The organism is Bradyrhizobium sp. GW821-FHT13H05, from assembly GCF_058804065.1.
Map to the genome: position 1 here is coordinate 111,955 of NZ_JBXAPO010000016.1, position 54,564 is coordinate 166,518.

Annotated in this window: 58 protein-coding genes (2 of these 58 cut by a window edge); 25 read left to right on the forward strand and 33 right to left on the reverse strand. The window is 65.3% G+C overall.

The features are described from left to right. The 3 genes from purF to radA form a co-directional block, all read right to left on the reverse strand. A protein-coding gene (purF, locus tag AC1RR3_RS32605; protein ID WP_492828388.1) for an amidophosphoribosyltransferase crosses the window boundary here: on the reverse strand, positions 1–195 show its beginning. The gene continues 1,311 nt to the left of window position 1, outside the view; the window shows 195 of its 1,506 coding nt (coding positions 1–195); it begins with the start codon at positions 193–195; its stop codon lies off the left edge, out of view. 29 nt (positions 196–224) lie between these two features. Then, positions 225–854 carry a CvpA family protein gene (locus tag AC1RR3_RS32610; protein ID WP_492828390.1) on the reverse strand — a complete coding sequence of 210 codons (630 nt, stop codon included), beginning with the start codon at positions 852–854 and terminating at the stop codon, positions 225–227. Positions 855–1,020: 166 nt separating this feature from the next. Beyond that, positions 1,021–2,469, reverse strand: a complete 1,449-nt coding sequence (gene radA, locus AC1RR3_RS32615) for a DNA repair protein RadA (protein WP_492828392.1) — start codon at positions 2,467–2,469, stop codon at positions 1,021–1,023. 181 nt (positions 2,470–2,650) lie between these two features. Here radA and AC1RR3_RS32620 point away from each other — a divergent pair, with 181 nt between their 5' ends. Next, positions 2,651–3,808, forward strand: a complete 1,158-nt coding sequence (locus AC1RR3_RS32620; RefSeq protein WP_492828394.1) for an ABC transporter substrate-binding protein — start codon at positions 2,651–2,653, stop codon at positions 3,806–3,808. Beyond that, positions 3,808–5,874 (forward strand): putative bifunctional diguanylate cyclase/phosphodiesterase, encoded by a 2,067-nt coding sequence (locus AC1RR3_RS32625; protein WP_492828396.1) that lies wholly within the window; start codon positions 3,808–3,810, stop codon positions 5,872–5,874. The genes AC1RR3_RS32620 and AC1RR3_RS32625 overlap by 1 nt, the downstream gene beginning before the upstream one ends. An 11-nt stretch (positions 5,875–5,885) precedes the next feature. Here the strand turns inward: AC1RR3_RS32625 and AC1RR3_RS32630 are convergent, their stop codons facing one another. Beyond that, complete coding sequence (locus tag AC1RR3_RS32630; RefSeq protein ID WP_492828398.1) at positions 5,886–6,611, reverse strand: sulfite exporter TauE/SafE family protein; 726 nt, start codon at positions 6,609–6,611, stop codon at positions 5,886–5,888. Positions 6,612–6,799: 188 nt separating this feature from the next. On the opposite strand from AC1RR3_RS32630, the gene AC1RR3_RS32635 reads away from it, so the two are divergent. The 3 genes from AC1RR3_RS32635 (at position 6,800) to AC1RR3_RS32645 (ending at position 8,479) form a co-directional block, all read left to right on the forward strand. After that, positions 6,800–7,108 (forward strand): hypothetical protein, encoded by a 309-nt coding sequence (locus AC1RR3_RS32635; protein ID WP_492828400.1) that lies wholly within the window; start codon positions 6,800–6,802, stop codon positions 7,106–7,108. Positions 7,109–7,197: 89 nt separating this feature from the next. Then, positions 7,198–7,566: a GFA family protein gene (locus tag AC1RR3_RS32640; protein WP_492828402.1), complete on the forward strand. Its 369-nt coding sequence runs from the start codon at positions 7,198–7,200 to the stop codon at positions 7,564–7,566. A 97-nt stretch (positions 7,567–7,663) separates the two neighbouring features. Then, positions 7,664–8,479, forward strand: coding sequence for a hypothetical protein (locus AC1RR3_RS32645; RefSeq protein WP_492828404.1), 816 nt, complete (start codon positions 7,664–7,666; stop codon positions 8,477–8,479). Positions 8,480–8,578: 99 nt separating this feature from the next. Here AC1RR3_RS32645 and AC1RR3_RS32650 read toward each other — a convergent pair whose 3' ends face one another. Then, the gene (locus AC1RR3_RS32650) at positions 8,579–9,355 is read right to left on the reverse strand and encodes an exodeoxyribonuclease III (RefSeq protein WP_492828406.1); all 777 of its coding nucleotides are present in this window, start codon (positions 9,353–9,355) and stop codon (positions 8,579–8,581) included. Positions 9,356–9,395: 40 nt separating this feature from the next. Here AC1RR3_RS32650 and AC1RR3_RS32655 point away from each other — a divergent pair, with 40 nt between their 5' ends. Continuing rightward, the gene (locus AC1RR3_RS32655) at positions 9,396–9,614 is read left to right on the forward strand and encodes a cysteine rich repeat-containing protein (RefSeq protein ID WP_492828408.1); all 219 of its coding nucleotides are present in this window, start codon (positions 9,396–9,398) and stop codon (positions 9,612–9,614) included. A gap of 155 nt (positions 9,615–9,769) precedes the next feature. On the opposite strand, the gene alr is transcribed toward AC1RR3_RS32655, so the two are convergent. The 3 genes from alr to AC1RR3_RS32670 form a co-directional block, all read right to left on the reverse strand. Continuing rightward, positions 9,770–11,035, reverse strand: a complete 1,266-nt coding sequence (gene alr / locus AC1RR3_RS32660; RefSeq protein ID WP_492828534.1) for an alanine racemase — start codon at positions 11,033–11,035, stop codon at positions 9,770–9,772. 46 nt (positions 11,036–11,081) lie between these two features. Then, positions 11,082–12,590, reverse strand: coding sequence for a replicative DNA helicase (locus AC1RR3_RS32665; protein ID WP_492828410.1), 1,509 nt, complete (start codon positions 12,588–12,590; stop codon positions 11,082–11,084). Between the two features lie 755 nt (positions 12,591–13,345). Beyond that, positions 13,346–14,596, reverse strand: coding sequence for a cyclopropane fatty acid synthase (locus tag AC1RR3_RS32670; RefSeq protein WP_492828412.1), 1,251 nt, complete (start codon positions 14,594–14,596; stop codon positions 13,346–13,348). Positions 14,597–14,877: 281 nt separating this feature from the next. Between AC1RR3_RS32670 and AC1RR3_RS32675 the strand changes: the two genes are divergently transcribed. From AC1RR3_RS32675 to AC1RR3_RS32685, 3 genes are all read left to right on the forward strand, one after another. Continuing rightward, complete coding sequence (locus AC1RR3_RS32675; protein ID WP_492828414.1) at positions 14,878–15,849, forward strand: hypothetical protein; 972 nt, start codon at positions 14,878–14,880, stop codon at positions 15,847–15,849. Positions 15,850–15,957: 108 nt separating this feature from the next. After that, a complete protein-coding gene (locus AC1RR3_RS32680; protein ID WP_492828416.1) occupies positions 15,958–16,554 on the forward strand; it encodes a TetR/AcrR family transcriptional regulator in 597 nt (198 codons plus the stop codon). 11 nt (positions 16,555–16,565) lie between these two features. After that, the gene (locus AC1RR3_RS32685; protein WP_492828418.1) at positions 16,566–17,033 is read left to right on the forward strand and encodes a PaaI family thioesterase; all 468 of its coding nucleotides are present in this window, start codon (positions 16,566–16,568) and stop codon (positions 17,031–17,033) included. 36 nt (positions 17,034–17,069) lie between these two features. Here the strand turns inward: AC1RR3_RS32685 and rplI are convergent, their stop codons facing one another. From rplI to rpsF, 4 genes are all read right to left on the reverse strand, one after another. Next, positions 17,070–17,672, reverse strand: coding sequence for a 50S ribosomal protein L9 (gene rplI, locus AC1RR3_RS32690; protein WP_492828420.1), 603 nt, complete (start codon positions 17,670–17,672; stop codon positions 17,070–17,072). A gap of 49 nt (positions 17,673–17,721) precedes the next feature. Then, entirely contained in the window at positions 17,722–18,699 is a 978-nt protein-coding gene (locus tag AC1RR3_RS32695) for a DUF2232 domain-containing protein (RefSeq protein WP_492828422.1), read from the reverse strand. 129 nt (positions 18,700–18,828) lie between these two features. Then, positions 18,829–19,068: a 30S ribosomal protein S18 gene (gene rpsR, locus AC1RR3_RS32700; protein ID WP_007592020.1), complete on the reverse strand. Its 240-nt coding sequence runs from the start codon at positions 19,066–19,068 to the stop codon at positions 18,829–18,831. 5 nt (positions 19,069–19,073) lie between these two features. Beyond that, complete coding sequence (rpsF, locus tag AC1RR3_RS32705; RefSeq protein WP_492828427.1) at positions 19,074–19,580, reverse strand: 30S ribosomal protein S6; 507 nt, start codon at positions 19,578–19,580, stop codon at positions 19,074–19,076. Positions 19,581–19,922: 342 nt separating this feature from the next. On the opposite strand from rpsF, the gene AC1RR3_RS32710 reads away from it, so the two are divergent. Together AC1RR3_RS32710 and AC1RR3_RS32715 are read left to right on the forward strand one after the other, a co-directional pair. Next, complete coding sequence (locus AC1RR3_RS32710; protein ID WP_492828429.1) at positions 19,923–20,630, forward strand: TetR/AcrR family transcriptional regulator C-terminal domain-containing protein; 708 nt, start codon at positions 19,923–19,925, stop codon at positions 20,628–20,630. Positions 20,631–20,633: 3 nt separating this feature from the next. Then, complete coding sequence (locus AC1RR3_RS32715) at positions 20,634–21,659, forward strand: fatty acid desaturase family protein (protein WP_492828431.1); 1,026 nt, start codon at positions 20,634–20,636, stop codon at positions 21,657–21,659. Positions 21,660–21,718: 59 nt separating this feature from the next. On the opposite strand, the gene AC1RR3_RS32720 is transcribed toward AC1RR3_RS32715, so the two are convergent. Next, complete coding sequence (locus tag AC1RR3_RS32720; protein WP_492828433.1) at positions 21,719–22,984, reverse strand: diguanylate cyclase; 1,266 nt, start codon at positions 22,982–22,984, stop codon at positions 21,719–21,721. Positions 22,985–23,276: 292 nt separating this feature from the next. Between AC1RR3_RS32720 and fabD the strand changes: the two genes are divergently transcribed. The 7 genes from fabD (at position 23,277) to gmk (ending at position 29,978) form a co-directional block, all read left to right on the forward strand. Next, the gene (gene fabD, locus AC1RR3_RS32725; RefSeq protein WP_492828435.1) at positions 23,277–24,236 is read left to right on the forward strand and encodes an ACP S-malonyltransferase; all 960 of its coding nucleotides are present in this window, start codon (positions 23,277–23,279) and stop codon (positions 24,234–24,236) included. Between the two features lie 14 nt (positions 24,237–24,250). After that, on the forward strand, positions 24,251–24,988 hold the full coding sequence (gene fabG / locus AC1RR3_RS32730; RefSeq protein WP_492828437.1) for a 3-oxoacyl-[acyl-carrier-protein] reductase: 738 nt from the start codon (positions 24,251–24,253) through the stop codon (positions 24,986–24,988). A 312-nt stretch (positions 24,989–25,300) separates the two neighbouring features. Then, positions 25,301–25,540, forward strand: coding sequence for an acyl carrier protein (locus AC1RR3_RS32735; RefSeq protein ID WP_006020277.1), 240 nt, complete (start codon positions 25,301–25,303; stop codon positions 25,538–25,540). A 108-nt stretch (positions 25,541–25,648) separates the two neighbouring features. Further along, entirely contained in the window at positions 25,649–26,914 is a 1,266-nt protein-coding gene (fabF, locus tag AC1RR3_RS32740) for a beta-ketoacyl-ACP synthase II (protein WP_492828439.1), read from the forward strand. A gap of 125 nt (positions 26,915–27,039) precedes the next feature. Beyond that, entirely contained in the window at positions 27,040–28,311 is a 1,272-nt protein-coding gene (gene mltG, locus AC1RR3_RS32745; protein WP_492828441.1) for an endolytic transglycosylase MltG, read from the forward strand. Positions 28,312–28,427: 116 nt separating this feature from the next. Next, positions 28,428–29,315, forward strand: coding sequence for a YicC/YloC family endoribonuclease (locus AC1RR3_RS32750; RefSeq protein WP_492828443.1), 888 nt, complete (start codon positions 28,428–28,430; stop codon positions 29,313–29,315). A gap of 3 nt (positions 29,316–29,318) precedes the next feature. Then, positions 29,319–29,978: a guanylate kinase gene (gene gmk / locus AC1RR3_RS32755; RefSeq protein WP_492828445.1), complete on the forward strand. Its 660-nt coding sequence runs from the start codon at positions 29,319–29,321 to the stop codon at positions 29,976–29,978. Here the strand turns inward: gmk and AC1RR3_RS32760 are convergent. The 3 genes from AC1RR3_RS32760 to AC1RR3_RS32770 all read right to left on the reverse strand — a co-directional run bounded on the left by AC1RR3_RS32760 (position 29,911) and on the right by AC1RR3_RS32770 (position 33,127). After that, positions 29,911–31,089, reverse strand: coding sequence for a hypothetical protein (locus AC1RR3_RS32760; RefSeq protein WP_492828447.1), 1,179 nt, complete (start codon positions 31,087–31,089; stop codon positions 29,911–29,913). The genes gmk and AC1RR3_RS32760 overlap by 68 nt on opposite strands. 151 nt (positions 31,090–31,240) lie before the next feature. Then, positions 31,241–31,753, reverse strand: a complete 513-nt coding sequence (locus AC1RR3_RS32765) for a hypothetical protein (RefSeq protein ID WP_492828449.1) — start codon at positions 31,751–31,753, stop codon at positions 31,241–31,243. Positions 31,754–31,780: 27 nt separating this feature from the next. Further along, positions 31,781–33,127, reverse strand: a complete 1,347-nt coding sequence (locus tag AC1RR3_RS32770; RefSeq protein WP_492828451.1) for a caspase family protein — start codon at positions 33,125–33,127, stop codon at positions 31,781–31,783. A gap of 1,095 nt (positions 33,128–34,222) precedes the next feature. Here AC1RR3_RS32770 and AC1RR3_RS32775 point away from each other — a divergent pair. Then, on the forward strand, positions 34,223–34,561 hold the full coding sequence (locus AC1RR3_RS32775; protein WP_492828453.1) for a hypothetical protein: 339 nt from the start codon (positions 34,223–34,225) through the stop codon (positions 34,559–34,561). A 55-nt stretch (positions 34,562–34,616) separates the two neighbouring features. Here the strand turns inward: AC1RR3_RS32775 and AC1RR3_RS32780 are convergent, their stop codons facing one another. The 13 genes from AC1RR3_RS32780 to lptF all read right to left on the reverse strand — a co-directional run bounded on the left by AC1RR3_RS32780 (position 34,617) and on the right by lptF (position 45,918). Then, on the reverse strand, positions 34,617–34,838 hold the full coding sequence (locus AC1RR3_RS32780; protein WP_492828455.1) for a hypothetical protein: 222 nt from the start codon (positions 34,836–34,838) through the stop codon (positions 34,617–34,619). A 56-nt stretch (positions 34,839–34,894) separates the two neighbouring features. Beyond that, entirely contained in the window at positions 34,895–35,071 is a 177-nt protein-coding gene (locus tag AC1RR3_RS32785) for a hypothetical protein (RefSeq protein WP_492828457.1), read from the reverse strand. A 98-nt stretch (positions 35,072–35,169) separates the two neighbouring features. Continuing rightward, the gene (locus tag AC1RR3_RS32790) at positions 35,170–35,385 is read right to left on the reverse strand and encodes a DUF6894 family protein (RefSeq protein ID WP_492828459.1); all 216 of its coding nucleotides are present in this window, start codon (positions 35,383–35,385) and stop codon (positions 35,170–35,172) included. A 62-nt stretch (positions 35,386–35,447) separates the two neighbouring features. Continuing rightward, positions 35,448–36,167, reverse strand: coding sequence for a Crp/Fnr family transcriptional regulator (locus AC1RR3_RS32795; protein WP_492828461.1), 720 nt, complete (start codon positions 36,165–36,167; stop codon positions 35,448–35,450). A gap of 344 nt (positions 36,168–36,511) precedes the next feature. After that, complete coding sequence (locus tag AC1RR3_RS32800) at positions 36,512–36,742, reverse strand: hypothetical protein (protein ID WP_492828463.1); 231 nt, start codon at positions 36,740–36,742, stop codon at positions 36,512–36,514. A gap of 70 nt (positions 36,743–36,812) precedes the next feature. Then, positions 36,813–36,974, reverse strand: a complete 162-nt coding sequence (locus tag AC1RR3_RS32805; RefSeq protein WP_492828465.1) for a Flp family type IVb pilin — start codon at positions 36,972–36,974, stop codon at positions 36,813–36,815. A 152-nt stretch (positions 36,975–37,126) separates the two neighbouring features. After that, on the reverse strand, positions 37,127–38,185 hold the full coding sequence (locus AC1RR3_RS32810) for an alcohol dehydrogenase (RefSeq protein ID WP_492828467.1): 1,059 nt from the start codon (positions 38,183–38,185) through the stop codon (positions 37,127–37,129). A 94-nt stretch (positions 38,186–38,279) separates the two neighbouring features. Continuing rightward, complete coding sequence (gene rsmA, locus AC1RR3_RS32815; RefSeq protein WP_492828469.1) at positions 38,280–39,140, reverse strand: 16S rRNA (adenine(1518)-N(6)/adenine(1519)-N(6))-dimethyltransferase RsmA; 861 nt, start codon at positions 39,138–39,140, stop codon at positions 38,280–38,282. Continuing rightward, a complete protein-coding gene (gene pdxA / locus AC1RR3_RS32820) occupies positions 39,140–40,165 on the reverse strand; it encodes a 4-hydroxythreonine-4-phosphate dehydrogenase PdxA (protein ID WP_492828471.1) in 1,026 nt (341 codons plus the stop codon). Before pdxA ends, rsmA begins: the two co-directional genes overlap by 1 nt. Further along, complete coding sequence (locus AC1RR3_RS32825) at positions 40,165–41,100, reverse strand: peptidylprolyl isomerase family protein (RefSeq protein WP_492828473.1); 936 nt, start codon at positions 41,098–41,100, stop codon at positions 40,165–40,167. The genes pdxA and AC1RR3_RS32825 overlap by 1 nt, the downstream gene beginning before the upstream one ends. A 68-nt stretch (positions 41,101–41,168) precedes the next feature. Then, a complete protein-coding gene (locus AC1RR3_RS32830) occupies positions 41,169–43,655 on the reverse strand; it encodes an LPS-assembly protein LptD (protein WP_492828475.1) in 2,487 nt (828 codons plus the stop codon). Next, a complete protein-coding gene (gene lptG, locus AC1RR3_RS32835) occupies positions 43,655–44,752 on the reverse strand; it encodes an LPS export ABC transporter permease LptG (protein ID WP_492828477.1) in 1,098 nt (365 codons plus the stop codon). Before lptG ends, AC1RR3_RS32830 begins: the two co-directional genes overlap by 1 nt. Continuing rightward, complete coding sequence (lptF, locus tag AC1RR3_RS32840; RefSeq protein ID WP_492828479.1) at positions 44,749–45,918, reverse strand: LPS export ABC transporter permease LptF; 1,170 nt, start codon at positions 45,916–45,918, stop codon at positions 44,749–44,751. Before lptF ends, lptG begins: the two co-directional genes overlap by 4 nt. A gap of 342 nt (positions 45,919–46,260) precedes the next feature. On the opposite strand from lptF, the gene AC1RR3_RS32845 reads away from it, so the two are divergent. From AC1RR3_RS32845 to AC1RR3_RS32860, 4 genes are all read left to right on the forward strand, one after another. Beyond that, positions 46,261–47,760 carry a leucyl aminopeptidase gene (locus tag AC1RR3_RS32845; RefSeq protein WP_492828481.1) on the forward strand — a complete coding sequence of 500 codons (1,500 nt, stop codon included), beginning with the start codon at positions 46,261–46,263 and terminating at the stop codon, positions 47,758–47,760. After that, the gene (locus AC1RR3_RS32850; RefSeq protein WP_492828483.1) at positions 47,757–48,209 is read left to right on the forward strand and encodes a DNA polymerase III subunit chi; all 453 of its coding nucleotides are present in this window, start codon (positions 47,757–47,759) and stop codon (positions 48,207–48,209) included. Before AC1RR3_RS32845 ends, AC1RR3_RS32850 begins: the two co-directional genes overlap by 4 nt. 166 nt (positions 48,210–48,375) lie before the next feature. Next, positions 48,376–48,870 (forward strand): hypothetical protein, encoded by a 495-nt coding sequence (locus AC1RR3_RS32855; RefSeq protein WP_492828485.1) that lies wholly within the window; start codon positions 48,376–48,378, stop codon positions 48,868–48,870. 237 nt (positions 48,871–49,107) lie between these two features. Then, a complete protein-coding gene (locus AC1RR3_RS32860) occupies positions 49,108–50,103 on the forward strand; it encodes an ABC transporter substrate-binding protein (RefSeq protein WP_492828487.1) in 996 nt (331 codons plus the stop codon). An 8-nt stretch (positions 50,104–50,111) separates the two neighbouring features. Here the strand turns inward: AC1RR3_RS32860 and AC1RR3_RS32865 are convergent, their stop codons facing one another. From AC1RR3_RS32865 to AC1RR3_RS32875, 3 genes are all read right to left on the reverse strand, one after another. Beyond that, positions 50,112–51,974 carry an ABC-F family ATP-binding cassette domain-containing protein gene (locus tag AC1RR3_RS32865; RefSeq protein WP_492828489.1) on the reverse strand — a complete coding sequence of 621 codons (1,863 nt, stop codon included), beginning with the start codon at positions 51,972–51,974 and terminating at the stop codon, positions 50,112–50,114. Between the two features lie 61 nt (positions 51,975–52,035). Continuing rightward, positions 52,036–52,209 carry a hypothetical protein gene (locus AC1RR3_RS32870; RefSeq protein WP_492828491.1) on the reverse strand — a complete coding sequence of 58 codons (174 nt, stop codon included), beginning with the start codon at positions 52,207–52,209 and terminating at the stop codon, positions 52,036–52,038. A 219-nt stretch (positions 52,210–52,428) separates the two neighbouring features. Beyond that, positions 52,429–52,692 (reverse strand): sulfur globule protein precursor, encoded by a 264-nt coding sequence (locus tag AC1RR3_RS32875; protein ID WP_492828493.1) that lies wholly within the window; start codon positions 52,690–52,692, stop codon positions 52,429–52,431. A 312-nt stretch (positions 52,693–53,004) separates the two neighbouring features. Here AC1RR3_RS32875 and ndk point away from each other — a divergent pair, with 312 nt between their 5' ends. After that, complete coding sequence (gene ndk / locus AC1RR3_RS32880; protein WP_106943663.1) at positions 53,005–53,427, forward strand: nucleoside-diphosphate kinase; 423 nt, start codon at positions 53,005–53,007, stop codon at positions 53,425–53,427. Positions 53,428–53,471: 44 nt separating this feature from the next. Next, positions 53,472–54,332: a TerC family protein gene (locus AC1RR3_RS32885; RefSeq protein ID WP_492828495.1), complete on the forward strand. Its 861-nt coding sequence runs from the start codon at positions 53,472–53,474 to the stop codon at positions 54,330–54,332. Between the two features lie 10 nt (positions 54,333–54,342). Here the strand turns inward: AC1RR3_RS32885 and ppx are convergent, their stop codons facing one another. Then, on the reverse strand, positions 54,343–54,564 hold the final stretch of the coding sequence (ppx, locus tag AC1RR3_RS32890; RefSeq protein ID WP_492828497.1) for an exopolyphosphatase. It continues 1,281 nt past the right edge of the window; only the last 222 of its 1,503 coding nucleotides appear in the window; its start codon lies beyond the right edge, outside the window; it ends in the stop codon at positions 54,343–54,345.

Consider the following 54,564-nt stretch of genomic DNA (forward strand, 5'->3'; position numbering starts at 1 on the left):
GACGATGCCGGCGGCTTCCTGGCCGCGGTGCTGAAGGGCGTGGAGGCCGAGTGCGGTGATGGCGGCGGCGTCAGGGTGGCCGTAGATGCCGAAGACGCCGCATTCCTCGCGGAGCGTATCGCCGTCCAAATCGTCCTGAAGCTCTAGTGCAGCTGGGCCGAGATCACGTTGGGCGTCCTGGTCAGGGTGTCGCATCTCGTCCGCGCCTCTCTATTAGGGCCTAATCAACGCGCCGCAGGTTTCTCGATCAGCTTCTTCAGGCTGTCACGAGCAGGTTTACTGTATCCGTCGCCACTGCCCGCAGGCGGCTGTTCGGAATCAGCTTGATCATCATCTGGTTTGTTTTTCTTGAATCTCTTCAAGATGGTGTTCTCGGGGTCGTCAGGCAAGAGGGCCATCAGCCAATCCCCGGTTCCCTGGAGCACCACGCGGGATTTCGCCCCCGTGACCCAGTCCGGGCGCTGCTTGTCCGGCACCAGCCAGGTGAAGAACAGGAAGGCGACCACGACGATCAAAAGCCCGCGAGCCAGGCCAAACAGGAAGCCGAGGGTGCGATCCAGCGCGCCGATGCGCGAATCCAGGATCATGTCGGAGATCCGGACCGTGATCACCGAAACCACGACCAGGGTACCAATGAACACGCCGGCGACCACGACCACGCTCGCGACGGTGTCGTTGTTGAAATAGGTTTTTGCGGTCGGCAGCAGCTTCGAGAAGGAATACAGCGTCACGATCGCGGCGGCGCCCCAGGCCGCGATCGAGAGGATTTCGCGCATGAAGCCGCGGACCATGGCAAGCAGGCCCGAAATCAGCATCACACCGAGCAGGATCAGGTCGAGGAGTGTTACTGGCATCGGCTGGTCTGGTCCGCTCGTACTTCAAAGGTGCTCAGCGAATCGGTGTTTGGCCGCCGCCCTAAAAGAGGGGCAGACGGCGTTCCCGGCAAGGCCGCAACCACGCAATCCCATGCTGCTTTTGTGACGGCTGTATAGCGGTGGGGGCTTCCGGCGTCACCTCCACCTAACCCTCTCCACGGCGGAATCTTGCCGGTGTGGCATTTTTCTCCGCCGGCGGGCCCGAGTCGCCGCGGCGGGAGCCGCGGGCGGCGATCTCGGCGACCAGCGTCGTGAGGCTGTTGACCGCGTTCAGGGTCAGTCCGGCGTCGCCGCCGGCATCACCGCCGCGGGCCGATTCGGGAAGCACGGCGCGCTGAAAGCCGAGTTTTGCCGCTTCCTTGAGCCGGGCCGGGGTCTGCGCCACCGGGCGGATCACGCCGGAGAGTGAAATCTCGCCGAAATAGACCGCATCGGTGGGTAACTGCGCATTAACCAGCGACGAAACCAGCGCGGCCGCAGCAGCCATGTCGGCGGCCGGTTCGTGGATGCGCAGGCCGCCGGCGACGTTCAGATAGACGTCGTGGCCTGATAGCTTGACCCCGCAATGGGCCTCCAGCACCGCCAGCACCATGGAGAGTCGGCTCTGATCCCAGCCGACCACGGCCCGGCGCGGAGTGCCGAGCGAGGTGGGGGCGACCAGCGCCTGTAATTCGACCAGAACGGGCCTCGTGCCCTCGATGCCCGCAAAGACGGCGGTGCCGGGCGTGCCGAGATCGCGCTCGGACAGGAACAGCTCGGACGGATTGGTGACCTCGCGCAGGCCAAGGCCCGTCATCTCGAACACGCCGATCTCGTCGGTCGGGCCGAAACGGTTCTTGACGGCGCGCAGGATGCGGAATTGCTGCGAACCTTCGCCCTCGAAGGACATCACGGCATCGACCATGTGCTCGACCACGCGGGGGCCGGCGATCTGGCCGTCCTTGGTGACGTGGCCGACCAGGATGATGGCCGCACCCGTCTTCTTGGCGAAACGGATCAGCGCCTGCGCCGAGGCACGCACCTGCGTCACCGTGCCGGGGGCGGATTCCACCGTGTCGGTCCACATCGTCTGGATCGAGTCGATCACGATCAGCCGCGGCACCGCGCCTTCCGACAGCGTCGAGACGATGTCTTCCACCGAGGTCTCGGCCGCGAGCTGCACCGGCGCGTCCGACAGGCCGAGACGCTCGGCGCGTAGCCGCACCTGGGCGATGGCTTCTTCGCCGGAGATGTAGACGATGCGGTGGCCGGCGCGCGCCATCAGGCTGGTCGCCTGCGTCAGCAGCGTCGATTTGCCGATGCCGGGATCGCCGCCGACCAGCAGCACCGAGCCGCGGACAAAACCGCCGCCGGTGACGCGGTCGAGCTCGGTCATGCCTGAGGACAGACGCGGCGCATCCGGGCTTTTGCCGGCAAGGCTCTCCAGCGCGAACGTTCGTCCCTTACGCTTGGAGCGGATCGACACCGGCACGCTGCCGGTCGCGTCCTCCTCGGCGAGCGTATTCCACTCGCCGCAGGACTCGCACTTGCCCTGCCAGCGGTTATAGGCCGCGCCGCAGTTCTGGCAGACGAAGGAAAGTGTGTTCTTGGCCATGGGGACAGCGAGTCGAGGGTTTCAGGATTGCTGATAGCACGGAAGGCGGCGCCCCAATGAGCGCAATTGACATCAATCGATACACGCTTTGTTAGCTCTAGACCGTCGCGCTGCGCCCGACTTTGCTAAATGTTAGCGGACGCAGCTCCAGTTTCGGAACCGAGACGGGGTGGCGAAAAGAATGACGATATTTTTGCGCATAATGCTCGCTGTGGGCATGGCCTGCGGCGTCCTGGCGCCAGGCGGGCGCGCCGTCGCGGCCGACGCAAAACCCCTCAACATAGTTTTCGTGAACCCCGGCAAGACCGGTGAGGTCTATTGGGACATGGTCGCCCAGACCATGCAGGCCGCTGGCCGCAATCTCAATGCGCATGTCGAGGTGCTGACCAGCGAGCGCAATTACCGCACCATGCAGGAGCTCGGGCTCGGCGTGGTGGCACGTCCCGACAAGCCTGATTTCCTCATTCTCTCGAACGAGGAATCCGCCGCCGTTCCGGTCCTGGAGGCGGCTGAGGCCGCCGGGGTCAAGACGCTGCTGCTGTCGAACACGCTGATCGGCGAGGATGCGGTGCGGCTCGGACCGCCGCGCCAGAAGCTCAAGACCTGGCTCGGCGACATCACGACCGATCTTCAAACCGCGGGCGCGCGGATGGCCAACGCGCTGATCAGCGCGGCGCGTGCCGAGAAATGGCAGAGCCCGGACGGCAAGATCCACATTCTCGGCATCGGCGGCGACGAGATCACGCCGGCCTCGATCGCCCGCAATGCCGGCCTCAAGCTTGCCGTGGACGCCGCGCCCGATGTGGTGGTGGACCGGATGCTGTTCGCCAACTGGACACAGTCCGAGGCCGAGCAGGTCACGGCGAATTATCTGGGCTGGGCCTCGCGCAAGGAGATCCGGCCCGCCGGCATATGGGCCGGAAACGATCCGATGGCGCTCGGCGCGCTTCGCGCGGCAACCGCTGCCGGCCTCGTGCCGGGCCGGAATATCGAGGTGGTCGGCCTCAACTGGTCGGACGACGCGCTGCGCGAGATCAAGGCGGGCCGTCTGCTCCTGACCGACGGCGGGCACTTCCTGCTCGGCGGCTGGTCGATCGTGCTGCTGCGCGACTATGCCGACGGTTGTGATTTCGCGGCGGTTACGCCCCATATCGAGGCCAAGACATCCGCGATCACGCGCGCCAATCTCGGCTCGGTCGGCGACCTCATCAAGATCCGTGCCTTTGACCGGATCGATTTTGCGCGGTTCAGGGCGAAGGCGGGACGCTGCGGCCAGTATGACTTCTCCGTCGATGCGCTGATCTCGTCGCTGGCGCCCCTGGAAGGTGTCGCCGACTGATGCGAAACGATAGCGACATGACCGATCCGGATCGCAACGGGCAGGCGACGCCTTCACGCTCGCGCTCGGTGGTCCGGGCAATGATCTGGGCCACGGTGCCGGTGCTGCTGGTGGTGCAGCTGCTGGCCTCCGCGGGCGTCGAGGTGTCGAGCTTCTGGTCGCAGATCAAACAGCTCGACGCACGCGTTGCCCGCACCGCCGAGAGCCGCGCCGAGCTGATCGCCGAACCGCTCTGGAAGATGCGTTACGACCAGGTCACGGGCGTGCTGAACGAGATCATGCACGACGAGACCATCGCAGCTGCAGCGGTCTACGACGACACCGGCGTTGCGATCGCCCGCGTGGTCGCGCGTCCCTCGGATCAGGCGGTCTCGGAGGTTTCCCGTCCGATCGACTACCGCAACGGCAACATGGCCGTTGAGGCCGGCCGCATCGTGATCGCCTATTCCTACGCGACGGTCTACGCCAACACCGGCAGCCGGCTGCTGCTGCTGCTGGTCGTCGGCCTGCTCGCAACATTCGCGACCGTGGTTGCGATGCGGATATCGGCCAACACCTTCATCGGCCGGCCGCTCGCCGCCATCATGTCCGCGATCCAGCGCAGCAAGCAGGATGGGCGGGCCTATCCGGCGGACATCACATCGTCGAACGAATTCGGCCAGCTCGCGCACGCCTTCAACGCCATGCAGCACACGACATCGGGCGCGCTCGACCGGCTCGGCCACATGGCCGCGCACGATCCACTGACGGGGCTGCCCAACCGCCGCTCGCTGTCGGAGCATCTGGTGACCTTGAGCAAGGACGCCGGCTCGCCGGACTCGCTGATCGCGTTCTGCTTCATCGATCTCGATGACTTCAAGGGCATCAACGACACCTTTGGTCATGATGCCGGCGACAAGTTCCTGGTTCGCATTTCCGAGCGTCTTCGCGAGGCGGTCGCGCTACAGGACTGGGTCGCGCGGCTCGGCGGCGACGAATTCGTCGTCATCCGCCCCGAGGTCAGCAACGAGGCGACTGCGCAGACGTTCGCGCGCCAGCTGCTGGACGCGATTTCCGAGCCGATCCGGCTGCACGACAAGCAGGTCGTGCCGCGTGCCAGCATCGGCCTTGCGGTGCGTCGCGCCGGTGATCCCGAACTGTCACACCTGCCGGCGCTCGCCGACATCGCGCTCTACCATGCCAAGAGCAAGGCGCCCGGCACCGTGGCGGTGCTGGACGAAGCGCTCCAGCGTGACTACCGCCGTCGCCGGGATCTGGAGCTCGCCATTCCCGCGGGCTTCGCCGAGGGACAATTCGAGGTCTGGTATCAGAGCCTGGTCGACCTCGAGACCCAGGCTGTCGTCGGCCTCGAGGCGCTCATTCGCTGGCGCCATCCCGAGCATGGTGTGATCGGTCCCGGCGAATTCCTGCCGCTGATCGAGCGCAGCGGCAACAACGCGCGGCTGACGCGCTATGTGCTGACCGACGCCTGCTGCGCGCTGCAACGCCTGGCGGCCGCCGGCAGACCGCAGATCCGGATCGCCATCAACCTGCCGCCGTCCGAGCTCGCCGATCATTCACTCGCCGCCGAGCTGCGCGAGACCTGCCTGCGCTTCGGCGTCGCGGCATCAATGCTGGAGCTCGAGATCACCGAGGGATCGCTGATCAACAACATCGCCAGCGCATCCGAGACCCTGCATCGGCTGCGACGGCTCGGCGCCACGATCGCGCTCGACGATTTCGGCACGGGCTACAGCTCGCTTGCCCATTTGCGCCGGTTTCCGCTCGACAAGGTCAAGATCGACAAGGCATTCATCCGGGAGATCCCAGACAGCGCGGAAGACAAGGCGATTGTCGGCGTCATTGCCTCGCTCGCCAACACGCTGGGGCTGACCTTGGTGGCCGAAGGCATCGAGCGGGCCGAGCAGGCCCAGGCGATGCGCGAAATGGGCGTGAGGTTCGGACAGGGCTTTCTCTATCAGCGGCCGCAGCCGCTCGAGGCCGTGCTGCAATGGCTCGAGGGGCAGGCTGCCGAGGGCCGGATCCACATCGACAGCCCATCGATAGCGCCCGAATTCGCCGCCTGAGCGCGGCGCGATCAGGGCTGCGTCGCGTTCCAGAGCATCGAGAGCCCGGCCGCGATCATGATCGCGTCCATCAGCACACGGAACGCGTCCGGCTTCAGGTGCAGCACGAAGCGCTTTGCGATGAACGCGCCTGCCATCAGCGAGGAGCCTGCGATCAGGCCCTTGATGAAGACCTCCTGCGTCAGCGCGCCGAAGCGTTCGAACGTCACCGACTTTGCGAAGTAGAGGCCGAGCGAGGCCGCGGCCTCGGTTGCAAGGAACGCGCCCTTGGACAGGCCGTAGAACAGGAACAGCGGCACGCTGAGCGGACCGGTCGAGACCACGATGCCGGTGAGATAGCCGATCACGGCGCCGCCGACCGCGAGATGCCAGAGGTTGGCCTTGAGATCGTGCCGCGCCAGCCAGTGCCGCACCGGCACCATCGCGATCAGGAAGATGCCGATGGCAAGATCAACGGCGTGAGAGGGCAGCGCCAGCAGCGTGCGCGCGCCGAGGACTGCGGCCGGAATGCCGGTGACCGAATAGGCCGCGCAGGCCCGCCAGTCGACCTCGCGCCACCAGGCGAGGATCCGCGAAAAATTCGCCATCACGGAGGCCACCGCCATGATCGGCACGGCCTCCTTCGGCCCATACGCGTAGACCAGCACCGGCATCAGCATGATCGACGAGCCCGTGCCGACAATGCCTGAGATGGTGCCGGCGATGAGGCCGACGATGAGGACGAAGAGGAAGGCCAAGGGCAGGGGCTCCGGGAATCGGAGAAGTGTAGCCGGAGGCGGGCAAGCGTGCCCAGCCGCATCGACATCGGTTCGGTAGTTAACCGCTGGTGCCGCGCCGGCCGACAATCCGACCGGTTCCCCGGCCGGATCCTTCAAATTTGAAGCGTATTGATCGAAGCGTTCGCTCAAGGAATTTGAGGCCCGCGATGCCCGACCAACACTCCTTCTCCGCGCTTGACCGCCATGCAGTGCTTGGCGGATCCGACAACGGCTTTCCTTGGGTAGCCGGCGCCATGCTCGCGTTTGAGGCCAGCGAAGTGGTGCGGCTGCGCTGCGAGAAGCTCAGCCACGGCGACGAGGCCGCCGGACAGGAAGCCGTGCTGATGGTGAGCGAGAAGATCGCTGCAGCCTTCGAGGCCGCCGCGAGCCTGCTCGCAGGCGCGACACCGGCCACGGTCATCCAGCGCTATCGCGAGCATGTAGTGGCCAACGCCAAGCGGCTGTCCGCGAAATAGGGTCTCCGGCCGGCGGTTCGCTGCTGACAGCACGTTGGCAGCAGCGGCCGACTACGACCACCTCCTGACAAAAATGGAGTGTGCGGGTCATGCCGATCGAGGCAAGCTGTCATTGCGGTGAGACGGTGTTCGAGGTGACGGAGGCGCCCGCGAGTGTGACGCGCTGCACCTGTTCGCTCTGCGCCAAGCGTGGGGTGTTGTGGGCATATTACAAGCCGGCGCAATTCCGTCTGATTTCCCCGCCGGAAAATGCCGCGACCTATCTTTGGCGCAGCCGCACCGTCAAGCATCATTTCTGCGCGAGCTGTGGCTGCGGTACCTATTCAGAGTCGCCGGACTGGTCGACCGGCAAGCCCGATTTCGACAATCCCAAGGTCGGTGTGAATGCGCGCCTGTTCGACGATTTCGATCTCGACGCGGTGCCGGTCAACATGATCGACGGCAAGAACTTGTTGTGAGCGTTTGGGGCTCGCGCATATCTGCTGCACGTCCGCGCTCTTGAGGCCATTTTGAAAAGCTGATTTGGTTCCGGCCCGAGAATAAAGGGAGGAAGCCATGATGCGTCTTTTTGCGCGAGTGATGCTCGCGATGTGTCTGAGCGTTGTAGTGGGCTTCAATGCACAGGCGCAGACCAGGCCGAAGGTCACGACATCAGGACCTGACTTCCCCAAGGCCGCTTTGTTCGTCGGCAACAGCTTCTTCTACTACAACAACGGCATGCCCGGGCATCTCTCCTTCATGGAGCGGGCGGCCGACGCCGAGAACAAGGCGGCGTATCGCAACACCATGGCGACGATCGGCGGCTCCGGCCTCGACTGGCACGACATGGACAATCTGCTGCGTCCGGGCGGCATCGGCGCCTATTCCTTCGACGACCAGAACGTCGTCGTCTTCAACAAGCCGGGCAAGCAGTTCGACGCCGTCGTGATGATGGATTGCAGCCAGTGCCCAATCCATCCGCAGTTGAAGGACGCGTTCACGACCTTCGCCAGGAAGGACAGCGAGATCGTTCGCGCCCACGGCATGCGGCCGGTGTTTTTCATGTCCTGGGCCTATGCCGACAAGCCGGACATGACGGAGGGGCTCGCCGAAGCCTACACGGTGGCGGGCAATGCCAATGATGCGTTGGTCATTCCCGCAGGCCTCGCCTTTGCACGCGTGCGCAAGCTCCAGCCCGAGCTCAATCTCTATGCGCCGGACAAGCGGCATCCGAGTCCCGCCGGCACCTATCTGGCGACGTGCGTGACGCTTGCCGCGCTGACCGGCCGCTCGCCGGTTGGTAACGCCTACACGATGGGCCTGGATGCGCCGACGGTGGAGCTGCTGCAGAAAGCGGCGTGGGATACGGTGCAGGACTATTACGGGCGGTAATTCGTAGGCTGGATCAGCGCAGCGTAGTCCACCACTGTTTGTATCCGCAGAAACAGAAGTGGTGGATTACGACTTCGGCTCATCCACCCCACGGCACCGTCATCGCGGCCTCAACATCACCCACGCCGGCGCGTGATCGCTCGCGCCGTCCTCGCCCCGAACCTTCTTGTCGACGCCGGCCTTGACCAGCCGTGAGACGAGGGCGGGGCTGAGCAACAGATGATCGAGCCGCAGTCCCGCATCGCGCGGCCAGCGGTTTCGCTTGTAGTCCCAGAAGGTGTAGATGCGCTTGTCCGGGTGCAGCTCGCGGATCGCATCGCACCAGCCTTGCTCGACGAGGGAGGCAAAGGCCGCGCGGCTCTTCGGCTGGATCAACGCATCCTTGTCCCATGAGCGCGTCGGATAGATGTCCGCCTCGGTCGGGGCGACGTTGTAGTCGCCGGCGAGCACGACGGGGAGGTCCTGCTTGATGAAGGTTTTGGCGTGACGCTTGAGGCGCGCGAACCAGTCGAGCTTGTAGTCGAATTTCGGTCCGGGCTGGGGATTGCCGTTCGGCAGGTAGATGCTGGTGACGATGATGCCGCGCACGGCGGCCTCGATGTAGCGGGCTTCGTGATCTCCAGGTTTTCCCGGCAACCGGTCGCGCGTGAGGATGGGCTCGGCGTTGCGGGCGAGGATGGCGACGCCGTTCCATGTCTTTTGTCCGCGCCAGACTGCGCCGTAGCCGGCCTTTTCGATGGCGGCGACCGGAAATTCGCCATCACTTGCCTTCAACTCCTGAAGTGCGACGACATCGGGCTTCGCCGCGCGCATCCATGCGAGCAAATTGGGCAGGCGGCGGTTGATGTTGTTGATGTTGAATGTCGCGATCTTCATGTAGAGCTACCGGCTCCTGCCTTCCGTCACCGGAGATACAATGTCCAAGTTGAGCTTTGCTGCTTTCGTCGTCGTTGCCGCGATCTCCGGAGCGGCTTCGGCACAATCGTCCGATCCGCGCGGCGCGTGCAAGGCGGATTACGACAAATTCTGTGCCGGTATCGCACCAGGCGGCGGCATCGTCGCCTGCCTCAACGGCAAGCGCGACCAGCTGAGCGCGACCTGCAAGGCGGCGCTCGACAGCAGGAAGAAGAAGTAAGCACCGCTCTCGTGTCCCGGACGCGGCGCAGCGCGAAGCGGTGCGGCGCAGAGCCGGGACCCACCTCACCACAAATGCTGGGCCCCGGCTCTGCAGCGCACGACCCCGCGAAGGGCGGCGTACTGCGCTGCGTCCGGGGCACGAGAATTCGCCTGCTAGCTCGGCAGCGGTGGCGGGCTCGCGGGCTGCTCGATCGGCGGCTGCTCGGCCGCTTGCGCGGGCTCCGGCTTTGCCAGCGGCTCCACCACATTGCCGCCCTTGTAGATGCGGGCATAGCGAGGTCCGAGGCTGGTCAGCACCTCATAGCCGATCGTGCCGAAATGATGTGCGAGCTCGTCGACGGTGATGCCTTCGCCGAGCAGCGTCACCAGGTGGCCGCGCCGCGCCGCATTCGGTGGCAGATCGGTGATGTCGATCGCGATCAGGTCCATGGAGACGCGGCCCGCGACCGGGCAACGCTTGCCGGCGACGATCACCTCGGCGCCGCGGGTGCCGTCGTTTGAGCTGGCGGCGCGGAAATAGCCGTCGGCGTATCCGACCGCGATGATCGCGAGCTTGGTCGGCCGCCGTGCGGTCCAGGTGCCGCCATAACCGACACTCTCGCCGCGCTCGACATTGCGGATCTGCACGATGCGCGCCTTGAGGTCGACGACCGGCTGCATCGGATTGTCGGCCTCCGGCGTCGGGTTGACGCCGTAAAGCGCGGCGCCCGGCCGCACCAGGTCGAACTGAAAGGGCGCGCCGAGGAAGATGCCGGAGGAGTTGGCGAGCGCCGCCGGCACGCCGGAGAATTCGCTGGCGATGCCGCGGAAGGCAGCAAGCTGTTTTGCATTGACCGGGTTGTTGAGCTGCTCGGCCGAGACCAGATGGCTCATCACCAGCGTGATGCCGTGATCGCCGGCATTGATGCGGGGGATGATGGCCTGCGCTTCCGATAACGTGAGCCCGAGCCGGTTCATGCCGGTGTCGATGTGAACAGCGGCGCCCCCGTTCCAGCCCGTGCGGCGGCAGAACACGTCCCATTCAGCGAGCTCGTTGAGATCGCCGATCACCGGGCGGCAGTTGATGCTGGCGTAGTGCTCGCCGGTGTTCTGGAAATAGCCGCCGAGCACGTAGATCGCGGCTTCCGGCACCGCTGCACGGACGTTGCGGGCCTCCTCGATGGTGGCGACGAAGAACGTCTTGCAGCCGGCTTTGCTCAGGGCCCGCGAGACCTGCGCGGCGCCGCAGCCATAGGCGTCGGCCTTGATCACCGCCGAGCATTCGGCCGGCACCGCCGTCTTCTCGAGCTTGCGCCAGTTGGCGATGATGGCGTCGAGATCGACGGTGAGCACGCCGCCATAGGACGCGAGTGCGGCAGCCTGATTGGCCTCCGCTGAGAGAAGGCCGGATTGCGGGATCATTTTCGGGTCGGACGCCATTGTCATGGCGCCGTTTTACGCAAGAGGCAGGCCTGGTTCAAGGAACTCAGTAGTCGTTGCCGCTGCGAGCCGGCATCTGGCTGTCAGGCGCGAGGTCGCCGAACCTGGTGACCGAGGCTTCGAACGCCAAATCGACGGTGCCGGTCGGGCCGTGACGCTGCTTGCCGATGATGACCTCGGCCTTTCCGTGTGCAAGACTCATGTCGAGCTGCCACTTCTCGTGTTCAGGCGTGCCTGGGCGGGGCTCCTTCATTGCGAGGTAGTATTCCTCGCGGTAAACGAACAGGACGACGTCGGCGTCCTGCTCGATCGAACCGGATTCGCGCAAGTCAGAGAGCTGCGGCCGTTTGTCGTCGCGGGATTCGACCTGGCGTGAGAGCTGGGACAGCGCGATCACGGGAACGTTGAGCTCCTTGGCGAGCGCCTTCAGGCTGGTCGTGATCTCCGTGATTTCCTGGACGCGGTTGTCGCTCCGCTTGCCCGAGCCCGACAACAGCTGGATGTAGTCAATCACGAGCAGGTCGAGGCCCTTCTGTCGCTTCAGCCGGCGCGCACGCGCCATCAGTTGCGCGATCGACAGGCCACCAGTTGCGTCGACATAGAAAGGCAGCGATTGCAGCTCGATCGAGACCTCCCGGATCTTCTCGAAATCGGCTTCCGAGATGCCGCCGCGGCGGATGTGGGAAGAGGGAACGCCGGTGCGCTCGGCCACGATACGCGTGGCGAGCTGGTCGGCCGACATTTCGCAGGAGAAGAAGCCGATGACGCCGCCATTGGCGGCCTTCGTGGTGCCGTCGGCCTGGATTTCCGGAACGTAGGCTCGTGCGACATTGTAGGCGATGTTGGTCGCCAGCGACGTCTTGCCCATGCCCGGGCGTCCGGCCACGATGATGAGATCGGAGTGCTGCAGGCCGCCCATCTTGGTGTCGAGGTCGCGCATACCCGTCGAGATGCCCGACAGCTTGCCGTCGCGCTGGAACGCCTTTGCCGCGAGATCGACCGCGACCGCCAACGCCTGCGAGAATTTCTGGAAGCCGCCGTCATAGCGGCCGGACTCGGCGAGCTCGTAGAGGCGCCGCTCGGCGTCCTCGATCTGTGCCCGCGGCGCAAAGTCCACCGGGGCGTCATAGGCGACATTGACCATGTCCTCGCCGATGCCGATGAGGTCGCGGCGCAGCGCCAGATCATAGATGGTGCGGCCGTAGTCCTGGGCGTTGATGATGGTGGTCGCTTCAGCGGCCAGGCGTGCCAGATATTGCCCGATGGTCATGCCGCCGACATCGGTGTCGGCGGGCAGGAACGTCTTCAGTGTGACGGGCGTGGCGATCTTGCCCATCCGGATCAGGCTGCCGGCGGTCTCGTAGATGGTCTGGTGCAGCGGCTCGAAATAATGCTTCGGCTCGAGGAAGTCGGAGACACGATAGAAAGCGTCGTTGTTGACCAGGATCGCGCCCAGAAGGCTCTGTTCCGCCTCGATATTATGCGGCGCGCTCCGATAGGCGGGAGTTCCGGCTTCGGGCGCGAGTTTGAGGACGTTCGAATCAGTCAGGGCCATGGTCGAGCGATAGCAATTTTCTGGGGCGGATGCGGGGCCGGGATAAAGCGCCGCCTCAAGCCAAAGCGGAAGCGAAAGCTGACCGCTATCAACCGCTCAGTTAAAATGGTGGATGATTAGCAGCCGCAGCACGCGCCGCGCTTGACGGATTTTGCGGAACTCGTCCGACCGCGAAAGCGGCCGCGACGACGCCACGGAAAAATCCTGAAACCGTGAACCTAATGAGTTGGCGCGAAGACGTATCGAATAGCGCGCCAAAAGGCACGCGCCGGGAGCTTTCGGCTCGGATTCAAACCAGCAGGAGGTAGACCAGCGCAACCAGGGCCGCTCCGACGCCGGTGGCGATCAGGGCGTAGTCGGTGCGGAGGTCGTCCTGCACGTCGAATGAGGTTTGGGTCTGTTTGCTCATGGCGACGGTCTAAGCCAGTGCCGACCAGACTTATGTGAAGCAGATCACATCTCTCCGGATTCTTTCGGGGTACAGCCGGAACAGGCAGGCGGGCAGGGGATTGTCCCAGACCCGCCAACAGGGAACGAGGCAAGCGATGCGGCCAGAACGGCAGCACCAGATTTGGCGAAGCGAGGCAGGCAGCCGGCTTTGGCTGTCCGGGCTGATCGCGGCCATGCAGCACGCCGAACAGCCCGAGGTCAGACGCCAGCCGGTCGCACCCGAGATTCTCGACGAATTTCGGGCGCAATTGGCGTTAACGGCCTCTTTCCGGTCATCCCCGATTTCGACCTTGCGTCACTAGGGTCTATTCACCAGCCAGCTTCAGCCTAGGCCTGGCGCCGCCTTCGATCGCTCGCAGGCGCGTTTCCTCGTGCATGATGTAGTCACGGGTCATCGGCACCACGCCCTGACGCTTGGTGAGCTGGATCTGGAAGTTCATCATGTCCTGCTTGCGGAACGTCATCTCGCTAGCCGCCAGATAAAACTCCCACATCAGCGCGAAGCGCTCGTCGTAGAGCTGCACGGCTTCCTCGCGGCGCGCCATGAAGCGCTCGCGCCAGGCCTTCAGCGTCTCGGCATAATGCAGGCGCAGGATCTCGATGTCGCAGACCAGAAGGCCCGCGCGCTCGATCGCCGGCAGCACCTCCGACAGTGCGGGGATGTAGCCGCCGGGGAAGATGTATTTGGCGATCCAGGGATTGGTCGAATCTGGCCCTTGCGAACGGCCGATCGAGTGCAGCAGCATGACGCCGTCCTCGCTCAGGAGTTCGGCGCAGCGCTGGAAGTAGGCGTCGTAGAATCTCGCCCCGACATGCTCGAACATGCCGACCGAGACGATGCGGTCGAACGGGCCGTCGATGTCGCGATAGTCCTGGAGCAGGAAGCGTGCTGATCCGGTCAGGCCCTTCTCGTTCGCGCGCGCACTCGCGACCTGCAACTGCTCGGTCGACAGTGTGACGCCGGTGACGTCGGCGCCCGCGATTTCGGCGAGATAGAGCCCGAGCCCGCCCCAGCCCGAGCCGATGTCGAGCACGCGCTGGCCCCCCTTGACGCGCAGCTTCGCGGCGATGTGCCGCTTCTTGGCGAGCTGCGCGTCGTCGAGCGTTGCCTCCGGCGTCTCGAAATAGGCGCAGCTATATTGCTTGTCGGCGTCGAGAAAGAGCGAATAGAGCCGCGCATCGAGATCGTAGTGGTGCGCGACGTTTTTGCGGGCGCGCGAACGCGGATTGAACTGCTTCAAATGCCGCGTCAGATAGCGCAGGTGCCACCAGGGCTTTGCCCACTGCGGCAATAGGTCGGGTTGATCGAGCAGGATTGCGAGGGCATCAGCTATGGTGCCGCGTTCGACGACGAACTCGCCGTCCATATAGGCCTCGCCAAGCCCGAGTTCGGGATTGACGAGGATCTTTCGCTCCGCGTCAGCGGTGACGAAGCGGACTGCGACCGGTTTGCCCGAGCCGTCGCCGACGGTGAATTTCGATCCCTTTGCCGTGGTCACCGTCATCGACCCGCGGCGGATGAATTGAGTCAGAAATCTACGCAATAAACGGTCCATCGACACCTTCCTCTCGAGCGAACCCGAAGAGATGCGACCAACCCAGCATTCACCCCCCGCGCCCAGGTCCCGCTCCGGTTCCTATGCGTTTGCATCTAAATTTAGGGAGGGTGTTCTGGCCCTGCTATTGCGCTGTGATCACAGCCGATATTCCAAAAGCGCTTAATCACATCCTTGCGCGTGGAGCCTGCTTCCATTCGCGGCTCAATCCGCTAAAAGGTGACCCGCCGCTGCGCCTTATGCCGGCAGCAATTCGCGGAAATTCAATGGAGATGATGGGAATGTCGAGCCGAGCGCTCAGCCTCGCGACGGTATTGCTTCTGATCGGCTTCGGCGCGGCCGATACCGTTCTTGCGCAGGCGACGAACCTCGAGGCCGGCAAAAGCCCGTCCCAGATTTTCGCGCAGACCTGCAATGCATGCCACAAGAGTCCGCGCGGGCTGTTGAAGTCGGTGGCACCGGGCTCACTGCCGGGCTTCCTGCGCCAGCACTACACCACGAGCTCGGACATGGCGGGCATCCTCGCCTCCTATCTCGTCTCCAACGGCGCCAGCGACGCCCGCTACCAGGCCAAGGACGGTGGCAAGGACGGCAAGGACAAGAAGGACGGCGCCAAGGAGAAGGACGCGAGCACCGCGCCTGGCCAGACGCCTGAGCATCAGGGTCGCCGCCAGCGTCCGCAGGACGCCGCAAAGCCGGAAGCCGAGGGCGCAGCTCCGCCGGCCGAGGGCCGCCAGAAGCGCGCGGCGCGGCCGAGCGAGGAGGGCGCCAGGGAAGGCGTGAAGTCCGAGGGGCAGGCAGCGCCAGAAGGCCGCAAGGGCAAGCGTCGCAGCAAGCCCGGGACCGAGGAAGCACCGAAGGTCGATGCCGCCGCACCGGCGACTGACGAGAAGAAGAGCGAGCCGAAGACCGAGACCAAGCCCGAAAGCGCCAAGGTCGAGCCCGAAGCCAAGCCCGACAGCGGCAAGGCATCAGAGAAACCCGCTGAGACGAAGCCGGAAAGTGCCAAGGTCGAGCCGCGCGGCAGCGAAGCTCCGGCGCTGCGGCCCGATCCGGTGCCGCAGGTGACGCCGGCCCCGCCGGCTGCCGCCGCGCCCAAGCCGGCGGAAGAGGCGGCTCCAAAGCCTGGACCTGCCGCGAGCTCGGAACCCGCACCCGCGGCCAAGCCGCAGGAGGCACCGCCGCCCGCGACCGCAGCGGCCCCGCCGCCGGCAGAGTCTTCCGGTCCGCCCGCGCCGCCGATCTCGCGGTAAGCCCCCACATTTTCCGATCGACATGCGAAGGCCGCGTTCATCGCGGCCTTCGCGTCGTCTTGACCGCAGTTAGAGTAATGCTCTAGAGTATTACTCTAGGAGGCCTCGATGACGGCGAGCGTGCGTGACGATCTGTTGGCGGCGGGGCTTGCCGTGTTCGATCGCGTCGGCTTCGAGGCTGCGACGGTGGCGGCCATCCGCACCCGGGCGCGCGCCTCCAATGGCAGCTTCTTTCACGTGTTCGGATCGAAGAAGGAGCTTGCCGGCGCGCTGTTTCTGGAGGTGCTCAGGCACTATCACGCCGCGGTGCTGGCCGCGCTCGATCCTGTCCCCAATGCGGAGCAGGGCATCGATCGCCTGATCCGGGCGCATCTCGATTGGGTCGCGACCTGCCGTCGTGAGGCGCGCTATCTCTTCGAGATCTCGCGCAGCGAATGGGGCGAGGACGTCCGTGATGCCCAGCGCGCGCAGAATGCGCGCCTCGCCGAAGGCATCGAACGCTGGCGTGCGCCGCTGGTCGCCGCTGGTGAGCTTCTGCCGATGACGCCGGTGATGTTCGTCAGCCAGCTGATCGGCCCGGCACAGATTTTTTGCCGCGCCTTCCTCTCGGGACGCGACCGCGCCGATCCGCGCGCTGATGCCGATACACTGATCGCCTGCGCCATCCGCGCGCTGCGGCCGCCCGATCGCATCAACAAGCAATAAGGAGAGGCCTCATGCGAAACGAAGCAGATCCCGAATTCGCACCCATCGCCGCGCGCATCCACGCCAATGTCGGCCGCCAGGGTTTCATGAACCTGGTCGGCGCCGAGCTCTCCGAATTGTCGCGTGGCACCTGCACGATTGCGGTGGAGTGCCGGCCGGAGCTGCTCCAGCAGCACGGCTTCTTCCATGGCGGCGTCACCGCCTTCCTGGTCGACAACGCCACGACGATCGCAGCCGCCACCTCGCGCGGCCAGCCGGCGCTGACGGCGGAATACAAGCTCAATCTGCTGTCGCCCGCGGTCGGCGACAAGCTGATCTGCCGCGCCAGGGTGATCAAGCCGGGACGTCAGGTCTCGGTGGTCGCCGCCGACGTGTTCTGCGTCAGCGATGGTGTCGAGAAACATACCGCAACGGCACTCGCCTCGATCGCAATGCTGAGCGAGGACGTCGCCGCCAAAACGAAAAGCCCGGCCGCCTGAGGCGACCGGGCTTCGCAGCTTGCGCGAGCGCGAGGCTTACTTCTCGGTCTCTTCCGCAGCCGGCGCCGGCTCGTCGTCGTGCTGGGCTTCCGGATCGAAGAACTCGCCGGCAGCGGCGATCGCCTCGGCGGCCGCATCGCGGTCCTCGTTGCGGGTCGAGATGTCCTCGCCGCGGTTGATGCGCTCGGCCTCGTCCTGGCTGCGCGCAACCGTGACGCTGATTTCGACTTCAACCTCGGGGTGGATGGCGACGGTGATGGAGCGCTTGCCGATGGTCTTGATCGGCGCGTCGAGCTGCACCTGCGGGCGAGCCAGCGAGATGCCCTCGGCTTCGAACGCGACGACGATGTCACGCACGTTGACCGAGCCGAACAGCTGGCCAGCTTCCGAAGCCTGGCGGATCACGATGATGTTCTTGCCCTGGATCTTCTCGGCGACCTTGGACGCCTCGCCCTTGGACGCAAGGTTACGCGCCTCGAGATCGGCCTTCATGCCGTCGTACTTGGCCTTGTTGTCGGCGGTGGCGCGCAGCGCCTTGCCACGCTTGAGCAGGAAATTGCGGGCATAGCCGTCGCGAACCTTCACGACTTCGCCCATCTGGCCGAGCTTGGACACGCGTTCCAGCAGAATGACTTCCATTTTCGTTCTCCTTTGAAGTGTTGAGTGAGTGGGATTTTCGGACTTGAACTTAAGGGGTTGGCAGCGGCGGTGGCTGGCGCGTGCGCAGGAAGCGCTCGCGGAAGCCGAATACGGCATCCGCAAGGCCCAGGATCACCATGGCAATGACGGGCCAGCCGAACACCACGACGACGGCGTAGGTCGAGCCGAGCCAGAAGGTGCGGCTCTTCAGGGCCAGCGTCAGCGTATGCAGCACGGCAAAGCCGGTGAGCGCGTAGCCCATCATCAGCGCCGCCGTGATGATCTGCGCGACGATCGCCAGCAGCCCGCCGGTGAAGCAGAAGGCAAGCGCGACGCAGAGCCCGACCAGGGTCATCGGCGGCAGCTCCGCCGTCATCATATCGGGCCAGGGGCGACGCAGCCGGCCTGACGTCGCCGTCACTTTGGCGCTGAGCCAGAGGTTGAGGGCCAGCGTCATCATCGCCACGATGGTGGCGGCTGCGGGCGCAACGCGCACCAGCGCGTCGACGAACTGGTCGGTTTCGCCCGAGGCTTGCGGATCGGCGGTGCGGAGGAGGCGCATCAGGCCGCGGCGCAGCGTGCCGATGATGGTCTCGGCGTCGGTGCCGAGCGTGAGCAGGGCGGCGATGGTGGTCAGCGTCGCGAAGCCCGCGATCCACAGCAGGATGCGGCCGACCGGATACCATTCGAGCTGGGGCTCGGCCGGCGGCTCGGTGGCGGCGTCCGGCGCGAGGCGGCTGACCTGCCGGCTGAGCAGGACGAGATGGCCGAGCCACCAGGCCGGCAGCGCGACGGTGACGGCGAATGCGATGCAGTAGGGCAGGCCGAACAGGGCGCCGAGGCCGATCGCGGCAGCGATGCCGCCGACGCTCGCGCAGAGCGGGCCCCAGCCGATCGCGGCGACCATCAGCGGCAGCGGTGCGAGATAGAACAGGACGAGCGAGATCAGCGCGCCCGACACGATCGAGGCGAACATCAGGGCCGACGCAGCGCCGGCGATCAGGGCTATCAGTCCAAAAGCCATCATCAGCTGTCCCGCTCCCTTCGAGCGGTTAGAGGCATCTCGCCCCAACCATCGGCAACCGGACGACCCGGAAGCCTTATGAGTTCAGATAAGTCGCGGCCGGCGGCGATGTCGTCGCCGGCCGAATTCGTCTTAGCGAATGACGTAGGGCAGGAGGCCCAGGAACCGCGCGCGCTTGATGGCGCGGGCGAGCTCACGCTGCTTCTTCGCGGACACCGCGGTGATGCGGCTCGGCACGATCTTGCCGCGCTCGGAGACGTAACGCATCAGGAGCTTGGAGTCCTTGTAGTCGATCTTCGGAGCATTCGCGCCCGTGAACGGGCAGCTCTTGCGACGACGGAAAAACGGACGGCGTGCACCAGCTTCAGCCATTGATCTTACTCCCCATCCGTCGTGGTGGTTTCAGCTTCGTCGCGCGGACGGCGCGGGCCGCGATCACCGCGGAAGCCACCACCGTCACGATCGCCACCACGGAAACCGCCTTCGCGGTCGCCACGGAAACCGCCGCCGCCTTCGCGGTCGCGGAAGCCGCCGCCACGGTCGTCACGCTCGCGATCGCGATCCGCCTTGCGCATCATCGCGGACGGGCCTTCCTCGAGCTCTTCGACGCGGACGCTGAGATAGCGGATCACGTCTTCGCTGATGCGCTCCTGGCGCTCGATCTCGGCGATCGCCGCGGACGGCGCGTCGATGTTGAGCAGCACGAAGTGCGCCTTGCGGTTCTTGTTCATGCGGTAGGTGAGGGAGCGAACGCCCCAATTCTCGGTCTTGGTGACCTTGCCGCCGAGACCCTCGACGATACCGGTCATCTGCGCAGTCAGCTCTTCGACCTGCTGCGGGCTCGCGTCTTGGCGCGCGAGAAAAACATGCTCATAGAGAGCCATGGTGGTCCTTTCCTCATGTTGGCGCATCGCCCGGCGTCAAGCCCTTAAGAGACCTTCGGAAAGGACTCTGGGATTAAGCTCAGAAGGCGGAAACACGGGACGACGGGCCGACTGGCCCTGCCACATCAAAATCACGAATGATTTGCTGAGACCGTCCGTTCAGCTCCCGGCCGGGGTCTGCGGATGCGCGCCTTATACGGATTTTGGCCGGCTTTGCAAGGATCGCGGGCGCGTTTTCGGCCCGGACAGTCCCGGTCCAGGCGGGCAGAGCCACCTCCGGATACCATATCGGCTTGATTTATTTGTTTGTATAGCATACAAATAAATCGGCGGGAGGATCCAATGACAGACAAATCTGTCCATGCGCCATCAGAGGCGGCTGCGGGCGACCCCAGGCATGCGGCCCGCGCCACGCGGTCGGCCGGGCGCAAAATGCGCTCGCTGCTGCTGGATGCGGCGAGCCCGCTGTTCCGGGAGCGGGGGCTGTCGGGCACGGCGATCACCGACATCGCGGCTGCCGCGAACGCGTTCCCGAGCCAGATCACCTATTACTTTCGCACCAAGGAGGCGCTGTTCGTCGAATGCGCCTGCCGCGAGCTGCTGTATCTGGCCCGCGCGACCGAGCAGGCCGCGCTGAAAGCGCACACACCGCGGGAGTACACAAACGCGCTGGCCGAGACGGTCACTGCGAGCGATTCGGTCGCCTTCTTCGCCGAGGCGCTGACGCTGACGCGGCGTCGCCAGGATCTCGCGCCGCTGGTCGAGCGCACCATCGAGCGTCTGCACGCCGAGGGCGCGCGCGCTTATGCGAGCCAGGTCGCGCGGCATGGCTGGCGCTCTCTGCGCGCGCCCGACGAAAGCTCGCGGCGGTTCTGGGCCGTCGCCATCGGAGTCATTCTCGAAGGCTACGCCATGGGCCGCTCGCCCGAGGCGCTGTGCGCCGAGATGCTGCGCGTGCTTGGCGAGCAGGCAAAATCCACCGGCGACACCGCGCGTCTGCGTCTGGTCGGCGAGAGCGACGCATCAAGCCATTCGAACGAGGAGGGTTAGGCCATGACCGCGCTTCGCATGCGTGCCCGCGATTTCCTGACCGAGGATCAGCTCGTCGACGTGCGGCAGCGCGTGACCTGGAAGGGCGTCGCATTGATCGCGCACGCCTGGGCGCTGATCATTGGCGCGATTGCACTGGTCGCCTGGTGGCCCAATCCGCTGACTTATATTTTCGCTGTCGCCATCATCGGCTCGCGCCAGCTTGGGCTTGCGATCTTGATGCATGACGGTGCGCATGGTTGCCTCTCTGCCGACGAGAAGACCAATCTGACGCTGAGCCAATGGTTCTGCGCCTATCCGATCTTTGCGGAGACGCGCGCCTATCGCCGCTATCATCTGCAGCATCATGCGCGAACCCAGCAGGAGGACGATCCTGACCTGGTGCTGTCGGCGCCGTTTCCGATCACGCAGCTGAGCTATCGCCGCAAGTTCATTCGCGACATCACCGGGCAGACCGGCTACCAGCAGCGCAAGGCGCAACTGCTCAACGCGCTCGGGCCGAAGGATTGGCCGTGGCGGCAACGTCTGGCGCATTTCTGGGACAAGCTCGGTCCGCAATGCATCGTCAATGCCGTGATGTTCGCAGCCCTTGCAGCGGCCGGTGTATGGTGGGCCTATCCGCTGCTATGGCTGGTGCCGCTCGTGACCTGGATGATGGTCATCACCCGCATCCGCAATATCGCCGAGCACGCCGTCGTGCCCGACAGCGGCGATCCCCTGCGCAACACCCGCACCACGCATGCCGGTTTTCTCGAGCGCCTGTTCATCGCACCTTATTACGTGAACTATCACCTCGAGCATCATCTGCTGTTCTACGTGCCCTGCTACAATCTGCCGAAGGTGCATCGCCTGCTCAGCGAGAGCCGGCACGCCGGCCGCATGGAAGTGCAGCCGAATTATGCCGCTGTGCTGCGGCTCGCCACGGCAAAGCCGAACCACGACGACCGGCCGGGCCAATTGGCCAGCAGCGCGCGCCGCGCGCGGGCCGGCGCCGAGGTGGGCGCGGATCAGAAGGCGGGCGGTTTCTAAAGCGTTTTCGAGCGAAGTCGGCGCCGGTTCGCGTCAAGACAACGCGTCAAAACTGGAAGCTAGGCCAGCGCTGCTGCTCTCGGAGCAGGGAGAAACGCCGTCGCGTCCGGGACGAGTGTGACCGGTCCGACCGCGTCGCCATGGATCACGAAGGCGCCCTTGCCGCGGCGCTTGGCCTCGTACATCGCGCGATCGGCGGCGCTCAGCAGCTCGTCGGCGGTCATCCCGTCACGGGGCGCCGACGCGAGGCCGATGCTGGCTCCGACGCGGGCCGCCGGTGCAAATTCGAACGGCTCCGCCACACGCGCGATGATGCGTCGGGCCACTGCGACAGCTTCGTCGCCCGTGATGTCCGGCAGCAGGATCACGAACTCGTCGCCGCCGATACGGCACACGACGTCGGCGTCACGTACGCTGGCGCAGAGACGCTTCGCCACGGTGACGAGAACGGCATCGCCCGTCGCATGTCCAAACCTGTCATTGACGCCCTTGAAGCCGTCGAGATCGACGCAGAACACGGTGAGCTTCGAGGCGGCCGACGCCGCATCCGGCCACGGGCCGTCCAGCATCTCGGCGAAAAGCTTCTGGTTGAGCGCGCGGTTGGGCAGGCCTGTCAGCAGGTCGTGATGCGCCATCAGGCGGTTGTTGCGCTCGGAATGGTGGAGGTCGAGCAGGATCTTGTGGTTCTCCAGCAGCAGGAAGATCATCCCCGCCGTGTAGACAGGCGTTTGCAGGCCGATGACGAACAGGAACGGCACCGGCGACAGCAGCGTCGCCACCGCGAACGGCAGCGTCAGGATGCAGATCAGCAGGATGCCGTAATGCGGTGTCGCGGCGTTGCGCGAAGCGATGCCTCCGACGAGATTGGCAAGGCCAATGCCGGCCATCAGGATCAGCGGCATGATTCCCGAAGCAACGCACTGATAGCAGCCGGCGGAAATCAGGACGACGGATGTCAGTCCGGCCCAGATCGGCGCGACATTCACCGGAGCCCGGCGATCCCGCTTCGCCTTTGCCAGCGCTCTCATCATCAGCGAGATGCGCGTGCTGCCAAGGACCAGCTCAGCCAGCACCCAGGCATAGGCCCACGCCGCGCCGGTCAGCGCGGCCGAGAGTGAGGCGATCAGCAGCGACGCCGCCACGGCCACCACCAACGTCCTGGTCTTGTTGGTCCGTTGCTGAAGCAATTCGTTGTGGATGTCGTCCGGCTGCGGACGCGGGCCCGCGAGCAGCCAGTCGACGCAGGCCTGCAACGGAAGCCACGGCCGCTGCACTTGCCCGGCAGAAGCGGACGCCGTCGATCTCTGTGGGACCATCGTTGCCATGGCGGCAACCTAGGCCGGCGGTATTTAAGGCCGCTTAAGTCGGGGAACCAAGTTCCCGACAACGTAAACGCTTTGCAGCGAAACGACGCCGGCAAGCCCGATTGGTGCACGGCAACGAAGGGGTTTTCGGACGGGACGCCTATCCTTCGCGGCCCATCGCGGCTTGACAGCGCGGCCCCGGACGTTGTCTACGGCCCCCTTCGGAGCATGATCGGGAACCAAGGCTTGGGCCGGACGTAGTCGGCTGTCGGCTTCTCGAAGACCAACTGCTCAAACGATCCAGGGAGCGCCGATGACGGCAGCATTCACATTTCCGGGGCAGGGGTCCCAGGCGGTTGGCATGGGCAAGGCACTGGCCGACGCCTTCCCAGTGGCGCGCGCCGTGTTCGACGAGGTCGATGCGGCGCTTGGGGAGAAGCTGACGGCGATCATCTGGGAGGGCCCGGCCGAGACCCTCCAGCTCACCGAGAACGCCCAGCCGGCCCTCATGGCGGTGTCCGTCGCGACCCTGCGCGTGCTGGAGGCTGAAGCCGGTTTTTCCGTAGGGCGGGATGCGGCCTTCGTCGCCGGCCACTCGCTCGGCGAATATTCGGCGCTGGCTGCCGCCGGCAGCCTGACGGTGTCCGATACCGCGCGGCTGCTTCGCACCCGCGGTCTTGCAATGCAAAAAGCCGTGCCGGTCGGCGCTGGCGCGATGGCCGCTCTCCTGGGCCTCGATTACGAGGCCGCCATGGCAGTCGCCAATGAGGCGGCGCAGGACCAGGTCTGCCAGGCCGCCAATGACAATGGCGGCGGGCAGGTGGTGGTTTCCGGCGACAAGGCGGCGGTCGATCGCGCCGTCGAGATTGCCAAGACCAAGGGCGCCAAGCGTGCGATGCTGCTGCCGGTATCGGCGCCGTTCCATTGCAAGCTGATGCAGCCCGCGGCCGACGCCATGGCCGAGGCGCTGGCGAAGGTCACGATCAAGGCGCCGGCAGCGCCCTTGGTCTCGAACGTGCTGGCAAGCGCCATCACCGATCCCGATGAGATCCGCCGCCGTCTGGTCGAGCAGGTCACCGGCACGGTGCGCTGGCGCGAGTCGGTTGCCTATATGGCAGGGCAGGGCGTCACCCGTTTCTTCGAGATCGGCGCGGGCAAGGTGCTGACGGGTCTCGTCAAGCGTATCGCCGACGGCGCCGTCGGTGTTGCCGTGGGCGGGCCGAACGACATTGCCGCCGCCAAGGATGCATTGGCCGCTGCGAAGCAGGGCTAGAGGAGTTGTTATCGATGTTCGATCTGACTGGCAAAAAGGCGCTCGTCACCGGCGCGACCGGCGGCATCGGCGGCGCGATCGCACAGGCGCTGCACGCGCAGGGTGCCACCGTCGCGATATCAGGGACGCGCAAGGAAGTGCTGGATGAGCTTGCCGGCAAGCTCGGCGAGCGCACCTTCGTGCTGCCGTGCAATCTCTCCAAGGCCGACGAGGTCGAGGCGCTGGTGCCCGCCGCGGAGGCCGCGATGGGGCAGGTCGACATCCTCGTCGCCAATGCCGGCATCACCCGCGACAATCTTTTCGTGCAACTTCGGGATGAGGATTGGGAGGAGGTCATCAACGTCAATCTGACCTCGACCTTCCGTCTGGCGCGTGCCGCTACCAAATTGATGATGCGCAAGCGCTTCGGCCGCATCATCGCCATCACCTCGGTGGTCGGCGTCACCGGCAATCCCGGACAGGGCAATTACACCGCGTCCAAGGCGGGCCTGATCGGCATGATCAAGACACTTGGCGCCGAATACGCCAAGCGCGGCGTGACCGCCAACTGCATCGCGCCCGGCTTCATCAAGACGCCGATGACGGATGCGCTGAACGACAAGCAGCGCGAGACGATTCTGACCAAGGTTCCGGCTGCCCGGCTGGGGACGCCGGAGGACATTGCGGCCGCCGCCGTCTACCTCAGTTCGAACGAAGCGGCCTACGTCACCGGGCAAACCATCCACGTCAACGGCGGCATGGCCATGATCTGACGCCTCGTTCCGCACTGCCCACATCGGCGGTGCGGGATGCGGCAAACGGCCGTTTCCGGTGTGAAATGAGGCTTGTAGTCAAGGCAATTGAAGTGTGATAACCGGACCTCCAACGGATGGGCAAAGAACGCCATTGCAGGTTTTTGAAACCCTGTATATTGGCGATGCGGAGCCTTGGCCGTCGTTCGCCGGGCCCTGCATCGGTTAGGATGGGGCCAAATCAAAGTTCGTAAGCGAAGGCAGTCAAACGACCACGACGGCTCGTATCGTCCCGGGGGGTCGGGTCTACAGGGAACAACACGAGGTTATGCAATGAGTGAGATTGGCGAGCGGGTTAAGAAGATCGTGGTCGAACACCTTGGTGTTGAACCCGAGAAGGTTGTCGACGCGGCGAGCTTCATCGACGACCTCGGCGCCGACAGCCTGGACACCGTCGAATTGGTGATGGCGTTCGAAGAAGAATTCGGTTGCGAGATTCCGGACGACGCCGCGGAGACGATTCTCACCGTCGGCGACGCCACGAAGTTTCTCGAGAAGAACGCGAAGAGCTAAGGCTCTTCATTTTCGCGGGGACAACATTGAAACCGGACGGGCCGCTTCCCAGCGGTCAGCCGGTTTCTTGTTATTGGCCGTGAGTCTTTCGATGCGGAGTTTTCGGATATGAGGCGGGTTGTCGTCACTGGTCTCGGCATGGTTTCGCCGCTCGGCTGCGGCGTCGAACCGACCTGGAAACGCATCCTCAACGGCGAAAGCGGCGCGCGCAGGATCGAGAGCTTCGATGTCTCCGATCTTCAGACCAAATACGCCTGCACCGTCGTGCGCGGCGACGGGTCGAACGACAGCTTCAATCCCGACAAATGGATGGAGCCGAAGGACCAGCGCAAGGTCGACGACTTCATCATCTTCGGCATGGCCGCAGCCGGCCAGGCGCTCGACGATGCCAACTGGCATCCCGAGTCCGAGGAGGACAAGTGCGCGACCGGCACCATGATCGGGTCAGGCATCGGCGGCCTCAACGGCATCGCCGAGACCGCGGTCCTTCTGAAGGAGCGCGGGCCGCGCCGGGTGTCGCCGTTCTTCATTCCGGGCCGCCTGATCAATCTCGCCTCCGGCTATGTCTCGATCGCGCACGGGCTGAAGGGGCCGAACCATTCGGTGGTCACGGCCTGCTCGACCGGCGCGCATGCCGTTGGCGATGCCGCCCGCTTGATTGCGCTCGGCGATGCCGACGTCATGGTCGCCGGCGGCGCTGAGTCGCCGATCGGCCGCATCGGCATTGCCGGCTTCAACGCCGCGCGCGCGCTCTCCACCGGCTTCAACGAGACGCCTGAGAAGGCCTCGCGTCCCTACGACAAGGACCGCGACGGCTTCGTAATGGGCGAGGGCGCCGGCGTTCTCGTCCTGGAAGAGCTCGAGCACGCCCAGCGCCGCGGCGCCAAGATCTATGCCGAAGTGGTCGGCTACGGTCTTTCGGGCGACGCCTATCACATCACCTCGCCGTCGCCTGACGGCGATGGTGGCTTCCGCAGCATGTCGGCGGCGCTAAAACGGGCCGGGCTCTCGCCGGCTGATCTCGACTACATCAACGCGCACGGCACCTCGACACCGCTCGGTGACGAGATCGAGCTCGGTGCGGTGGAGCGCCTGCTCGGCAACGCCGCCTCCAAGGTTGCGATGTCCTCGACCAAATCGTCGACCGGCCACCTTCTCGGCGCGGCCGGTGCGATCGAGGCGATCTTCGCGGTCCTTGCGATTCGCGATAATGTCGTGCCGCCGACCATCAATCTGGACAATCCGTCGGTCGAGACTGCGATCGATCTCGTGCCGCACATTGCGAAGAAGCGTGAGGTCAACGTCGCGTTGTCGAATTCTTTCGGTTTTGGCGGTACCAACGCGTCGGTGATCGTCCGACGTTTGGCCGGTTAGCTTGCGTTTGAGACGAATCCACCGTTTTGCCGTATTCGGCGATAGTCATAGAAGTGGGCGCGTGCATTTGGCAGGGCAAACGATTGTCAGGCCGCGATTGAACCGGCAGGATTCAGGTTGCATCGATGAGTGAAAGGCCGCCCATTTCGCCCCGGAGTCCGCGGGCAGCGCTCGAGCCCGAGCAGGTTCCGCCGCCGCCGAAGCGATCGGAGCGGGCACGCAACCCCTTCGTGATCGTCGGCAACGCCATCATCACACTCCTCTTGATCTCCATGATCGGTGCGGGCGGCGTCTATTACTACGGCCGGCAGGTGCTCGAGGCGCCGGGGCCGCTGAAGGAAGACAAGATCGTCAACATCCCGCAGCGTGCCGGCAAGCGTGACATCGCCGAGACGCTGAATAAGGAGGGCGTCACCGACGTCAATCCATGGGTGTTCATCGCCAGCGTCGCTGCGCTGAAGGCGAGCTCGGACCTCAAGCCGGGTGAATATGCGTTCCAGAAGAACGCCTCCTTGCGCGACGTCATCGGCACCATCGTCGAGGGCAAGGTGGTGCAGCATTCTGTCACGATACCGGAAGGCCTGACCTCCGAGCAGATCGTGGCGCGGCTCACCGACAACGACATCTTCACCGGCAGCGTGCGCGAATTGCCGCGCGAAGGCACGCTGTTGCCCGAGACCTACAAGTTCCCGCGCGGCACGCCGCGCGACCAGGTCGTCCAGCGCATGCAGCAGGCGCACAAGCGCGTGCTGGCCGAGATCTGGGAGCGGCGCAGCCAGGACATTCCGGTCAAGACTGCGGAGCAGCTGGTGACGCTGGCCTCGATCGTCGAGAAGGAGACCGGCAAGCCTGACGAGCGCAGCCGCGTCGCCGCTGTGTTCGTCAACCGCCTGAAGCAGAGGATCAAGCTGCAGTCCGATCCGACCATCATCTACGGTCTCGTCGGCGGCAAGGGCACGCTCGGCCGCCCGATCAAGCGCAGCGAGATCACGCAGCCTTCGCCCTACAACACCTATGTGATCGAAGGTCTGCCGCCGGGCCCGATCTCCAACCCCGGCCGCGCCTCGCTCGAGGCCGCCGCCAACCCGGCCCGCACCCGCGACCTCTATTTCGTCGCCGACGGCACTGGCGGGCATGCCTTCACCGAGACCTACGACGCGCACCAGAAGAACGTCGCCAAGCTGCGCGCCATGGAAAAGCAGATCCAGAACGACACGGTCGAGCCGGCCGAGGACGCGCCGCCGCCGGCGGCCAGCGCGCCCGGTGCCGCCGACACGCCGACCGCGACCACGCCCAAGCCGAACCAGCAGAAGAAGCCGCCAGCTGCTCGCCCGGCCAATCCGGCGCCGGCGCGACAGGGCGCAGTACAGCCCACGCCGCCGGTGATCCAGCGCTAAGCGGTGCGCAGACCTGCTTGCGGGACTTTGCGGATTCCACTTTCCTGCAAAATAGTCTTAAGATTCGCGCGGCCCGATGGCCTCGCGAATCCTGTGTTTCTGGAGAATTTGATCTGATGGCGCTGTCGTCCATGACCGGCTTTGCCCGAAGCCACGGCGCTAGCGGGCCGTACACGTTCGAATGGGAATTGAAGTCGGTCAACGCCAAGGGTTTTGACCTCAGGGTGCGGCTGCCGCAGGGGTTTGACGAGCTCGAGGCCTATGCCAAGAAGCGCGCCGGCGAGCTGCTCTCGCGCGGCACCGTCTACGCCAATCTCACCGTCAAGCGTGCCAATGCCGTAGCCTCCGTCCGCGTCAACGAGGACGTGCTCAACGCCGTCCTGAAGGCCGCCGCCGTGATCGCCGGCAAGGTCGATGCGGTAGCGCCCAGCGTCGACGGGCTCCTGGCCATCAAAGGTGTCATTGAGGTCGCCGAGCCCGAGGGCGACGAGGAGGAGGACAAGGCGGCGCGTGCCGCTGTGGCCGAAGCCTTCGACAAGGCGCTCGACGAGCTCGTCGCGATGCGCAAGCGCGAGGGGACCTCGCTCGCCCAGATCCTGACCCAGCGGGTGGACGAGGTCGAGCAGTTGGCGAAGAAGGCCGAAGCTGCACCCGGCCGCAAGCCCGAGGCGATCAAGGCCAGGCTCGCCGAGCAGATCGCAACGCTGCTCGACACCTCCGACCGTTTCGATTCCGACCGCCTGATGCAGGAGGCGATCCTGATCGCCACCAGGGCCGACATCCGCGAGGAGCTCGACCGTATCGCCTCGCACATCGCGCAGGCGCGCGAGCTGATCGGCAAGGGCGGCCCGATCGGGCGCAAGCTCGACTTCCTGGCACAGGAGTTTCACCGCGAGGTCAACACCTGCTGCTCGAAGTCGAACGATATCGAGCTGACCAACACGGGGCTGGCCATGAAGAACGTGGTCGAGCAATTCCGCGAGCAGGTCCAGAATCTGGAGTGATCGATGACGACTGGCGGTCACGGTACTGACGGTGTCGAGCGGCGCGGATTGATGTTCGTGCTATCCTCGCCCTCCGGCGCGGGCAAGACGACGCTGTCGCGTCTGTTGCTCGAGCGGGAGCCCGGTCTGAAGATGTCAGTGTCGGCGACCACGCGTCAGATGCGGCCGGGAGAGGTCGAGGGGCGCGACTATTTCTTCGTCGACAAGCGCAGGTTTGAGACGATGGTGGAGCAGGGCGAACTGCTCGAATGGGCCACCGTGTTTGACAATCTCTACGGGACGCCGCGTGCGCCGGTGGAGGCGGCACTGTCGGCCGGGCAGGACGTGCTGTTCGACATCGACTGGCAGGGCACACAGCAACTGCACCAGAAAGCCAGCGTCGACGTGGTTCGAGTCTTCATCCTGCCGCCGTCGGCAGCCGATCTCGAGAGGCGGCTGCATTCGCGCGCGCAGGATTCCGACGAGGTGATCCGCAACCGCATGAGCCGTGCCAGCCACGAGATGAGCCACTGGGCCGAGTACGACTACATCGTGATCAACCACGACGTCGACGAGGCCTTCGCCGAGGTGCAGTCGATCCTGAAGGCCGAGCGCCTCAAGCGCGAGCGGCGGATTGGCCTCGTGGGCTTCGTGCGAGGTCTACAAGGACAGCTCCAGGGTTAAGCTCAGGCTGCGACAGCCGCGGCCCTTCCTGCGCCATCCGTTCCAGCATCGCGGTGATGACGTCGATGTCGACGGCGTCCTCATCGCGGCTCGTGGCCTCTTCATCCTTTTCATCGCCGGCGTCGTTGGCCTCGTTCGCCACGAGCTGAGGCGCTGATGTCTCGATCTCGAACTCTCCGTTGAATATGTCGGCCTCGTCGAGATCGGCAGCGACCTCGTTGTGCGTGGAGCGGGTTTGTGCCGCGATCCGGCCGATCTCGTCGGCGAATGCGGCGAGTTGCCGGGCTCGCGGACGTGCGGCTTGCGGACGTTCGGCGTCGAAGTCCACCGGGCGCGGCTGCTGCACGTCCACCGGCGTCGCAGCGAGCCAGGGCGCGCGGCTGTCGTCGAGGTCCTGCGGCTCCCAATCGTCCCAGTTCACGCGGCGGTGGTCGCTGGCCTGGACGCGAACGCGGCCTCCGGCGAAGCGGTAGACGACGCTGGCGAGGATGCCGGCGAGCGCCAGCGCGCCGCCGATCACGAGCAGCAGCATCTGGAGTGAGCCGGTCGGCTTGTCGGCAGGAATTTCGGCCGCGGCGAGGGCCACCGGAGCTGCGGGCTTCGCCGGCTTGGCGGCTGCTGCGACAGGGGCAGGCGCGGGCGCAGCGGCCGTCGCGGAGGCATCAGGCCAACGTGCGGCGATAGCGGGCTGTTCCGCGTTGCTTTCGGGGACGGTACTCGATGGCTGCTGCGGGGCCGGCGGCGCACTTGCTGCGGCCGGCACATTCGGCGCGGCGCCGGTCTGCGGCGCGACGTATTCGGCGCGCGCATTCTGCACCGATGACGATGCGGCTGAATCCGTGTTTGGTGTGTCGGCTGTCGCCTGCGCGCTCTGCGTGGCCTTGCCGCCTTCGGCGCGCAGATACCAGCACTGCCGCTTGGTCGTGCGATCGAGGCGATAGAACCAATGCTGGCCCTGTGGCGCGGAGCCCTTCGGCGAGGCGAGGCAGTCGGCAGCGGCACTGGCCGTGCTCGCGGCGGGCGGCGTGGTCTGCGACACGGCGGCCAGCGGTATGCCGGCAATGATGCTGCCGACGAGCGCGGATATGAACTTTGCGGTGCGGTTGCCCATCCTGGTCTCCCGGTTACGCATGACGCAACTCTTTACCGGCCCTTTGTCATCAAAGACTTGGGTGGCAATGAGCCGCAAATCCGGAGAGGATGTGGCTTGAATTGGGCCTGCGGGCCGTTCGTTCCGCTGCGAAATCAGGCTTTTTCGACGGCTATTGCTTGGTCGAGGTCCAGGTTCCGCCGCAGCCATCGGAGCGGCGCCAGGTTCCGGAACCGCTGCGGCCCGAGAGGCGGCCGGCACCGGTGAAGGTCGTGCCATTGCCCGCGCCGGAGGTCTGAACCGCGCCGTTCGCGCTGACGCTGCCGCTGACGCCTTCGCCGATCACCCGGCCCGAGCTCACCACGACCGCGCCCGAGGTCGAGCCGCCGCAGCCGACGCTGACCACCACCCAGGCGCCGTCGAAGCCGCCGCCGCCGCCACCTCCACCGCCGCTGCGCCGCGGCGGTGAGGAACGCTCCTCGGCCGCCGGCTTGCTCCGGCGCGCGGGGGCTGCAGGTTCGGCCGAGCGGTCGGAGCGTGAGCCCGATAGCGATTTCTCGTCATTGCCGATCGAGCCGCCGGCGCTGCCGGACTGCGCCAGCGCGGGCGATAAGGCGGGCAATGAGGCGAGGGCGGCGATGAGGAGGGAGGCGAGGGCGAACGTGCGGGCGATAATTTTGAGCATGAGCAAACGATCCAAAATGAAAAACTATCAGCGGCCGGAGCCGTCGGCACAGACGGACCCGATAATGCGGCAAGCTTTGCCAGCCTTGCCGCATTCGTCAAGCGCGGCGTCCTTGGCACGCTGCACGCCTTCGCGCTGGACCAGCGACCAGGACTTGTCTGAGATCGCGAACGCGCCGCAGCTCTTGCCATAGAATGACAGCTCGATCGGACATTTGGCGCCGGCGCAATTGCCGCGCGCATCCGCCACCGCCGCGCGCCGCGAGGCGTGGTTCCACGAGATGCCCCATTTGCTGCTATCGGGCCCGTAGACGATCGAGCCCCACGGCTTGAGATCCTCCATCTTGCGCATCCGCAGCAGCAGGCCTTCGGTCGGCTCTCCGTTCGGCGCCATGGCAATCCGCTGCTGGAGTTTTGTGATCGCGCGGGTGAGTCCGTCAGGCGTGTCAGGATCGAAATTGAGTTCGTAGAGCCGCTCGTTGAGTTCGCTGAGCAATGCGGCATCGCGCAAGGGGACGCGATCGGGATCGGCGCGCAGCCGATCCGCCGGAAGCGGATCGGGCTGCATCGCCGCGACCTGCGGCGGCGCGGCTTGCGTCGGGGCTACGAAATAGAAGGTGCCGTCGATCGGCGAGGACGACACCCAGGGCTGCTGCGCGCCCGAGGTGGCACGCTTCACGGCAAGGCCGACCTGGTTGAAGGTCTGGAACACGTCGAGGCCCGCGGTCCGGACCGTCGCGGCAAGTGCCTTGGTGTAGGGGCTGTGGCCGTCGCTGCCGTCCTGCGCGACATTGCCGGGCTGTGTCGCGTAGGAGATCAGCGTGCCCTCGGGCGCGCGCATCTGCGCAAGGCCGCCGTCGGAGGAGCGCAGGCCGCGCGAGCCGAACGGATTGTTGCGGCAGGCATCGAGGATGACGAGGTTGAGCCGCGTGCCGGAGCCCTGCATCTGCCGCAGCACCAGATTGACGTCGGTCATCTGGAAATCGACGTCGGCCTCGCGCGTCGGATTGGCGCCGACAGGCACGAGATAGTTGGAGCCGGCGACCTGCACGCCGTGGCCGGCATAATAGAACAGCGCGACGTCGGCGCCCTGCACCTGCCGGCCAAAACTTTGCACCGCGATGTCCATCGCGCCCTTGTCGAGATCGAGCTGAGCTTTGCCGCCGACCAGCGTAAAGCCGAGCACGCCGAGCGTCTCCGCCATCAGGCTGGCGTCCTTGGACGGATTGTCGAGCGGTGTGATGTTCTTGTAGGCGGAGTTGCCGACCACGAGCGCGATGCGCTTCTCGGCCGATGCCGGCTGCGTCACGGCGGCGAGCGCGGCCGTGACCAGCGTCGCCAGCACCAGGGCGCGATTGAAAAATCTCGCGTGCATGAAAATCCCCAAAGCCAAACGTCTGCAAAGCAATGACGCCAATCTACCAGCTAGGCGCGCGGGCGAAAAGCGGCGTGATGTCCCTGCGGAAGTCCCTCGGCGCGGCCGATTGTCCAATGGCAGGCTCTCGTCCCGTCGTCATTGCGAGCGCAGCGAAGCAATCCAGACTGCTTCTGCGGAAAGATCCTGGATTGCTTCGCTGCGCTCGCAATGACGGAGTATGTTGCACCAAATTGTCCCCAGAACTGCGATGCGCCTTGCAGACACACCTAAGCATTCCCGCGGCGCATTTCGCCCGAGCCTTGCTGTCGTTCGCCGCCCGATGGAAGCCAAAGGGCGCAGGGAAGGCCGGGCGCCGGCGGCACCCGAGTCCGTGCGCCACAAGAGTGCACACGGGGTGGACCACAGGTGATGCCGGTCGCCCGGCCTTCCCTGCGCGGATGGTTTTAACGGTGTCCTTCGTGCTCTCCCCGGGGAGCGATGCACTATTGCCCCCGTCGTCTCGCAGATGGTTGATGCACGTGCCCGGTCGGGCCGCCACATCACCGCGAGCCTTGACGCACAGACCCCGGGCGTCAGGACCACACGACTTCTCCGTCCGCGGACGGTCCCGCCAACGTGCCAGGGGCTCGCGTGTGCTCACCCCCGACAATCGACGAGCCCGCTGTAACCGCGCCGTGTCGTACCGCGTCGCGTGAGACTCACGGTTGCCCGCCCTGTCATCACACGTTCCGCGCCGGCGCTGCCGCGTCCACCGCACCCCGGCCCGCATCCCGTGACGATCGCGAGCGCCCCTTTGGCAGGGCCGAGGTGATGGGTTTATGCCATAAATCCGAAATTCGGGAAAGTGGAATATTTTTGCGGGGAGGGATTGACGAGGTGTTTTGCCCGACGGGTCGGGAGGGCACGCGAACCCGGAATCTATTTCTCCGCACGATGTGTGGCCCGATAGATTTTGCGCCTGCGTGCCGGATGGAAGTAGGATCGGTTGAGCTCTTGCGAACTCCATCGCCTTGCGTGGCTCAAAGCGAAGGTTTCGTTTTCTTCACCCACGGCAGCACCCGCTGAAGCGGCTTGCGTGAAAGGGGAATACCGATGAACCGGATCGCAATGCTTGCCGTGAGCGGATTGGTCGTGACCTGTCTCAGCACCGGCGCAGCGTCGGCAGCGACAAACAAACTTGACCCGAGACTTGTCTGGCCCAAGGACAATCGGTTCACTTGCCGCGGTGTCCTGGCTGAAGAGCAGGGCTTCCTGAAGCTGACACCGGACCAGAACATGCTGACGTGGTGTGATGCCGATGTCGATGACAAGGACAGGAGCCGTCTCTTGAACGTGTGCAAATTGGGAGATCGGTGCGAGATCAAAGGGACCATCAGGGGGCATGGGACCTTCGGCTGGGTGGAGATTAAGTCGATCGTCCGGCCGAAATGAATTGCTCCGCGGAAGAGCCAGCGCACCAGATAAGTGATGTACCGATTACTACGGCCTACTTCCACACCCGCGCCAGCGTCAGCGCCAGAAGCCCCAGCACGCCATTGATCAGTCCCACCATCGCGTACGATTGCGCGAATACGCCGGTCTGAATGAAGACCTGGCACGCGATGGCGACGCAGATTGCGGCGAGCAGCAGGCAGGCGCAGCCGACGACGATCGACAGATAGCGTATCGCGGTTGCGACCGGCCTTGCGGGTGATGCGGGATTGTTCATGCAAGTACTAACGGCGCGCCGGGCTGCGGGTTCCTCCGCCGTCGCGCGTGAGACCATCAATCGCGGGCGCAGCAATCGACCAATGCACGCCAGATGCGCTGGACCTCGATTGTCCGCTCAAGCTCGAGGACGTGGTTTTCGGTGGCATGGGAGGAGGCTGCTTTGAGGCGGGGTTCGCGCGGCGCGATCCAGCGCTCGGAGATCGGATCGTACCACTTGCCGAGATGGGCCACGCTCGTGTCTCCTGTTTCGATCCCCCGCTCGTTGACACGAGATAAACGCGCACGAGGCGCGCGATGTTCCAATATCGGGTCCGACGTGATCGAAAGCCTCACCTGAACCGCCGCGTCACCATCGCCAGCACGAACACCGGTTCGTTGCCGTCGTATACGCCGAGCGTCCAGCTGTCGCCGGGACGGAGCGCGTGCTCGACGTCGCGGGAGAGTCGCACCGCTTCGCGCCAGGCGGCCTCGTCGCTCGCAAGCGTCTCGCCGGTCGTGTCGGTGTGGGGCTGTTGCCCCTCGAAGTGAAAGAAGTACCGCGGCATGTCGGGCAATGCGGCGTGCAGGGAAACGTTCCGCGCAATGCGCGGCGTTTGGTGCAGCAAGGTCAGTCGTCGGCCATTGCTGTCCCGCCCAGCACCTCGCCAAAATGCTTCCTGATCGCCTCGTTGCAGGCGCAGGCCCTTGCGTCGAGCGCGGGTGCATCGAGGATCAGGATGGCGCCGCGGCGGGTCGCCAAGATGCGCCTTGCCTTGAACATCTGGATGACGCGGCTGGCATAGCTGCGGGAGACGCCGAGCATGCTAGCGAGCTGCTCGTGGGTGAGCGGGATCTCGGCCTCGCCGATATGCTCGTGCACGGAGATGATCCACTTGGCGGCGCGCTGCTCGATCGAATGGGCGGCGTTGCAGGCCGCGGTCTGGAGCAGCTGCGCGAACTGGCAGTCGGCATAGCGCGACAAGACCTCCCGGAGCGTGGCCGACCTCTGCTGCGCCTGCTCGAGCGCGCGCAGCGGCAGCCGGAGAAGCGTACCGCCGAGCTTCACGACCACGCGCGAATAGGCGAGCGAGGAGCTGCGGCCGGCGGCAATCCCTACCGCACCCTCGCGGCCCACCAGCAGGCTCTCGACCTCGCGGTCGTCCTCGACCGGCACGGCGAACGACACCAGCGCGCGCCCGCAGGGAAAATGCACCGCCGTCACCGCGTCGCCGGCGTGATGCAGGATGTGGTTCGCCGCGAGGTCGACCGGCTGGAGGTGTGGCGCGAGCAGCTCGAAATCGTGAGGGCTGAGCTGTCGGAGCAGCTCGTTCTGGGGCCGGCCGGTCACATTGTTTTCTCTTGTTGCTTGGTCTCGGCCGGGAATCGGCACCAGCGAGAACCCTACGTTTCCGCAGCGGAACCGACGGTTCCAAAGTGCACACAAGGAATTTTCGGGCGTTGAAAAATCGGCGGCGGGTTTGCGGAATTTCGGAATGCGCGGAGGCGACAGGCCGCATGGAGACGGCTAACGTCGCGAGCTCTGTTCAGGAGTGAACACAAGCGGCCTGCGGACCGGCGTAACGTCCCGACCCGCAGAAGCGCCGTACCCCGTGCGCTCTGCCCGACGACCGCCGGCCCATACTTGCTCGAACGCCGCCGGGCCGGCGGGTCCGAGGGCATCGGCACCGTCCATCATCCGATGCGGGCTTGCTGTGACGGCCTGCTTTTCGCCGCGTGTGCGCGCCAGGCGTCGATCGCCTTGTTGGCGAGCATCAGCTGCCGGCGTTCCCCACGCCTGAGCTGCGCTTCGATGGCGTCGAGGAGAAAGTTGGAAGTCGCCTCCGGAGGCCCGAGCTCGCCGCTTTGCTCCAGGAAGCTCCAGGCGATGAAGAACGCGCTTTCGACGGTGCAGCGAATGGACATAGGCTGCCAACGCGTCGCTCCCGCCGACGTTCCGTGCGGGGGCGAGTGCCTCGAACGAACGGGCGTCGCGTTACTTCAGTGAGGAGCTGATCGAGCCGAACTTCGTCTTCAACGTCGTGCCGAGATTGTTGACCACGGCGATGATCGCAAGCGCGATGCCGGCGGCGATCAGACCGTACTCGATCGCAGTGGCGCCGGATTCGTCGGCCAGAAAGCGGCGAATGGTCTGCATGATCGCACCAGGATTCCAATGAGGGGGCTCGCGAGGACTATAGTCCGCCGATCGCGGGTTCCCCTACGTGGAACCACGGCTTGCGTCAATTCTGAGTTAATTGCGCCAGAGAAAGCGCGGCGGCGAGCCGCGTCTCGCCGCCGCAGGAAAACTCAGTTCTTCAGCACGATGCGACCGACCACCTTGCCGGCGCGCAATTCGTCGATCCATTTCTGGACATCGCCCATCGGCTCTTCCCGCATCGGCGTCGGCTTGATCTTGCCGGCGCGGGCGAGCGCCATCAGCTCCTGGCCTTCCGCAAGCGTGCCGACCATGAAGCCCTCGATGGTCATGCGCTTGTAGACCCATTGCACCATCGGCAGCGTGAACTGGCCGCCCATCAGGCCGGAGACCACGATCTTGCCGCCGCGCGCGGCAACCGCGACCGCAAACGCCATCGACTTCTCGTTGCCGGCGAAATCGACGATCTCGTCGAAGCCGCCTTCGGTTTCCTTCAGGATGCGCTTGATCACATCGGGCTCGGACGGATCGTAGGCATTGGCGGCGCCGCTCTTCAGCGCGGTGTCGCGCGCGGCGGGCGAGAGATCGGCGACGGTGATCGGCTGCTTGAACATGGCCTGCGCGAACGACAGGCCCATCATGCCGACGCCGCCGAGGCCGATCAGCAGCAGATTGCGCTGGCGCGGACGGTCGACCAGGCGCTTGAGCGCGCCATAGGCGGTGACGCCGGAGCACATCAGCGTCGCCGCCTGGTTGACGGGCAGGGGATCGTAATCGAGCAGATATTTTGCGTCGGGCACCAGCACGTGAGTTGCAAAACCGCCGTCGATGGAGACGCCGAGGAAGCGCTGCTTCGCGCAGAGATTCTCGTCGCCGTTGGCGCAGTCGCGGCACTGGCCGCAGCCGATCCATGGAAACACCGCCTTCTTCGCGCCGACGAGGCCGGCCGGTACGTCAGGCCCGACTTCGTCGACGACGCCCGCGATCTCGTGGCCGAGCGTGAAGGGCAGCGTCATGCCGCGCGTGGTGTCGAGCTTCTTGCCGCCGCCGAGATCGGCATAGCCGTCCTGGATGTGCAGGTCGGAATGGCAGAGGCCGCAGCGCTCGATGCGGACCAGCACCTCGCGTCCCTGCGGCTTTGGCGTGTCGACGATGGTCTCGCACAAGGGCGCATCGAACTTGACCAGGGACTGCCGACGCATCAACGCCATATTCCTTCCTCCGAAATTTACGCTAAAGCGCTCGCGCTTTAGCTCATTGTTTGAGCATGATCTTGTTCGGAAAACCGCTCCACACTTTTCCGGATCATGCTTGAGACTCGTTGCGTATATCAGCCAATTCACGGGCCATGGCAACAAAGCCCGAGATTGGAATGGTCTCCGCGCGCCGCGTCGCATCGACGCCGGCTGCCTGCGCAAGCCGCGCGGGATCAACACCCAGTGATTTCAGGCTCTGTCGCAGCATCTTGCGGCGCTGGCCGAAGGCGGCGGCCGCGACCTGCTCGAGCAGTTTGCGATCGCAGGCAAGCGGCTCTGCGCGCGGGATCAGGCGCACGACGGAGGAGGTGACCTTCGGTGGTGGCACGAAGGCGGACGGGGCAATGTCGAACAGGATCTTGGTCTCGCAGCGCCAATTGGCGAGCACGCCGAGACGGCCGTAGGCCTCCTCGTCCTCGCACGCGACGATGCGCTCGCCGACCTCGCGCTGGAACATCAGCACCATCATGTCGTACCAGGGCGGCCAGGGCTCGGTGGTGAGCCAGCCGATCAGCAGCGGGGTCGCGATGTTGTAGGGCAGGTTGGCGACGATCTTTGCGCGTTCGCCCGCGAGCAGCGGGCCAGGATCGAAGGTCATGGCATCGCCATGCACGATCTCGAGCCTGTCAGGATAGCGCGCGGAAATATCCTCCAGCGCCGGGATCGCGCGCGCGTCATGCTCGATGGCGATGACGCGTTTGGCGCCGAGCGCAAGCAGCGCGCGCGTCAGCCCGCCTGGGCCGGGGCCGATCTCGACGATGGTGGCGTCTTCGAGCGGCGCCGCCGCGCGCGCGATCCGCGCGGTGAGGTTGAGGTCGAGCAGAAAATTCTGGCCGAGCGATTTGCGCGCCGACAGATCGTGCCGGCGAATGACCTCGCGCAGCGGCGGGAGGTCGTCGATCGCGCTCATCAGCTTGTTGCAGCCGCCATGCGGCTGGCGAGCTTCAGCGCGGCGATCAGGCTGGCCGGATTGGCTTTGCCGGCGCCGGCGATGTCGAAGGCGGTGCCGTGATCGGGCGAGGTGCGGATGAAGGGCAGGCCGAGCGTGACGTTGACGGCGTCGTCGAAGGCCACCGTCTTGATCGGGATCAGCGCCTGGTCGTGATACATGCAGACCGCGCAGTCATAGGTGTTGCGCGCGGCTTCGTGGAACATGGTGTCGGCGGGCAGCGGGCCCCTGGCCTCGATGCCGTCGTTGCGCAGCGTCTTGAGCGCCGGCGCAATCACCGTCTGCTCCTCATGGCCGAGCGAGCCGTCCTCGCCGGCGTGCGGATTGAGGCCGGAGATCGCGATGCGCGGCCGCGCGATGCCGAAGCGGGATTTCAGCTCGCTGGCGACGATGCGCACGGTCGAGACGATCAGTTCGCTGCTGAGCTCAGACAGCGCATCGCGCAAGGAGACGTGGATGGTCACGGGGACCACGGCGAGCCGTGGCGACCACAGCATCATCACCGGCTGCGGCACGCGGCCGTTCACGGCCGCAAGCTCGGCGAGGAATTCGGTATGGCCGGGATGGCGGAAGCCTGCGCGGTAGAGCACGCTCTTGGCGATCGGGTTGGTGACGACGGCACTGGCGCGGCCTGCGCGGACATCAGCAACCGCCTGGCGGATCGAGGCGAGTGCGGCCGGCGCGCTTGCCTCATCGGGCCTGCCTGGCTCGGCCGTCGCGCGCTCGCCGGTTGGGACCACGGGCAGGGCCTCGGTGAAGGCGGCTGCGGCCTCGCCGGGGCTCACAACGGCGGTCCTGACATCGGCGCCGAGCGCTCTGGCGCGGCGCGTGATGGCCGCCTCGTCGCCGAGCAGATAGAAGGCGGGCAGGTTCAGCTCACGGCGCCGGAGCCAGGCTGCAATGGTGATGTCGGGGCCGATGCCGGCGGGCTCTCCCAGGGTCAGGGCGAGGGGCTTTGCACGAAGCTCGACGGAAGATTGGGCCATCAGCGGTTGCGATATTCGATCATCGCCGCCTTGCGGAGCTCTTCGAGATAGGTCTTCTGGGTCTTCTCGTACTTCTCCTGATACATCTTCTCGCGGACCTCGCGCTTCTTCGGCGTGTCGATCATGGTCGGCTTGCGTGAGCACAGCACCACCATCTCGATGCCCGCCTTGGTCACTTCAGGCGCGGTCAGATGGCCGATCGGCGTGTCGTCGAGCACCTTGCGCAGCGCCTCGGGCAGGTCCGCGGTGGTCTTGGTGACGGTCTCGCGGATGGTGGCGTTCGGGGTCGAGCGGAACAGCGAATTGGCTTCCTCGCAGCTTCCGACGCGCGAGCGATAGGTCTCGGCCTCCTTGTGCCGCGTTTCCAGGAAGGCCTGGGACGAGCCGCGCGGCACGATCAGCACGATCGGCTGCATCTTGTATTCGGTGCCCTCGATCTGGAGCTTGTCGCCGGTCTGGGCCTGCACGGCTTGCGCGACGTCGCGCTCGCCGATCATCAGCTTCTCCTTGTAGCGACCGCGCACGAGGCTGGTCCAGACCATCTCGGCCTTCATCCTGCCCTTCAGCGTCTCGGGGCGGACGCCCTTGACCTCGAGCGACTTGGTGAGCTGGTCCGGCGAGATGCGCATGCGCTGCGCCATGCCTTCGTAGGACTGGTTGATGTCGGAGACGCCGGGGTCGACACCGTACTTCTTGCCTTCCTTCATCTTGATCTTGTCGTCGATCAGCTCGTTGATGACATCCTGTCGGCTCGGGGTCTTCTGCGTCGTCAGCAGGTCGAGCTTGGAGCGCTGGTCGATGTCGAAATCGGTGATCGGATCGCCGTTGACCATGACGACGATGTTCTGCGCGCGCGCCGGCGCGGGCAGGCCGGTCAGGACCAGTCCGGCACTGATGGCGAGGAGGAGGCGGAAGGCGGGCAGAGAGGTCGTCATGATTGTCGCTCGCATGTCAGCCGGGGTGAGCTCGCGATCGGGAGCGCCCGGCCGTCACTTCAAATGGATCACTGAAGGCCGGCGGAACTGCTGCTTCCGGTCGAGGTCGCCAGCGTGCGCAGGCCGATCTGGAACATGAACGCGTGGCTCAGCACGGGCGGCGTCGAGCCCGCGGAGTAGCTATACGAAGTTACATAGTTCGCCGCCAGCACGAAGCAATCGTCGACATAGCCGGCGCCGAGCACATACTGGTTGATCTTGTTGGCCTCGAGGTCCCAGCGCGCCGAGCCCGTCACCACCCAGTTGGCCGCGACCTTCAGCGAGCCCGACGTCAGGATGCCCTCGCGGTGCGTCAGATAGCCGAGTTCCGGCTGGGCCGCGTAATTGCCGTACATCATGCTGATCGACCAGCGATTGAAGTTGGCGCGGCCTTCCGCCTCGAAGCGCTGCACGTTCCAGGTCTGCTCGTCCATGCGGGAGCGGACGCTGAACGTATAGGTGCTGTTGGGCGAGTAGCTGGCGCTCGCCACGTAATCGGACCGCGGCTTGTCGAGACCGGAATCAATGCCGGTATTGACGGTGTCCTGCACCGCATAGGAATTCATGCCGAACAGCTGGTAGGACTGGCCGAACAGCACCTTGACCGCGCCGCCCCTGTCGAACTGGGTGGTGGCCTGCACGCCGACATTGGCGCGGCCGCCGCCCTCGACGCGGTCGTAGCCGGAGAACTTGTCGACGCTGAACAGGTTCGAGGTGTCGAACACCATGCTCTGGGCGTCCTCGTTCGGAAGCTTGCCGGCATAGGTCTCGTTCGGCCGGATGATGACCTGCGCGATCGGCTCGATGGTGGTCGAGCCCCAGGGCTGAACGTTGATGAAGGGATAGCGGTATTCGAGACCGACGGTCGGCATCAGGCGGAACGCCTGGGTGTCGCCGACGGGCAGGTAGTTCGACACGCCCGGCTGGTTGGAGATGTCGGCGTTGATCGCGTCGGCGCGCAGGATCGCGAACGGCGTCCAGATCTCGCCGAACGGATCGGTGTAGGACTTGCGCCACTGCGCTTCCGCCGTCAGGCGCGTGTAGGTGCCGGGAACGCCGCGCAGCAGGCACTGCGACGGCGTCCGCGCCAGCGGATCGGCCGACGTCGTCGTGCACAGGCTGTTGGTGTTGGCGAGCGTCGTGACCGAATCGAAGGCTGCGTCGTTGCGGGTCAGGTTGACGAAATTGGTCTTGTAGGAGACCTCGCCGCCGAAGATCGGATAATTGATCACGTTGGAGTAGTCGATCACGGGATAGACGACCGGGACCTGTTGCTGGTTGCCCGAGAAGCTCAGCCAGTACATCGTGCGTGCGTCGAAGAAGCTGCGATTGCCGACGCCGGTCAGGTAGAGCTGCGAGATCGCGTCGGTCGGCAGGCTCAGGAACGAGCCGAGCGGATCGCGGTAGGCCGACAGGCGGTAGTCCGACATGAAATAATAGTCGGAGAGCAGGACGCCGTCCCAGCCCCAGACCCATTTGTCGTTCAGCGCGAACTGGCCCTTGGTCTCGACGCCGCCGCGGAACTGGCGGTCGCCCGGCAGGCCCGCGAACTGGCTCTGGTCGAGCTGGTCGATGCCGTAGAGGCGGATCTGATAGGCGCCGTCCATCAGGCGCTGGCGGAACTCGGCCTGGAACAGCACGCCCTGCTTGGACGTGAAGCGCGGGCTGAAGGTCATGTCCATGTCGGGCGCGATCGCCCAGTAGAACGGGACTTCGACGCCGTAGCCGAACGGGGTGTAGGAGGTGAAGCCCGGCATCAGGAAGCCGGTCTTGCGCTTCACGGTCGGATCGGGCGTCGAGAAATAGGGCATGTAGGCGAGCGGCACGCCGAAGAACTCGAGCTGCGCCGTCTCGAAATACAGCATCTTCTCCTGCTGGTCGTGGATGATGCGGGCACCCTTGACCTGCCAGAGCGGCGGCTTCTTCGGATCGTCCTTACACGGCGCGCAGGCCGTGTAGACGCCGTTCTCGAACACCGTGTAGTTGCCGCTGGAGCGGTCGGCGCGGCTCGCGGCCATGCGGGTCTGGTCGGCGGTGTCCACGCGCAGCGAATCGACGAAACCGTCGCGGTAGTCGTCGCTCAGATCCATGATCTCGGCATAGGTGATCTTGCCGTCGGCATCCGTCATGCGGATGTTGCCTTCGGCATGAAGCCGCTTGGTCTTCTGGTCGTAGATGACCCGGTCGGCCTCGACGCTGGTGCCGTTGTAGAACAGCTGAACGTTACCGACCGCGGAGACGCGCGAATTGTTGTAGTCGTAGTCGACCTCGGTCGCCTGAACCAGCATCTGGTTGTCGTTGGCGGCCTTCGGCGGCTTCGGACGCGGCGGCAGCGGATTGTAGGTGAAGCCCTGGGCGGAGGCGGGGGCCACGAGGCTTACGTCCATCAGCCCACCGAGCGATGCCACGGCGGCGACAGCCAGCAGCAGCCGGCGCATGGACAAGCCGCACCCGTTCGCGCGCACCACGGTGCGCCGCGTCAAACGAGACACGAGCCCTCGATGGACGGCAGTCACTAACCGTCCTCCTGATACAACAAGGCCAAAAAGCCGGTGAGGCCGCCCACCACCACGGGCAACCACGCCGCAGCGATCGGATGCATCAACTCAGCCTTGCTCAAGTCTTCAGTCACTTTCGACAAAACGTAGAGCAGAAAGCCTGCGCCCACGCCACTCAAAACCATCTTTTGCACGCCGCCCATCCGGAAGAAACGCAACGACACGGAGGCCGCGAGCATCACCATGGCGGCCAGCAAAAACGGCTGTGCCAACAGCTTGTGATACTGGAGTCGATAGCCGGCTGTCGCGAAGCCCGAGCTTTCGGACGAGCGGATGTAGCTCGGTAGTTGCCAAAAGGACACAGTCTCGGGGGTGGAAAAGCTGTTGCGAACCTGGGCCTCGGTCAGCGAGGTCGGAATCTCCAGCGTGGCCTGATCGACCGGCGGGGAGTCCAGCGAGAAGCGGCGGACCGACTTGAACAGCCAGCGGCCGGACTCGAGCGTTGCCTCGCGCGCCTCGATCCGCTCCTTGAAGTGCCAATCTGCGTCGAATCGGAACAAGGTCAGTCCGGTCAGCCGAACGCCCTGCTGCTCGCTGCGGGCGGCGTTGATGATGACCTGGCCGTCATTGGTGACCTGGTTGAGCCAGAAGCCGGAGGCGTCCTGGATGCCGCCGCCCGGCGCCGAGCCGAACAGCTCGGCTTCCATGCGCTTGGAGAGCTCGCGCAGATTCGCCGACATCGGATTGTAGGCGACGGTGGCGATGACGCCGATCAGCAGCGCGCTGCCGAGCGCCGGTGAGATGAACTGCCAGGCCGAGATGCCGGCGGCGCGCGCGACCACGAGCTCGAGCCGGCGGGAGAGGGCGAGGTAGCAGGTCATGGCGCCGATCAGCATGCAGAACGGCGTCAGCTTCTCCAGCAGCTGCGGCACCCGGAACAGCGAGGTCTCCGCCACCATGATCGCGGAGGCCGACGCAAGGCCGGAGGTCTTGCGCACCATCTCGATGTAATCGACCAGCACCAGCAGCAGGAAAATGCTCGCGAACACGCCGAGCGCCGCGATCACGAAGCGGCCGGCGAAATAGCGCCCGAGTGTGTTGGTGAGCATGCTCATGCGGCGGCCGGCCGTCCGAACAGCCGCGCAATCCGCGCGTTCGACCTGTTGATGGCCTCCATGAGGCGGGGCGGCGGCTCGACCACGATGCCGCCGATGATCATCCACATCCCGACGCCGATGGCGCCAAAGACCATCGCGTATTGGAACAGCACCGGGCCAGGCGACTTCACCGCCATCACCGAGCAGGCAAATCCCGCCATGCGCAGACCGAACACGGCGATCACCGAGCCGCCGATCGAGAAGTTGCGGCTCTGGCGGGTCGTGCGCGGCGCGCCGAGGAAGGCGAAGGTCAGCACGGCAAAGGCGAACGGATAGATCGGCGCGAGCAGGCTGTCGTGCAGGGCCGAGCGGAACTGCCCGGGAATCTGCTTGTAGACCGGATCGTCCTCCGACGGGGAGAACAGCTCCCAGAGATAGCGCTCGCGGATGCCGAGGGTGACGTCGCGGCCCTGGTTGGAGAATTTCGACATGTCGAAGCCGTAGCGGCCGAACGCCACCAGCGCGGGATCGCGCTTGCCGGCCTCGAAGCGCTGGAGATTGCCGGTCTCCAGCACCAGGAACGATCCGGTCTCGTTCTTCACGACCTCGCCGTGCTCGGCGACGATCGAGACGCGCTCGTTGGGATCGCGGCGGTCGTCGATGAAGATGCCGGCGAGGATCCCGCCGGGCTGGCGCTCGCGAATGCGGATCGTCAGGTTCTTGTCGAGCTGGGCGAAGCGGCCGGGCTGCAGGATGTTGGTGAGGACGTCGGCGGTGATCTCGGCGTCCCATTGCTTGATCCGCCGCATGCCGTCGGGGGCGAGATAGGCCGCGATGAAGGCGACCAGCAGCGCCACCACGCAGGTGGCGTAGAAGAACGGATAGAACAGCCGGAACGGCGAGAAGCCGGCGGCATTCATCACGATGATCTCGGAATCGGTCGCGAGCTTGTTCAGCGTGTGCGAGATCGCGATCATCAGCGCGATCGGCGAGATGATCAGGACGAGCGCCGGCACCACGAGGCTGGTGATGCCGAGGAAGGTCAGGATGGTCTGACCCTGGCTCGTCATCAGGTCGATGCCGCGCAACGCCTGCGTAATCCAGATCACGCCGGTGAGGCTGACCAGGACCAGCGCAAACGACGCCAGCGTCGTGCGGAAGATATACCTATCGATCGACCCCATGCGCTACCGCACGAATCCCCACCAAAGCCCCAATGCAGTCCCGGGAATTTCCGGCTGTCCGACCCATCCCAAAAGGGATCCCCAGGGTCGCGCAGCCATCTTGTCCGCCGGTTTACTTTCTCACTACCATCCCTTTGATCCGTCAACAAAATGGCTGCCCCGTGGCACCCTCACTATATGGTTAATATTTCCCTCATTGTGGCCCGGCGGCCACGCGCGGTGCTTGGCATCTGCCGGGCCGGTGGCCCATAGTGACGAAAGTCCGGTGAATCGCCGTTCAGCTCTGGCCCGTGGCCGGGGTCGCCGAACGGTAAAAAGCCCCATGTTTTTGAGGAGTTATCCATGTCCGATGCCATCAAGGTCGGCTTCGTCCCGCTGTCATCAGCCGCCCGTGGCATCGTGGTCGTGTTCTGCGACGACGGTTTGAAGCTGGGCCCGGCGACGGCCAAGGCGCTCGGCGCCGCCGCTGACCTCGTGAAGCGGGCGGCCTCCGCCGCCGGCTTCAAAGGTAAAAGCGGTGCGGCCCTCGACATCCTGGCACCGGAGGGGCTGAAGGCCCCCCGCCTGGTCGTGATCGGTGCCGGCAAGGCCGCCAGCCTGAAAGCGAACGATTTCCTCAAATTCGGCGGCGTGGCGGCAAGCAAGCTCTCTGGCAGCGCCGCCACCATGACCATCGTGGCGGAACTGCCGGGTGGCGCGATGACGAGCGAGCAGGCGGTGGCGATTGCCTCGGGCCTGCGCTTACGCACCTACAAGTTCGACCGCTACAAGACCAAGAAGAAGGACGGCGAGGAGGGCGGCTTGCGTGCCGACGTCTCGCTTGCGGTCGGCGATGCCGCCGCGGCGAAAAAGGCGCTTGCCGCAGCTGGCGCGGTCGTTGACGGCGTGATCATCGCGCGCGACCTCGTCAACGAGCCGCCGAACGTGCTGTTCCCCGAGGAGTTCGCACGCCGCGCCAGTCAGCTGCGCAAGCTCGGTGTCAAGGTCGAGGTGCTCGACGTCAAGGCGATGGACAAGCTCGGGATGGGCGCGCTGCTCGGTGTCGGCCAGGGCTCGTCGCGGCCGAGCCGCACCGTGATCATGCGCTGGGATGGCGGCAAGAAGGGCGAGGCGCCGGTCGCCTTCGTCGGCAAGGGCGTCTGCTTCGACACCGGCGGCATTTCGATCAAGCCGGCCGGCAGCATGGAGGACATGAAGGGCGACATGGGCGGCGCGGCCTGCGTCGTCGGCCTGATGCACGCGCTGGCGGCGCGTAAAGCGAAGGCCAATGTGGTCGGCGCCATCGGCCTCGTCGAGAACATGCCCGACGGCAATGCGCAGCGGCCGGGCGACATCGTCACCTCGATGTCGGGCCAGACCATCGAGATCATCAACACCGACGCCGAAGGCCGCCTCGTGCTGGCCGACGTGCTCTGGTACGTCGCGAAAAAGACCAAGCCGAAATTCATGGTGGATCTGGCGACCTTGACTGGTGCGATCATGGTCGCGCTCGGCACCGAGCACGCCGGCATGTTCTCCAACAATGACGAGCTCGCCGACCGGCTGCTCGCGGCCGGCATCGAGAGCGGTGAGAAGGTCTGGCGCATGCCGCTCGGCCCCGAATACGACAAGCTGATCGATTCCCAGTTCGCCGACATGAAGAACAGCGGCGGCCGTCACGGCGGCTCGATCACGGCGGCGCAGTTCCTGCAGCGCTTCGTCGACGGCACGCCCTGGGCGCATCTCGACATCGCCGGCACCGCCATGGGCGCGCCGAAGACCGACATCAACCAGAGCTGGGGAAGCGGCTACGGCGTCCGGCTCCTGGATCGTCTGGTGGTAGATCACTACGAGCGCAAATGACCGAGGTGCTGTTCTACCATCTGCAAAACATGACGGTGGAGAACGTGTTGCCTCCGCTTCTCGAGAAATCGCTCGAGCGCGGCTGGCGCGTCGTGGTGCAGTCGACGTCCGAGGAGCGCGCCGATGCGCTCGACGCGCATCTATGGACCTATCGCGACGATTCCTTCCTGCCGCACGCAACATGGCGGGTGAACGATGCCGCCGATCAGCCGATCGTGCTGGCGATCGAGGAGGGCAATCCCAACGGCGCCAATGTCCGATTTCTGATCGACAGTGCCGCATTGCCGCAGGACGCGCAGGGCTATGAGCGCATGGTGCTGCTGTTCAACGGCGACGATCCGGACGCGCTCGATTTGGCCCGCAGTGCCTGGACGGATTGCAAGGCGCGGGGATTTGATGTCACCTATTGGCAGGCCGACGAACGGGGCCGGTGGCAGAAGCGGAATTAACGGTCGAACGCAATTAATGATAATTTGCACTTTCGGGGCAATGCTGGCTTTGGCCACCTTCGTGCCGCAAAGTGATGTTGGGACAAACGCTTAGGGTCGATCCTTCACGCGGGGAATTTAGTTTATCGTGCGACATCAAAAGCTTCCCAGCTCGCTCATAATTGCGTTGGCTGCCGTAGCACCGCTGGTTGCGGGCTGCTCGGGCGGGACCGATCTGCTGTCCAAGGACGCCCAATGGTTCAACACGCCCAGCCGCCTGTTCATCAAGAACATCTCGATTGAGTCTCCGCCGCTGACCCCCGACAGGCCGGTGGGCGCCGAGGACCTCGTCAGCGCCGACGGCGCCTGTCCCGGCATGGCGCCGCCCCCCGGGCCGGCTGATGCCAATGCCTCGACGACCGCAGCGGCCCCGATGGGCGGCACGGTCGCGCTCGGCCACACCGAATGCGACGTGGTGCGCGGCATCGGCGCGCCCTCCAACGTCAATCTCTCCGGTGATGCCGCCGGCCGCCGCGTCGCCGTCGTCACCTGGACCACCGGTCCGCGCGCCGGCATCTACACCTTCACTTCAGGCCGCCTGTCCTCGATCGAGGGTACGCCGGAAGCGCCTGTGATGCCGAAGGCAACCAAGCCGAAGCCGAAGAAGAAGTCGGCGACTTAAGGGCGGCGCGTCACTGTAATCGGCGCTTCAGCTCCGCGCTCTCCGTTGAAAATTCGCTATCCAAATATCTTCGTGCCGAAAAGGCCGGTCGCTCCCTTGTAGCACGAGCCGCACCGCGTGCGACCTGCCGCTGCAAAGTCCGCCGATCCGGAGATCTTACGGTCTGAAACACAGCCACTATCAAACACAGCGCCTCGACAGTTACACTGATGGCATTTCAGTCGCTGGGGGCAAGGTATGAGGCGGCGCGAATTCATTGCCGGATTGACCGTTGCTGTCGCCGCGCCGTCCGGCGTGCGCGGGCAGCAGCCCAGGCAGGTGCGCCGTGTCGGCCTGCTCGTTGGCCTCGCGGCAAACATCGACGTGCCGGTAGCAAAGGCCTTCCTCAAGCCGTTCCGCGACGCCATGGGCAAGGCCGGCTGGATCGAGGACGGCAATGTCCACATCGACTACCGCTTCGGCGGCGCGTTGTCCGATCTTGCCAACACGCGCGCCGCCGCCGCGGAGCTCGTCGCGCTGGCACCGGAGGTCATCTATGCCCAAGGCCTGCCGGCGACGCTGGCGCTGCGGCAGCAGACCACGACGATTCCGATCGTTTTCACCCAGGTGATCGATCCAGTTGGTTTCAAGCTTGCCGACAGCCTCGGCCATCCCGGCGGCAATGTCACCGGCTTCGTCACCTGGGATTTCGCGATCGGCGGCAAGTGGATGGAGCTGTTGCGCGAGCTTGATCCGAAGCTTGCCCGCGTCGCGATCCTGTTCAATCCGGATACGGCGCCCTATGCGCCCGGCCTCGCCGCCGCGGCCAGGGATGCTGCATCCGGGCTCGAGGTGGTCGAGATGCGGACGCACAATGACGGCGAGACCGAAGCGCAGCTCGAGGTGCTTGGCCGTGCGCAGAACAGCTGCGTGCTCGTCATCCCAGAACCCTTCACCAACGGGCATCGCGACCATATCGTCGCGCAGTGCGCCCGCTTTCGTGTGCCAGCGCTGAATTCGGTGCTGGGCGCCGTCGAGGGCGGGGCGCTGATGTCCTACACGTTCGTCTGGGACGAACTGGTCAGCGCGCCCGTCGACTACATCGATCGCATCCTGAAGGGGGCCTCGCCGCACGATCTGCCGATCCAGGCGCCCCGCCGCTACGAGCTGGTCGTCAACCTGAAAACGGCCAAGGCGCTCGGCCTCGATGTGTCGCCCGTGCTGCTTGCGCGTGCCGATCGCGTGATCGAATAGCGAGAGCGCTACCCCGCCGCCTCATCGAACTGCGTGCTTGCCTCGAGCCATTGCTCCTCCGCCCGCGCCAGCGCATCGGCGGCATTGGCGCGCGCCTTCGACAATTGCGCAGCCTGCTTGGGATCGCGCGTAAAGATGTCGGGGAGCGACAGTGCAGTATCGATCTTGGCGATGATGTCGGTGACGCGCGCGATTTCGCTCTCGGCCTCCGCGATGCGCTTCTTCAGCGAGCCGCGATTGTCGGACTTCGGGCGCTGCGGCTTTTCGCCAGGCGCGTTGCGCTCGCGCGGGGCGGGTTCGCCGTTGCGCGATGACAGCACCAGGCGGCGGTACTCGTCGAGGTCGCCGTCGTAATTGGTGACGGTGCGGTCGGCCACGATCCAGAGCTGGTCGGCGCAGGACTCGATCAGATAGCGGTCGTGCGAGACCATGATCACGGCGCCGGGAAATTCGTTGATGGCTTCGGCGAGCGCGGCGCGGCTGTCGATGTCGAGATGGTTGGTCGGCTCGTCCAGGATGATCATGTTGGGGCCGAAGAAGGTCGCAAGGCCCAAGAGCAGCCGCGCCTTCTCGCCGCCCGACAATTTGCCGACCTTGGTGTCGGCCGCCTTGCCGGAGAAGCCGATCGCGCCGGCGCGGGCCCGCACCTTGGCCTCGGGCGCTTCACCCATCAGCTTGCGGACGTGGTCGTAGGTCGAGGCATCCTCGTTCAATTCATCGAGCTGGTGCTGGGCGAAATAGGCAATCGAGAGCTTGTCGGCGCGGGTCACCTTGCCCGAGAACGGCGCAAGGCGGCCCGCGAGCAGCTTCACCAGCGTCGACTTGCCGTTGCCGTTGGAACCAAGGAGCGCGATGCGGTCGTCATTGTCGACGCGCAGGGTGACGCGGTTGAGCACGGGCGTGTTCGGATCGTAGCCGACCACGACGTTGTCGGCGGCGATGATCGGCGGCGACAGGAGTTTCTCCGGCGCGGGAAAGCTGATCTCGCGCACGTCCTGGGTGACCAGCGCCGTGATCGGCTTCAGCCGCTCCAGCATCTTGACGCGAGACTGCGCCTGACGCGCCTTCGAGGCCTTGGCCTTGAAGCGGTCGACGAAGGCCTGCAGGCGGGCGCGTTCGGCTTCCTGGCGCTTGACGGCCTTGGCATCGAGCAGCTCGCGCATGGCGCGTTGCTCCTCGAAGGAGGAATAGGTGCCCTTGTAGAGCGTGAGCTTGCCGCGCTCCAGATGCAGGATCTGGTCGACCGAGCTTTCGAGCAGGTCGCGGTCATGGCTGATCACGATCACCGTGCGCGGATAATGCGCAAGATGATCCTCCAGCCATAGCGTGCCTTCGAGGTCGAGATAGTTGGTGGGCTCGTCGAGCAACAGCAGGTCCGGGGCCGCGAACAGCGTCGCGGCGAGCGCGACGCGCATGCGCCAGCCGCCGGAGAATTCGGCGCAGGGGCGCAGCTGGTCGGCGGCGGAGAAGCCGAGGCCGGACAGGATTGCGGCGGCGCGGCTCGGCGCCGAATGCGCGTCGATGTCCACGAGCCGGGTCTGGATCTCGGCGATCCGGTGCGGATCGGTCGCGCTCTCGGCTTCGTGAAGCAGCGCGTCACGCTCCAGATCGGCCTTGAGCACGACGGAGATCAGGCTTTCGGGACCGTTCGGCGCCTCCTGCGCCAAGCTGCCGACGCGCCAGCGCGGCGGCAGGGTCACCGTGCCGTGCTCGGCCGAGAGCTCGCCGCGGATCACCTTAAACAGGGTCGACTTGCCGGTGCCATTGCGCCCGACCATGCCGACGCGCGAGCCGGGCGTGATCTGCACGGAGCTCTGGTCAATCAAAAGGCGTCCGGCGAGGCGAATGGAGAGGTCGGTGATCGCAAGCATGCGGCCTTGTCACCGCAAGGCGCGTCGAACGCAACCCGATTTTTCGCAGGCCAATTTTGCGTTAGTGCGATTCGCGCTCGCGCAGCTTCAGCTCGTTGAGGAGCTGCTCCAGATGCGTCGGGAGCCGGGGTTCGGGACGCAGGCTCTGCTGGAGCCGTTCGCCCACGGCGTCGCAAATCGAGCGGCTGGTGCGCCGGTCGATCTGTTCGCTGTCATTGGCAGAAAGGCCGGCCATCGCAGGGTTCCGTGTTGCTGAGGTAACGACACGGTATCAAGTCCTTGACCCCCAAAATGGTTTCGCCATTCGCAGGGGGAGGTCAGGAATTCTCGTCAAGATTGCATGAATTCGTCGTGTCCGCCCAAATACGAAGCCCCGGCGCAGGGGGGAACGCCGGGGCTTCGCTTCGAGGGTACCCTGGGGGGAAGGTACCTGGAGATTAAGGTGCTGTCGGGCTCAGTAGCAGCGGTTGATCAGCCGCCAGCGGGGTCCCCAGGGGGTCGGGACCAGCCGGCGCACATAGCAGCCGCCATAACCGTAGGAGACGGGGGCGGCATAGAAGCGCGGTCCGCCCCAGCGGTAGCCGCCGCCATGCCAGCCGCCGCCACCGCCGTGCCAGCCCCAGCCGCCGCCATGCCAGTGCGCGGAGGCCGAGGTCGGGGCCAGCGCGGCACCCAGCGCAACCGCAGCGACAGCGGCAAGCGAAAGTTTCCTCAACATGGTGATCTCCTCAAAACTGCCGGCGCGGGGCTATCGCGTCGATGGAAAGGCCGCCGAAACGGTCTGCCTCATGATCAGGCTTTGGTTTCGATAGACCCGACCTTACGCCGGCGAGGCTGAACCGAACCCTGACAGGGCCTTCAGATTGGGTTCATCTGGGTGAAATCTCGGTAATCCCTGGCTAGATCGGCCGGAGCAGCCTGCGGCGAAGCGCCCATGGGGCTGTTTTTGGGGTCGCTTGCCGTATGGCAACGGCGCCGATATAAGCCCCGCAACTCGCAAAACCTCCGCTTTCTTCTCAAGGACAAGATTATGGCCATCGAACGCACTTTCTCGATCATCAAGCCCGATGCGACCGCGCGTAACCTGACCGGTGCGGTCAACGCCGTGATCGAAAAGGCGGGCCTGCGCATCGTGGCGCAGAAGCGCATCCGCATGACCAAGGAACAGGCCGAGACCTTCTATGCCGTCCACAAGGCCCGCCCGTTCTTCGGCGAGCTCGTCGAGTTCATGACCTCGGGCCCGGTCGTGGTCCAGGTGCTGGAAGGCGAGGGCGCCGTCGCCAAGTATCGCGACGCGATGGGCGCGACCGATCCGTCCAAGGCGGCCGACGGCACCATCCGCAAGCTCTACGCAAAGTCGATCGGCGAGAATTCCGCTCACGGTTCGGATGCGCCGGAGACCGCCGCGATCGAGATCGCGCAGTTCTTCTCGGGCAACGAGATCGTCGGCTGATCCGTCAGCCGGTAAGTTAGGACGACGGGGCGAAAGGACTCATTGTGAACTGGCTCTGGCAGATCTTCGATCCCGCTACGATCGGGGCATTCTTCACCCAGTTCCGCACTGAGATGGCCGAACCGACCTTCTGGATTGCGGTCGGCAAGATCATCTGGATCAACATCCTGCTCTCCGGCGACAACGCGCTGGTGATCGCGCTGGCCTGCCGCGGCCTCAAGCCGCGGCACCGGCTGTGGGGCATGATCCTGGGCGCCGGCGCGGCCGTGCTGCTGCGGATCATCTTCACCGGCATCGTCGCGAGCCTGATGGAGCTGCCGTATCTCAAGCTGGTCGGCGGTCTTGCGCTGATCGTGATCGCGGCCAAGCTCCTGGTGCCTGAGAACGAGGACGAGGACGGCGTCGAGTCGGCCTCGCATCTGTGGCAGGCGGTGCAGATCGTCGTTGTCGCCGACATCGTCATGAGCCTCGACAACGTCATTGCGGTTGCCGCTGCGGCCAATGGCAGCGTGCCGCTGCTCATCCTCGGCCTTGCCATCAGCGTTCCCCTGATCGTCGCCGGTGCGGCGTTGATCATGGCGGTGCTCGCCAAGCTGCCGGTCCTGGTGTGGGCAGGCGCTGCGCTGCTCGGCTGGATCGCGGGCGAGGTGATCGCGACCGATCCCGGCATCGCGCCGAAACTGCACACGCTGTTCGACGGCCCGTTCGGCGCCTCGCTGGACAATATGCTCGGCGCACTGCGCATTCCCGCCCAATTCGGCCATGGCGGCGGAGCCGGCGAATATCTCTGCGCAGCGCTCGGCGTCGTCGTCGTGCTGGTCGTCGGCACCATCTGGCGCCGGCGCAGCCTCAGCCTGGCCGCGCTCGAATCCTCCGAGCGCCACGCCAAGGCGTCGGCAGAGTAGGTCTTCCGAATTATCGCCGCACGATCGAGCCGGCGCGGTTGACCAGGCGGGCGAGCTGGCGGAAGCGGCTGCCGACGCGGTCGGCGACGATGTCGCCGAGGCGATGCTCGAACACCAGCATCAATTTGCGTCCCTGGCTGCGGAAATGCGTGGCGGGCAGCACGCCCGGCCGCGCTGCCGAGATCAGGTGCGCGACGCGGAATGCCGCGCCGAGCAGGCGGGCACGTTCCAG

Bases quoted from the DNA above. Each gene is read 5' to 3' on its own strand.
- AC1RR3_RS32760 (WP_492828447.1), bottom strand. From the start codon at position 31,089: ATGGGCAACCGCACCGCAAAGTTCATATCCGCGCTCGTCGGCAGCATC.
- lptG (WP_492828477.1), bottom strand. From the start codon at position 44,752: ATGAGCATGCTCACCAACACACTCGGGCGCTATTTCGCCGGCCGCTTC.
- AC1RR3_RS32780 (WP_492828455.1), bottom strand. From the start codon at position 34,838: ATGAACAATCCCGCATCACCCGCAAGGCCGGTCGCAACCGCGATACGC.
- gmk (WP_492828445.1), top strand. From the start codon at position 29,319: ATGACGACTGGCGGTCACGGTACTGACGGTGTCGAGCGGCGCGGATTG.
- AC1RR3_RS32635 (WP_492828400.1), top strand. From the start codon at position 6,800: ATGCCCGACCAACACTCCTTCTCCGCGCTTGACCGCCATGCAGTGCTT.
- AC1RR3_RS32875 (WP_492828493.1), bottom strand. From the start codon at position 52,692: ATGTTGAGGAAACTTTCGCTTGCCGCTGTCGCTGCGGTTGCGCTGGGT.
- AC1RR3_RS32850 (WP_492828483.1), top strand. From the start codon at position 47,757: ATGACCGAGGTGCTGTTCTACCATCTGCAAAACATGACGGTGGAGAAC.
- AC1RR3_RS32685 (WP_492828418.1), top strand. From the start codon at position 16,566: ATGCGAAACGAAGCAGATCCCGAATTCGCACCCATCGCCGCGCGCATC.
- rplI (WP_492828420.1), bottom strand. From the start codon at position 17,672: ATGGAAGTCATTCTGCTGGAACGCGTGTCCAAGCTCGGCCAGATGGGC.
- fabF (WP_492828439.1), top strand. From the start codon at position 25,649: ATGAGGCGGGTTGTCGTCACTGGTCTCGGCATGGTTTCGCCGCTCGGC.
- rpsF (WP_492828427.1), bottom strand. From the start codon at position 19,580: ATGGCTCTCTATGAGCATGTTTTTCTCGCGCGCCAAGACGCGAGCCCG.
- AC1RR3_RS32620 (WP_492828394.1), top strand. From the start codon at position 2,651: ATGACGATATTTTTGCGCATAATGCTCGCTGTGGGCATGGCCTGCGGC.
- AC1RR3_RS32865 (WP_492828489.1), bottom strand. From the start codon at position 51,974: ATGCTTGCGATCACCGACCTCTCCATTCGCCTCGCCGGACGCCTTTTG.
- fabD (WP_492828435.1), top strand. From the start codon at position 23,277: ATGACGGCAGCATTCACATTTCCGGGGCAGGGGTCCCAGGCGGTTGGC.
- AC1RR3_RS32845 (WP_492828481.1), top strand. From the start codon at position 46,261: ATGTCCGATGCCATCAAGGTCGGCTTCGTCCCGCTGTCATCAGCCGCC.
- ndk (WP_106943663.1), top strand. From the start codon at position 53,005: ATGGCCATCGAACGCACTTTCTCGATCATCAAGCCCGATGCGACCGCG.
- lptF (WP_492828479.1), bottom strand. From the start codon at position 45,918: ATGGGGTCGATCGATAGGTATATCTTCCGCACGACGCTGGCGTCGTTT.
- AC1RR3_RS32870 (WP_492828491.1), bottom strand. From the start codon at position 52,209: ATGGCCGGCCTTTCTGCCAATGACAGCGAACAGATCGACCGGCGCACC.
- AC1RR3_RS32765 (WP_492828449.1), bottom strand. From the start codon at position 31,753: ATGCTCAAAATTATCGCCCGCACGTTCGCCCTCGCCTCCCTCCTCATC.
- AC1RR3_RS32625 (WP_492828396.1), top strand. From the start codon at position 3,808: ATGCGAAACGATAGCGACATGACCGATCCGGATCGCAACGGGCAGGCG.
- rpsR (WP_007592020.1), bottom strand. From the start codon at position 19,068: ATGGCTGAAGCTGGTGCACGCCGTCCGTTTTTCCGTCGTCGCAAGAGC.
- AC1RR3_RS32645 (WP_492828404.1), top strand. From the start codon at position 7,664: ATGATGCGTCTTTTTGCGCGAGTGATGCTCGCGATGTGTCTGAGCGTT.
- AC1RR3_RS32775 (WP_492828453.1), top strand. From the start codon at position 34,223: ATGAACCGGATCGCAATGCTTGCCGTGAGCGGATTGGTCGTGACCTGT.
- AC1RR3_RS32610 (WP_492828390.1), bottom strand. From the start codon at position 854: ATGCCAGTAACACTCCTCGACCTGATCCTGCTCGGTGTGATGCTGATT.
- fabG (WP_492828437.1), top strand. From the start codon at position 24,251: ATGTTCGATCTGACTGGCAAAAAGGCGCTCGTCACCGGCGCGACCGGC.
- AC1RR3_RS32770 (WP_492828451.1), bottom strand. From the start codon at position 33,127: ATGCACGCGAGATTTTTCAATCGCGCCCTGGTGCTGGCGACGCTGGTC.
- AC1RR3_RS32670 (WP_492828412.1), bottom strand. From the start codon at position 14,596: ATGGACCGTTTATTGCGTAGATTTCTGACTCAATTCATCCGCCGCGGG.
- alr (WP_492828534.1), bottom strand. From the start codon at position 11,035: ATGGCGTCCGACCCGAAAATGATCCCGCAATCCGGCCTTCTCTCAGCG.
- mltG (WP_492828441.1), top strand. From the start codon at position 27,040: ATGAGTGAAAGGCCGCCCATTTCGCCCCGGAGTCCGCGGGCAGCGCTC.
- AC1RR3_RS32695 (WP_492828422.1), bottom strand. From the start codon at position 18,699: ATGATGGCTTTTGGACTGATAGCCCTGATCGCCGGCGCTGCGTCGGCC.
- pdxA (WP_492828471.1), bottom strand. From the start codon at position 40,165: ATGGCCCAATCTTCCGTCGAGCTTCGTGCAAAGCCCCTCGCCCTGACC.
- AC1RR3_RS32675 (WP_492828414.1), top strand. From the start codon at position 14,878: ATGTCGAGCCGAGCGCTCAGCCTCGCGACGGTATTGCTTCTGATCGGC.
- radA (WP_492828392.1), bottom strand. From the start codon at position 2,469: ATGGCCAAGAACACACTTTCCTTCGTCTGCCAGAACTGCGGCGCGGCC.
- AC1RR3_RS32640 (WP_492828402.1), top strand. From the start codon at position 7,198: ATGCCGATCGAGGCAAGCTGTCATTGCGGTGAGACGGTGTTCGAGGTG.
- AC1RR3_RS32680 (WP_492828416.1), top strand. From the start codon at position 15,958: ATGACGGCGAGCGTGCGTGACGATCTGTTGGCGGCGGGGCTTGCCGTG.
- AC1RR3_RS32805 (WP_492828465.1), bottom strand. From the start codon at position 36,974: ATGCAGACCATTCGCCGCTTTCTGGCCGACGAATCCGGCGCCACTGCG.
- AC1RR3_RS32710 (WP_492828429.1), top strand. From the start codon at position 19,923: ATGACAGACAAATCTGTCCATGCGCCATCAGAGGCGGCTGCGGGCGAC.
- AC1RR3_RS32825 (WP_492828473.1), bottom strand. From the start codon at position 41,100: ATGACGACCTCTCTGCCCGCCTTCCGCCTCCTCCTCGCCATCAGTGCC.
- AC1RR3_RS32790 (WP_492828459.1), bottom strand. From the start codon at position 35,385: ATGCCGCGGTACTTCTTTCACTTCGAGGGGCAACAGCCCCACACCGAC.
- AC1RR3_RS32720 (WP_492828433.1), bottom strand. From the start codon at position 22,984: ATGGCAACGATGGTCCCACAGAGATCGACGGCGTCCGCTTCTGCCGGG.
- AC1RR3_RS32715 (WP_492828431.1), top strand. From the start codon at position 20,634: ATGACCGCGCTTCGCATGCGTGCCCGCGATTTCCTGACCGAGGATCAG.
- AC1RR3_RS32735 (WP_006020277.1), top strand. From the start codon at position 25,301: ATGAGTGAGATTGGCGAGCGGGTTAAGAAGATCGTGGTCGAACACCTT.
- AC1RR3_RS32860 (WP_492828487.1), top strand. From the start codon at position 49,108: ATGAGGCGGCGCGAATTCATTGCCGGATTGACCGTTGCTGTCGCCGCG.
- AC1RR3_RS32810 (WP_492828467.1), bottom strand. From the start codon at position 38,185: ATGGCGTTGATGCGTCGGCAGTCCCTGGTCAAGTTCGATGCGCCCTTG.
- AC1RR3_RS32665 (WP_492828410.1), bottom strand. From the start codon at position 12,590: ATGGCCCTGACTGATTCGAACGTCCTCAAACTCGCGCCCGAAGCCGGA.
- AC1RR3_RS32750 (WP_492828443.1), top strand. From the start codon at position 28,428: ATGGCGCTGTCGTCCATGACCGGCTTTGCCCGAAGCCACGGCGCTAGC.
- AC1RR3_RS32800 (WP_492828463.1), bottom strand. From the start codon at position 36,742: ATGTCCATTCGCTGCACCGTCGAAAGCGCGTTCTTCATCGCCTGGAGC.
- rsmA (WP_492828469.1), bottom strand. From the start codon at position 39,140: ATGAGCGCGATCGACGACCTCCCGCCGCTGCGCGAGGTCATTCGCCGG.
- AC1RR3_RS32650 (WP_492828406.1), bottom strand. From the start codon at position 9,355: ATGAAGATCGCGACATTCAACATCAACAACATCAACCGCCGCCTGCCC.
- AC1RR3_RS32655 (WP_492828408.1), top strand. From the start codon at position 9,396: ATGTCCAAGTTGAGCTTTGCTGCTTTCGTCGTCGTTGCCGCGATCTCC.